The sequence below is a fragment of the Paenibacillus radicis (ex Gao et al. 2016) genome, assembly GCF_014641555.1.
Taxonomy (GTDB): Bacteria; Bacillota; Bacilli; order Paenibacillales; family Paenibacillaceae; genus Pristimantibacillus; species Pristimantibacillus radicis.
The window spans coordinates 1,076,330-1,134,000 of sequence record NZ_BMHY01000001.1; the positions used below are offsets into that span (position 1 = coordinate 1,076,330).

Genomic DNA, 57,671 nt, shown 5'->3' on the forward strand with positions numbered 1-57,671 from the left:
CCAGAAGTGGTTGTTATGAAGGAGAAAGAACGCAACATTATGATTTTGCAGCATGGCAACGTATTTGAAATTTGCCTGCCTGCCGAAGAGGAAGCTGTATAAGCCATGGTAGAAACGACGCTCAAAAGCATGGCGGATGCTATCTCCTTTGCGGCAGACCAGATGGCCGCAGCCGGAGATGCGCTTCATGCCAGCCAAGCGTTGGAGCTAAACAGTAAGCTGACCGAGGGTCGGCTTACTGTTGCTTTTTGCGGCCATTTCTCCGCCGGCAAGTCAACGCTGATCAACAGGCTGTGCGGTGCGCAGCTGCTGCCTTCAAGCCCAATCCCGACGAGCGCCAACGTCGTCTCGATTCGTGGCGGGGAAAAGGCGCAGGCTAGTATTGTGCAAATACAGAACGGAACGAGCAAGCAGGTAGAAGTACCTCTGCACGAGCTTGACGCTTACTGCAAGGACGGAGAAGGCATCGCTTCCGTAGCGATAACCTATCCGACGGAACGTTTGGGCAATCATACAGTGCTGCTTGATACGCCGGGGATCGACTCGACGGATGATGCGCATCGGATGGCTACGGAATCGGCACTTCATTTGGCTGATGTCGTCTTCTATGTGATGGACTATAACCACGTCCAATCGGAAATTAATTTCGCTTTCGCCAAACAGTTGAAGGACTGGGGCAAGCCCTTATATTTTATTGTGAATCAAATTGACAAGCATCGTGAACGGGAGCTTTCTTTCGAGCAGTACCGAAGCAGCGTAGCAGAAGCGTTCCAAGCTTGGCATCTTGAGCCGGCAGGGATCGTTTATTTGTCGTTGCGCCAGCCGGACCATCCGCATCAGCAATGGGATGAGCTCTTGACGCTCCTGAGCCGTTTGGCGGAGCTGGGTGAGCCTTTGGCTGCTTATAGCGTTGATGCTTCGCTGCGGCATTTGCTGGCACAGCATGCCAAGACGCTAGAGCTTAGAGCGGAACCTGAGCGTGAGCGTCTGCTCGCAGAAGCTGGCGGCGAAGAAGCGGCCGCACAAGTGCAATCACAAATTAACGGGCTTCGGGCTGAAATGGAGCGGCTTAAGGCTGAGCCGGATGCCGTACGAGTTGAGTTCCGGCGCCAATTGCAAGTATTAATCGATAGCGCAATTATTACGCCCGCGCCAATTCGCGATAAAGCTCATGCGTTTCTGGAGAGCCGCAAGCCGGGCTTTAAAGCGGGCTTGTTATTTGCAGGGGCGAAAACCGCTGCCGAGCAGGAACGGCGTATGGAAGCTTTCCGTACTGATTTCAGCGGTCAGGTGAACGCGGCCATCGATTGGCATGTGAAGGACTATCTTCGCAAGGCTGCTGAAGGGATTGGCTTTGCAACTGATCGGCTGGAGCCTTTGCTTGAACAAACGTTCGACTGGCAGCCTCAGCCGCAATGGCTGATTGACCTTGTTAATACCGGTGCCGTATTCGGCAATGAGTATACGATGACATATTCCCGTGAGCTGGAGAGCCAAGTGAAAAGCTTATATCGCAAACGCGCGTTTGAGCTGGTCGACGAGCTTGTCCAGTACGCCGCGACAGCGAGCGGAACGGCAGCTGCCGCAGCGCAGGAGCAGCTTGCCGCATTAGGCTCGCAAGCGGGCGCCTTGGCGCAGCTCGAGGCGCTGGAGGCGCTTGCCGCCTCGCACGCAGCGCGTCTCGCCGATGCGCTGCCGCCGCAGGCGCCTCGCCCGGCGCTGCCGGCGCCTAGCGCAGCCCGCAGTGCTGCTGCCGCGCAGGCACAGCAGCAAGCTGCGGACGCGGCAGCTGCGCCAGCGCCACAGGCGCAGCAGGCTGCACGCGCGCCGCAAAGCGCCGCAGCACGTGCCAGCGCTGGCGCAGCGCTCGCCGGCGGAGCGGCGCTTGCGCAGCAGCGCGGCGCAGCCGAGCGGCTCCAGCGCGCGGCTGCGCTGCTGGAACCGCATGCGCTGCTCGCAGCCGCGGGCAACGCTATGCGCGACAAAGCGAACCGGCTGCAGCAAAGCCGGTTCACAATCGCGCTGTTCGGCGCATTCAGCGCGGGCAAATCATCGCTCGCGAATGCGCTGATCGGCGAGCCGGCGCTGCCGGTATCGCCGAATCCGACGACCGCGGCGATCAACCGGCTCGTGCCGCCTACGGCGGAGCACGAGCATGGCACAGCGACTGTCGTGATGAAGTCGCGTGACGCCATCATCGAAGATTTGCGCTACTCGCTCAACTTGCTTGGCGAGGATGCGGCTGCAGGCGCGCTGCCGGACGCTCCGGCGATTATGCGCGCGATCGACAAACTGTCGCCTGACGCTATTCACGCGGGCGGCAGACCGCACTACAGCTTCCTGCGCGCCGCGCGCAGCGGCTGGGACCGGCATGAGGGGCAGCTGGGACAGTCGCTGACTGTATCGCAGGCGGAATATGAGCTGTTCGTTGCGGAAGAATCCCGTTCCTGCTTCGTAAGCGAGATCGAGCTTTATTACGATTGCCCGCTGACACGGCAGGGGATCGTACTCGTCGATACGCCGGGAGCGGATTCGGTCAATGCCCGCCATACAGGCGTAGCCTTCAATTATATTAAAAACGCGGATGCGGTATTGTTCGTTACTTATTATAATCATGCCTTCTCACAGGCGGACCGGCAGTTCTTAATGCAGCTCGGCCGTGTGAAGGACCAATTTGAATTGGATAAAATGTTTTTCCTCGTCAACGCCGCCGACTTGGCTGCAGACGAGGAGGAGCTGCAGGGCGTGCTGAAGCATGTGGGGCAAAATTTGCTGCAGCATGGCATTCGCAACCCCCGTCTCTTCCCGGTAGCCAGCCTCGACGCCTTGGATGCGAAGCTAGCTGGAGACGAAGACAAGCTGGAGCATTCCGGTGTTGCCGCATTTGAGCAATCATTCCTTCATTTTGTGCAAAATGATCTCGGGAAACTGGCTGTCGACGCAGCGGAGCAGGAAATTGCCAGAGCTGCCGCGACCGTGCAAGGCTGGCTGAACAGTGCGGCAGGGGATGCCGCTTCCCGTCAACGGGAAAGTGCGCTGCTTGCGGAGAGACAGACAGCAGCCGGAACAACCGTCGAGGCGTTCAAGACGGCAGCGGCGCCTGCTCAACTGACGCAGGAGCTGAATGAGCTGCTGTACTACGTCGTGCAGCGTATCCAGCTGCGCTTCGGGGAGTTTTACAACTATGCGTTCAACCCCTCGACGCTGCAGGATGACGGCCGCGATTTGCGCAAAATGATTTGGACTTCATGGCTGGAGCTTCAGCGGCTTGTGCAAATGGAGCTGTCGCAGGAGCTGCAGGCAACAACTCTGCGTATGGAACGCAATTTGAACAGTCTGCTACAGAAGCAGTACGCGGGCTGCTCGGAAAAGCTGGAAGAGCTCATTAACGGCTATTCCGGCATTCCTTACGAAACGGCGAGTCTGCCGACGCCGGATGCGGTCGTCGAATGGACGCCTTCGGCAGCTATTGATGCCAAATGGCTGTGGGGCCGCTTCAAATCGCCTCGCCAGTTTTTTGAAGGCGAAGGCAAAGCGACGCTGCGCAAGGAGCTGGAGCCATTCGTCACGCCAGCTCTGCAAGCGTGGATGAATACTCACAGCGAGAGCTGGACGGAGCTTTATGGTGAATGGTGGTCACAAGCGGCGACGGCCGCAGGTGACGCGCTGTTATCCGATTTGTCCAGTTTTGCTGCCGGCATGCAAAAATCGCTGGCCGATAATGCAAACGTAGAAGAGCTTCAGACGCTGCATCAACAATTAATTGATATCCAAATGTAAACGATCTTTCATTATCTATATCGCAATTCGCTTAATGAATCCAGCCGCTCACAAGAGCGGCTGGATTCATTTTTTTATGGACAGTGTGATTCTGTGCAAAAATGGAGCAATACACACACCTAAGGGACGATTTTGGACGATTTGGGAGCATTACCCCCTTCACTGTTCTTATTCGCCAAATTGGGCTCATATAGTCAAATATTCGGAAATTTCTACAGTTTGCTCCTCCCAGATGATGCTGATAATATTCAACTCATACTTATAAAAATAGAACGGGGAGATGGATTTACTTGGACGTCTTTAGACAGCTAAAGCGATTTTATTGGGTAGAACGAAAGTTTCTGCTAACTTCCATCATCTGTCTGATGTGTGCGACTGCGCTCGGTCTTGTTTATCCGAATATGCTTCGCATTCTAATCGACGATGTCATCAAGGAAAGTAAGTTCGAAAAGGTGCCGGCGCTGGCTTTAACAGTCGTTGCTGTCGTTGCCTTCAAAGGCTTTATGCAATTTTTGCACGGATTTTTTGGCGGCCGGCTGGGCAACCGGGTTGCGCTGCGTCTTCGGAACGCTTGTTACGACAAATTACAAACGCTTTCTTTCCAATATTATGATAAAGCGAAAACAGGCGATCTGATGTCGCGGCTGACAGCCGATCTGGAGGCCATCCGCAACTTTATCGGCTTCGGCTTTGCGCAAATTTTGAACGTAGTGCTGATGGTGCTGTTTGGCGGGGCAATGATGATGTCCATCCATTGGCAGCTCACGCTTATTACGCTGGTGACGATTCCGCTGCTTGCCTTCTCGGCTATTCGCTTTGAGAAGAACATTCATCCGGCCTTCCGCGAAATGCGGAAAGCGATGAGCAATCTGACGACCGCGGTGCAGGAAAATATCACCGGCGTGCGTACGGTTAAATCCTTTGCAAGAGAGCCGCATGAAGTGACGAAGTTCGCGGTACGCAATGAAGCGTATAAGACGAACCAGATTGGCGCCGCGACGATTTGGGCGAAGTTTTTCCCTTACATGGAGCTGTTCGCCAACCTGAGCGTCGTTATTCTGCTTATTGTAGGCGGATCTTACGTCATGAGAGGCGATCTGAAGCTCGGTGAGCTTGTAGCCTTCTTCAGCTTGATCTGGTACATTATCGGTCCGATGTGGGGGATTGGCTTCCATATCAACAACTACACGCAATCGAAAGCTTCCGGCGAACGGGTGCTGGGTCTGCTGAACGAGCATGTCCATGTGAAAAACATCGAGCATCCCATCGTGCTGGAAAGCGAAGCTGTTAAAGGTCATGTCCGGTTTGACCGCGTAACGTTCAATTATCCGGATAAATCGCCAGCTTTGACGGATGTATCGATCGATGCGCCTGCCGGCTCGGTTATCGGCTTGCTTGGCGCTACGGGCTCAGGCAAATCGACGATTATTCAATTGCTGATGCGTGCTTATAACGTTAAGAATGGCACGATCACGCTTGACGGGATCGACATTCGCAATATGGATACGGAAAGCTTGCGCAGCCAGATTGCCCCTGTATTCCAGGAAACGTTCCTATTCTCGGCTTCCATTCGCGCCAACATCGCTTACGGTGTTCGTGATGTGACTGAGGAGCAAATTATTAAAGCGGCGAAAATGGCGAAAGCGCATGATTTCATTATGGAGCTTCCGCTTGGCTATGACACTATCGTAGGCGAACGCGGCATGGGCTTATCCGGCGGCCAGAAGCAGCGGATTGCGATCGCCCGAGCTTTGATTAAGAACCCGCGCATCTTGATTCTCGACGACGCGACAAGCGCGGTCGATATGGAAACGGAGCATGAAATTCAAGCCGGCTTTAAGGAATTGATGGAGGGGCGCACAACGTTCATCATCGCACACCGGATATCCTCCTTGCGCCATGCCGATGAAATCATCGTTCTCGATGAAGGTCATATCGTGCAGCGCGGCACGCATGAGCAGCTGCTGAAGCAAGCAGGGCCTTACCGCGATACTTACAATATCCAATATGCGGATCATCCTTATATTGATCAGCAGCTCTCGGAGTCGGAGCGGAATAGGAGCAGCGTACAATGAGTGCCAAGAAATCGAATGTAAACGATAAAAACGCCAGGTTTATTTACAAGGACGATGATGCGATCGAAAAGCCGTTCAACTGGGCTCAGGTTCGCCGCCTGCTCATCTATATGAGCCCTTATAAGAAAGAGCTTACTCCCGTCATTATTATGATGATTCTTGGTACATTGACCCGACTCGGCATTCCAGCGCTCGTCATTCTCGCGATTGACCAGGCTATTGCGCCGGATAATGGAAACGGGCCGACGAGCTTTCCAAAGCTTTATCTGATCGCCGCAATCATGCTCGTGTTGTTCATCGTGCAATGGGCGTCGAATACGTACCGGATCAAATATACAAACATTATCGGCCAGAAGGTTATTTACGACCTGCGCCATCATCTATTCCAGCATATTCAGAAGCTTTCATTCCGGTTCTATGACAAGCGGCCTGCCGGTTCCGTCCTTGTCCGGGTAACGAATGACGTCAATGCGCTGCAGGATCTGTTCACGAACGGCGTCGTCAACCTGCTTATGGACTGTGTTCAGCTCGTCGGGATCGTCGTCATTCTGCTCGTATGGAACTTTAAGCTGGGTCTGGCCATCATGATTACGGTGCCGCTCATGTTCATCGTATCGACGGCGCTTCGCAAACGAATCCGTTTCGCTTGGCAGACGGTGCGGATGAAGCAGTCCCGGATCAATGCTCACCTCAACGAGAGTATTCAAGGCATGAAGATTACGCAGGCTTACGTGCAAGAGAAAGACAACATGAGCTTTTTCGAAAATATGAACGAAGACAACTTAAAATCATGGAACAAAGCATCTGCGCTTAACCAGATGTTTGGTCCGATTATTGAGGTCACCTCGGCCATTGGTACGCTGATCTTGTTCTGGTACGGTGCACATCTCATTCAATCGAATGAAATTACGATCGGTGTTCTCGTTGGTTTCGCCAACTACATCGGCAACTTCTGGGACCCGATCAACCGTCTGGGGCAAATGTACAACCAATTGCTGATCGCCATGGCTTCCTCGGAGCGGATTTTCGAATTTATCGATGAGGAACCTACCGTAGGCGAGCAAGGTTCAGCGAAACCGCTGCTCAGCATCCGCGGCGATGTGAAGTTCGACAACATTCTGTTCGAGTATGAGAAGGGAAGACCAGCGCTCAAAGGGATTAGCCTCGACGTGAAGGCAGGCCAGTCGATCGCGCTTGTCGGACATACAGGCTCGGGCAAAAGTACCATTATCAATCTGCTCTGCCGGTTCTACGATCCGGTGGAAGGGCGCGTGCTTATCGATGGCAAAGACATTCGCGACGTGACCATCGACAGCTTGCGTTCGCAGGTCGGTATTGTTCTGCAGGATACGTTCATTTTCGCCGGAACAATTCGTGACAACATCCGCTATGGACGACTGGATGCGACGGATAGCGAAATTGTTGAAGCAGCCAAAGCGGTTCACGCCCATGACTTCATCATGAGTCTGCCAGACGGCTATGACACCGAAGTTGAGGAACGCGGCAACGTGTTGTCCATGGGACAAAGACAGCTGCTGTCCTTCGCACGGGCGCTGCTCTCTGATCCTCGCGTTCTTATTCTGGACGAAGCGACGGCAAGCATTGATACGGAAACAGAGCTTCATATTCAGGAAGCGCTCAAGACGCTGCTGGCTGGACGCACATCCTTCATGATTGCTCACCGGTTGTCTACAATCCGCAATGCTGATGAAATTGTCGTACTGGATCATGGCCGTATTGTCGAGCAAGGCACGCATGATCAACTGATCGCTAGAGGCGGCGTTTATAACGGTTTGATCGAAGCGCAATATCGATTCTTGTCGGCTTAACTATTGATTTTTGCAAAAAGAACCTCCACAATGGAAGTAAAACTTCCGGGAGGTTCTTTTTCGTTATGTATGGATCACCATTGTCATCGCAAGCTCGTAAAATGCTGCTGCTAGGCTCAGGAGAACTAGGTAAGGAAGTCATTCTGGAGGCGCAGCGGTTAGGCGTCGAGACGATCGCGGTCGACCGGTATGCGAATGCGCCGGCTATGCAGGCCGCACATCGGTATCATGTCGCCGATATGCTTGACGGGGCAGCCATTAGACGCATTATCGAAGAGGAGCGTCCGGATTATATCGTACCGGAGATTGAAGCCATCGCAACGGAAACGCTGCTGGAATTGGAGCAGGAAGGCTTCCGCGTCGTACCGACGGCCCGCGCGGCGAGGCTGACGATGGACCGCGAAGGCATCCGCAGACTTGCAGCGGAGACGCTAGGCTTGCCGACAGCACCTTATCGCTTTGCCGATTCGCTGGACGAGCTGAAGACGGCCGTCAAGGAATTGGGCTTGCCTTGCGTCATTAAGCCGATTATGAGCTCCTCCGGCAAAGGACAAAGCATCTGCCGGACAGAGGAAGATATCGAGGCTTGCTGGGAGTATGCGATGGAGGGCGGACGCGCCAAAAAACAACGGATTATCGTTGAAGGCTTCGTTACGTTTGAATCGGAAATTACGCTGCTTACGATCCGCTCGGTATCGGGAACGAGCTTCTGCGCACCAATTGGCCATGTGCAGAAAGACGGGGATTATATCGAATCTTGGCAGCCGCATGCCATGACGATCGAGCAGATAAAAGAGGCGGAGCATATCGCACAGCGTATTACCGATGAGCTGGGAGGCCACGGCCTGTATGGCGTTGAGCTGTTTATAACGCAAGACGGCGTGCTGTTCAGCGAAGTGTCGCCTCGTCCGCATGACACCGGAATGGTGACGATGGCGACGCAGGATTTGTCGGAATTTGCGCTGCATGTCCGGGCTATTCTCGGCTTTCCGATCCCGACCATCAGGCTGCTGTCACCGGGCGCATCCCATACGCTTAAAGCGGACCGGGAGCATACCGAGTTCAATATCGGCGGAGTGGAGAAAGCATTAGCGCTGCCTAATACGCAGGTTCGCGTGTTCGGCAAGCCGGAGACGAAGGTCGGCCGCCGGATGGCGGTTGCCTTGAGCACAGCGGAAGACGTCGAGCAAGCCCGTGAGGTTGCACGACAGGCGGCGGAATCGCTGTGGATTGAATACAAGCAATAAAGAGGCGGTATAGGATTGTCTAGGCCTCATAAGCAAGAAGCCTTCACATCCGCGTTCGATGCGCGGAAGGAAGGCTTCTCCGTTTTTTTTAACCTGTTATTCGGTATTTACTTGGTTTTACGCCAGTAGATGCCGGTGATGTCGATAGGGATGATGGGATCAGTAATGTTGTGAATAGCGCGGAAATCATGGACGGCCGCAGCGCAATAACCGATCGAATAGTCATCAACGATGAGGAATCCGCCGATAGAGAGTTTAGGATATAAATTGTTTAAGCTGTCCATCGTAGAGGAATACATATCGCCGTCGAGCCTCGCGATCGCCAGTTGGGTGATCGGAGCGACAGGCAATGTATCTTTGAACCAGCCTTTCAGGAACGTAACCTGCCGGTCGAGCAGACCGTATTTGCGGAAATTGTTTTTTACTTCCGGCAAGCTTACGCGCAGGAAGTCTTGCGTATGAAACGTAGAGGTTGCGTCAATCGGATATTGGGGATCAGGCACAGGCAGTCCTTCGAATGAATCGGCGACAAAGACGCGCCGGTTGTTCATGCCATGCGCCTTCAGAAAACCGCGCATAAAAATGCACGCGCCGCCGCGCCAGACGCCGGTTTCGATGAAATCGCCGGGAATGCCTTCGCGCAGAACCGTATCCATGGCTTCATGAAGCTGATTCATCCGCAGTCTGCCGATCATGCTATGGGCGATATTCGGCCAATCCAATCCTTCCCAACGGTTTGTGGGGGTTGCGTTGCCGCCTTCATGTTCCAGCCAAATTTCGAATAAGATTGTTTTTTTGAGCAGTTCCAAATATAATTGCGTTCCCGCGTCACTCGTCATTGATCGCTTGCTCCTCACATTGTCTTATTAAACCTAATATATTGAGAGGCGAGCAGGGTGGTGTGTGCATACGCCGCAGCAGGCGTTACCCAAAATCAGCCAAATGAAGGAGGAACGTAAGGATCGGCAGGCTTATAATTTGAATTTACGGAAAAACTGATGCTTACAGCAGGTTGAAACGCATCTATTTCGGGCGATCCTATGGGCCGCCTTCGAATTTATCAATCTTCTTATCCCTTGCCGGGCTTAGGGTTCGGGCGATTAACGTATGCTTCGTTCGTGAAGATGTCTTTACTAATCGGGACAATTTGCATTAAAATACTTGAAGTATGGAAACGCAATAACTAAGGAGGGCCAGGCCCTATGGCAGAACAACTTGATTTTCCCCCGAATTCGACAGCGGCTGATCGCAATTATGAGGCTGATGATATACAGGTTCTGGAAGGATTAACGGCTGTGCGCAAACGGCCGGGCATGTATATCGGAAGCACCAGCAGTTCAGGCTTGCATCATCTCGTTTGGGAAATTGTCGATAATGCGGTGGACGAGCATTTAGCCAAATTTTGTTCGGCTATTGACGTCACCTTACATAAAAACGGTTCTATAACGGTTCACGACAATGGCAGGGGCATTCCGACAGGCATGCATAAAACAGGCATTCCAACCCCACAGGTCGTTTATACGATTCTTCATGCAGGCGGAAAGTTCGGCGGATCGGGCTATAAAAAGTCCGGCGGCCTTCACGGCGTAGGCGCATCTGTAACGAATGCGCTGTCCGAGTGGCTGGAAGTTGAAATTTTCCGTGACGGCAAAATACATAAAATGCGTTTTGAGTATTGGGTAGACAAAAAAGGCAAGGAGCATGTCGGCGAGCCTGTAACCGGGCTGGAAGTCGTCGGCTCTACGAACCGGACGGGGACGAAGGTAACGTTCAAGCCCGACGTGCGCGTGTTTCAAAACGGTATTTCGCTCAACTACGATACGCTTGCGGAACGTTTGCAGGAGATCGCCTTCCTCAACTCTGGCTTGAAGGTGACGATTAAAGACGACCGCAGCGGCAAGCAGGACGTGTTTCATTACGAGGGCGGCGCCAAGCAGTTCGTTGAATATTTGAACGAAGACAAAACCGTGCTTCATGACGTCATTCACTTTGCAGGCGAACGGGACGACATCGAGGTTGAAGTCGCACTGCAATACAATGACGGCTACACAGAAACGATTGCTTCCTTCGTCAACTCTATTCCGACACGCGGCGGCGGTACGCATGAGACCGGCTTCAAAACGGCGTATACGCGGGTTATGAACGATTACGCCCGTAAAGCAGGGCTGCTGAAGGAGAAGGATAAAAACCTGGAGGGCAATGATTTGCGCGAAGGGATGATGTCCGTCATCAATATTAAAATGGGTGAGGTCGAATTCGTCGGGCAGACGAAGGATCAACTCGGCAGCGCTTCCGCAAGGAGCGCGGTAGATGCGGTTGTAACGGACAAAATGCAGGTTTTCCTGGAAGAAAATCCGCAGGTGGCGCAATCGTTGCTTAAGAAAGCTGTGCAGGCCTCAAGGGCGCGTGAGGCGGCTCGTAAAGCGCGAGAGGAAATTCGCAGCGGGAAGAAAAAGAGTGAAAGCTCCAATCTGAACGGCAAGCTCACCCCGGCGCAATCGAAAGACTTTACCCGCAATGAGCTGTTTATCGTCGAAGGCGATTCGGCCGGCGGTTCGGCCAAGCAAGGCCGTGATTCGAAATATCAGGCGATCCTGCCGCTTAAGGGCAAGCCGATGAATCCCGAGAAAGCGAAACTGCTCGACATCTTGAAGAACGACGAGTATAAAGCCATTATCGCTTCGATCGGAGCAGGCGTCGGTCCGGAATTTGACGTCGAGGAATGCAACTACAACAAGATTATCATCATGACCGATGCGGATACGGACGGCGCGCATATCCAAGTGCTGCTGCTGACTTTCTTTTACCGCTATATGAAGCCGCTTATCGATACGGGCCGGATCTACATCGCACAGCCGCCGCTGTACAAAATTTCCCGCAAATCCGGGAAGCTGGAGACGGTGCGTTATGCCTGGACAGACGAGCAGCTGCAAAATTACTTGAAGGAATTTGGCAAAAGCTTTGAGCTCCAGCGCTATAAAGGACTTGGCGAGATGAATCCGGAACAGCTGTGGGAGACGACGATGAATCCCGAGACGCGCACGCTGCTGCAAGTGCAGATTGAAGATGCGGCGAAAGCAGAGCGCCGGGTTTCCGCCTTGATGGGCGATAAAGTCGATCCGCGCAAACGGTGGATTTTGGAAAATGTCGACTTCACGGAGTATGAGGAATAGGGGGCAACGACATGGGTATGCTCGAACAGTTTTTACCGGCGTATTTGGAAGAGGTCGTCGGTGACCGATTCGGACGCTATTCGAAATATATTATTCAAGATCGTGCCATTCCCGACGTTCGGGATGGCCTCAAGCCGGTTCAACGCCGGATTTTATACGCAATGTACGATTCCAGCAACACGCCGGACAAACCGTACCGCAAGTCGGCGAAAACAGTCGGCGATGTAATGGGCAACTATCATCCGCATGGCGATTCTTCGATTTATGAAGGTATGGTGCGTATGGCGCAGCCTTGGAAAATGGGACATGTCCTCGTAGACGGCCATGGCAACTGGGGCTCGATGGATGATGATCCGGCCGCAGCTATGCGTTATACGGAAGCTCGTCTGTCGCCAATCGCCATGGAGCTGCTGCGCGACATCGAGAAACGAACCGTCCAGTTCAAGGACAACTTCGATAACACGACGAAAGAGCCGGTCGTGCTGCCGTCGCGTTATCCGAACTTGCTCGTGAACGGCGTATCCGGCATTTCCGCTGGTTTCGCAACAGAAATTCCGCCTCATAATTTGCGTGAGGTCATTGATGGCTGTATCGCGCTTATGAATCGTCCGGATATGCAGCTTGAAGAGCTGATGACGATTATTAAAGCGCCTGATTTCCCAACGGGCGGCGTTATTATGGGCGAAGAAGGCATTCGCGACGCTTATGCAACGGGAAAAGGACGGATTTATATTCGTTCGCAAGTAAAAATCGAAGATATGCGCGGCGGACGCCAGCAGATTACGATTACGGAAATCCCGTATCAGGTCGTGAAATCACGGCTTGTGACCGCGATGGAAAATATCCGCTTGGAGAAGAAGGTAGAGGGCATTGCAGAGGTTCGCGACGAAAGCGGACGCAACGGCCTAAGAATCGTTGTCGAGCTGAAGAAAGAAGCCGACGCAAATGGCATTCTCGCTTATTTGCTCAAGAAAACCGATCTGCAGGTTACTTACAACTTCAATATGGTAGCGATCGTTAATAAAGCGCCTCAACAGCTTGGTATCAAGCAAATATTAAGCGCTTATATTGAGCATCAGAAGGAAGTTGTAACGTTCCGGACGCAGTATGATTTGGAGAAAGCGGAAGACCGTGCGCATGTGGTAGAAGGTCTCGTCAAGGCGCTGAACTTGCTTGATGAAGTGATCGCGACGATTAAAGCGTCCAAAAACCGCGCCGACGCACAAAACAATCTTGTTGAAAAGTATAGCTTCAGTGAACGTCAAGCGGATGCCATTCTGACTTTGCAGCTGTATCGCCTGACTAACCTGGAGATTACGTCGCTGGAGAAAGAGCTCAAGGAAATGATGAAGAAGATCGCTTACTTGCGTTCGATCCTCGACAGCGAGAAGAAGCTGCTATCGGTCATCAAGGAAGAGCTGGTTGAAATCCGCGATAAATACGGCATCGACCGCCGCAGCGAAATTCGCGGGGAAGTCGAAGAGCTTAAGGTGAATCTGGAAGTGCTTGTGACACCAGAGGATGTACTGGTAACGCTTAGCCGCGAGGGCTACATGAAGCGGACGAGCATGCTGTCCTTCACGCGCTCCGGGGGTGAGCTGGATAACGCCGGAGTGAAGGAAGGCGACTTGATCAGCAGCTTGTACGAAGTCAATACGATCGACAACCTGCTGCTGTTTACCCGGAAAGGCCAGTATTATATGCTGCCTGTCCATCAAATTCCGGAGTTCAAATGGAAGGACACGGGTACTGCAATCGTCAATATCGTACCGATCCCGAAAGATGATTCCGTCATCAGTATTATTCCGGTCAAGGATTTCAACGCTTCTGAGGTGTCCCTCGTCTTCGTAACGAAGCGCGGACAGGTTAAGCGTACGGAGCTTAAGGAATATATGACGACGCGCTCTACGGCGATTACAGCCTGTAAGGTAGCGGATGGCGATGAAATTATTCGCGTTGGAGTCAGCGACAGTTCACAGCAGCTGCTGCTGGTCAGCAAGCAAGGGATGAGCATTCGCTTCACAGAAAGCGAAGTTAACCCGATGGGACGTGTGGCGGCAGGCGTTCGCGGCATGCAGCTTAAGGATGATGACGAACTTGTTGCGGCGGAATGGGTCGCAGACGATGAAGGCGAACTGCTCGTCGTAACTGATATTGGCTATGCCAAACGGACGCTGCTGCTCGATTATCCGGTCCAGGGCCGGGGCGGCAAAGGCGTACAGACTTTTGAATTCAAAGAAGGCAAACGAGTGAAGCCAAACGGCGATGTGCTCGTTGCCGCATTGTATTGCAAGGAAGCATCCGATATTATTGCGCTGACGACATCTGGCGCACATCTATCGGCCTCCACAGAGAAAGCACCGATCGAAGACCGTAAATCAATCGGAAAGCTGCTTGTGCCGGTAGAGAAGAACGACACGATCGCTTCGATCATTATTCGTCCGGCGCTCTCGTCCCATCAATCGTAAGGACGGTTCGGCGGATCGAAGCGCTCGATCAATTTGACCATCGCGTCAAGCATGACCCACAATGGCACCAGCTCATCCGGGCGGTCCAGCCATTGTGGGTCTTTTATGATGCCATAAGCTTTTATTTTCCGAATGATTTCCGCTTTGTGCTCTTCCATGGGATCACTCCTTCAATCCGGCATTAGGCAATACATTGACAAATAGGGAGATCGCCTATGCTCATTGTATGTCTAGTCTTGTCAAAACGTTCGGAACTATCGCGATTAATGACTCAAATTATTAATCGGGTTAACCTTTTATTCGACATTGCCGTTTGGTATAATTGGTAATAAGGAGAAAATCGGACAGGAAGCGGGTGTCGGTATGGTTTCTGAAGAATTTACTCGATTATGGACGAAGTTGACGAGAGAGTGGAAGATGAGTCTGGAAGAAGGGTTGGCCCCTTTGACGGAAGGCCAGCTTAACGTGCTCGAACTGATGCTGCAATTTGAGCCGATGAAGCCATCCGATTTGCTGCAGCATTTGTCCACGACGCCAGCGGCAATTACGACGCTGCTTGACCGGATGGAGCGCAATGAGCTGATCGTGCGTACACGGGACGACAATGACCGCAGAATCGTGTGGGTATCTGTGTCGGAGAAGGGACAAGCCGAGGCAGAGCGGGGCAGAGAAATCCGCTCGAAGCTGTTTGAGGAATCGCTGGACCGGATATCGGCCCACAATCAGCAGCTGCTCGTTTATTTGCTGGGCAAAGTGGCAAACGCATAAAGGCAGCCAGAAGCTGCCTAAACCAAGCCGGCCACCCGGAATGCATCCCTGTTGGGCTGTATTCCGGGTGGCCGGCTGTTTAGAATTGTTATTTCATTGTGGAAAGCCGCTTTCTCAGCTGCTTCAGTGTATTCTCCATCGCATTGTAATCAGCGGTTGAAAGCAGGACATCTTTCGTTCCGGAGGCGAATGCCTCTAATGTCTGCTCCACCGGCAGAATGCGGTAGCGATAGTTATTGTCCGGCTGATAGCGGTGGACCCATGTAGGAATGGCTTCTATTTCGCCAAACTGAATCGTATGATCGGCGATATTTTTACGAATAAGAACTTTATAAATAATGCCGTAATCTTTCGTGTCGTCGCGCTGATTAGAGATGAAATTGCCCATAGAATAAATGATGAGTCCTTGTCTAGTCTTGCCTGCTTCATCGGTCGTTTCCAGCACCTCGTAAGGCTGGATGACATGAGGGTGGGAACCGGCTATAATGTCCGCGCCCGCGGCTACAAGCTTGCGAGCCAGCCGTTTTTGCTCATCGTTAGGCTGCGTTTGGTACTCGATGCCGAAGTGGAGTGCTATTGTGACGAAATCGGCGCCCGCCGCTTTCGTTTTTGCGATGTCCGCCACCATCTTCTTCTCATCAATTAGCGATACCATATAAGGTTTCCCTTGCGGCAGCGGGATGCCGTTCGTACCGTATGTATAAGAGAGCAGCCCCATCTTGATGCCATTCTTCTCGATGATCACATTTTTGTCAGCCTCTGCTTGAGAAGCAGCCGTTCCTTTGATCGCGAACTTGTATTTCTTTAAGTTGTCCAGAGTTCGCAGCAGCCCTTTACCGCCCTTATCGAGCGAGTGATTGTTCGCTGTCGTCAAAATGTTAAAGCCTGCGTACTCCAGCGCATCCAGCAGCTCGACTGGTGAATTAAAGCTTGGGTAGCCGGTATAGCCGTAAGAGCTTCCCGCCACCGGAGTTTCCAGATTGGCCAGCACCCAATCGCCTTGTGATAGAATCGGCTTCACTTCTGTGAAATAAGAATTGAAATTATAGGTTTTGGTCTTGGCATCGTAAGCCCCGGGAACTTGCGGTTTATGCATCATAACATCGCCGACTGCAACCCATTCCGCTTCAATAAATGCTGGCTCTGGTGAAGGAGATGGAGAAGGAGAAACGGACGGTGATGGAGATGGTGTTACGGTGGGTGGAGGGGTTGCAGCAGCTTCAGGCTCCTGTATCCCTATCTTAGAAGTGGTATCTGGATGTTTGTCGCCAGGGGAAGCGGTTTCGGCTACTTGGCCGTTCGCAGGCTTGGCGGGTGTATCGTCCATCAGTGTAGCGATGATGATAAAAGAAACTCCTGCTGCCGCAAGGAGCAGGAGGATAAAGCTGAGAAAAACAGGTTTTCGTTGTCGCTTTCGGCGCATCAACAATTCATCCTTCCTTTATAAACCAATTGGCCGCTTGCTCCAATTGGGAAGGTGTCCACCACGTCCATGCTGCCGAGCCGTAAGGAAGCGAGCGGAACAGCGTGCTTTCTTTGCTGACTGGATGAGGCACGGATATAGAGGTTGACCATAAAGCCGGGTCTGATACTCCGCTAGTAGCAGGGGCGCCATATTTGCGGTCTGCAACGAGCGGACAGCCGATATGGGCCATCTGAGCGCGAATTTGATGCGGTCTGCCCGTATGCAGGCGGATTGCAACAAGCGAGCGGCTGCCTTGACTGGCGACGACGGCGTAGTCCAGAATCGCTTCTTTCGCTTCAGCGGCAGGGGCGTCAAATACGGTCACCTGATTGCGTTTTGCGTCTTTGCGGATATAATGGCGCAGCTGCGCCTCAGCGGCAGCAGGAACCCCATGCACGACGCACATATAGGTTTTGCCGAAGCTGCGGTTGCGCACCGATTCGGACAATCGTGATGCGCCTTTGGAAGTTTTGGCAAAAACCATGACACCGCCAACTTGCCGGTCCAGCCGATGAACTAGGCCGAGAAACACATTCCCCGGCTTGTTATGGCGTTCTTTCAAGTCTTCCTTAATGAGCGTCAGCATGTCCGGGTCGCCAGACTCGTCTTCCTGAGAAGGGATGCCGGGCGGCTTCACGACCGCGATCATGTGGTTATCCTCATAAAGAACCTCTATGGATGGCAAAGGCGCTTTAGAGGCGGCCATTACTTCGACTCCCAGCGGCCTAGTATACCGCAAGGCAGATTCAGTCCGGATGCTGTAATCGGCAAGCCGATTTCACCGCAGTTAATGTCTCCGCCGTATTTGCCCTTCATCGTCATATGAAGCAGGTTGTGCAGAACGGAGGGCGAAAGGCCTGTCGTGTAAGAGTTAATTAGCATAAAGAGAGGGTTGTCCGATAAAATCGACGTACAGAACTCAACGAACGGGTAGAGGTTCTCTTCCAGCTTCCACGTCTCGCCGTTAGGACCGCGGCCGTAAGAAGGAGGGTCCATAATGATTGCGTCATATTGGCGCCCGCGGCGCTGCTCGCGTTGCACGAATTTGAAGACATCATCCGTAATGTAACGAATCGGGGCGCTCTCCAGGCCAGACAATTGGGCATTTTCCTTTGCCCATTGAACCATGCCTTTAGAAGCATCAACATGAACGACTTCGGCACCTGCTGCAGCAGCGGCTACTGTCGCTCCGCCGGAGTACGCGAATAGATTAAGGACGCGAATTGGACGTCCGGCGTTTTTAATTTTGTCCATCATCCAGCTCCAGTTGACGGCCTGCTCGGGGAACAAGCCGGTATGCTTGAAGTTGGTCGGTTTAATGTGGAACTTCAGATCGCCATATGCAATTGTCCACCGTTCAGGCAGGCCGGGTTTGAATTGCCATTGGCCGCCGCCGGAGGAGCTGCGGTGATAGTGGCCGTCTGCTTGCTTCCACAAGCCGCTCTCATTGCTGATTGGCCAAATAATTTGCGGGTCGGGTCTGCGTAAAATATGGGAGCCCCAACGCTCGAGCTTGTCTCCCGCCCCTGTATCGATTAGCTCGTAATCATTCCATTTATCTGCAACGTACATGAATATAGCAATCCTTCCTAAATGCAATTTTTGTATTATAATGAGGTCATCAGATAATTATAGCGAAGGTGGAAGGATGAATCAATTGAAAGCAGGCATTTCATCACAAATTACATAGGCTTTTTGGGTGGAGAATCGTACGTACCGTTTCGGGTAAGGGGAGCTTGAGCTGAAGAGGAAATAATACTTGATACAAATTGTATCTAAATAGGCGGAAGTATTGGTTGAGGAACGCCCAGGAAGCCGTGTCGGCTGGCGACAACGGCTATTCGGCCTCGCGGATGACGTCCATCATTTTATCAATCGACTGCTTGCGTTTCGTGTGGTCCATGTTGTTCAATAGACGAATGATTTCAATTGTATCCGCCGGAGCTGCATGGTTCTGGTTCTCGCGGGAATCGCCATGTATAATATAGTCTGTCGTCACATGGAAAAAGCCTGCAAGTTTGATCAACGTATCGTAAACGGGCTGCCGATTGTTGATCTCATAATGACTGTAGGCGGAACGGGTAATACCGATAATACGGGCAACGGCTTCTTGCGACAAACAATTGCGAATGCGAAGCTCCCTTAAGCGATCTCCCATCGTCGTGGTCATTTTCCCATAGCCCCTTACGTTTTTTAATACACCTACTATTAGTAATTTATGATACGAATTGTATCGTTGTCAAGCGTTATCTAAAATTATGACTAAGAAATGAGGTTTTTTTAATGGTTATGAACTTTGAATGTGAATGCGGCAATCGTACGGGATTGTTCGCGACGGGAGACCAGGATGAGAGCGGAAGAGAATTTTTGGAGCTGGAGGATGATGATAGTATGACTTATATCATTGGAGAAAACAGTGTTCTGTTCAAATGTAAATTTTGCGGCTATACCTACCGGCTGGACAAGCTGTAGATTAAAAGGTGAAAAGTGAACAGGCTTGGACCGATCGGTATTGATCTGTGCCCAAGCCTGTTTGTTTATTTTACATTGTGAATCCTAACCGCTATGATTTAGCAACTGCATTGGAACGGCTGCTATTCTTGCTTTTCCGGCTCAATATATGTTGAATGGAGTAGACGATAAGGAAGAGAACCATCACGCAAGCGGCGTATCTGTACATCATCGAATAGCTGGTAGCCGAGGCGATAATGCCAAGCAGCATAGAACCGGCAGCAACGCCAAAGTCCGTTGAATTGTAATAAAGGCTGTTAGCCGTACCGTGGCGCTCTGGTGAAGCTTCGCGCAGCATCCAAGCTTGTGTGGTCGGCTGGATTGCGCCAAAGCCAAGGCCGTAGAGCAGGGCGGATACGATAACGAGCGGCATCGAATTGGCATAGGAAAGAATGAGCATACTTGCGATGATGATAATGGCGCCGGGTATCAGTACGAGGGCTGGACCCCTGCGATCGAATATACGGCCCGAAATCGGGCGGATAATGAGCACCGTACATGCGATGAACAGAAAAAATAAACCGATTCCGTCCAATTTCTTTTCTTGGCCGAACAGCGCCAAAAAACCAAGAAGTCCGCCGTAGGAAACCGACATGAGCATGTTCAGTAAAGCAGGTACGAGCATGTTGCCCTGTCTATCTTTGCTGCCGTCGCTGCTTATCGCAGCTGTGGCCTTGCGTTGAGTTGATTTCGGCTTTTCTGACTGTGCAGGAATGCTTCGTGTAAGGAGCAGCAGTGGAATAATAGCAAAGGCTGCAACAGTTCCAATCATCGAAAGAGTCTCAAACCCGTAGTTTTTAATGACAGATAAGCCGATCATTGGACCGATAGACATCGCTAAGCTGGTCGATAGCCCGAAATAGCCGACACCTTCACCAAGCCGTTTGTGCGGGATGATTTGCGAGACGAGTGTAGGAAGCACCGTACTGGTCATCCCGAAGCCGATGCCGAATAATACGCGCAGCACAAGAAGTTGGGTCATCGTAGCCGCATAGGGATACAGGAATGTAACGGTGGCCGCCAGTACGATCCCGAAGAGCAAAATCGTATTGCGGTGTATGAAGCGCAGCAGGCTAGCCGTTGCAAAGCGAGTAGCAATGGCGGACAATGCAAACAAGCTGGTCACTAGACTGACTGTGAAGTTTCCGGGATGAAATTGCTCCTTGGCATAAGCCGGAAAGGGAGACAGCAGCATTTGCAAGCTTAGAAACAACAATAAGTAGCTGACGGTCAGCATAATAAAGCTTTTCGTCCATAGTTTTTCCTGTTGTATGTTCATTGTGTCATTCATTTCCTTACTCCTTTTCTTGCTCAAGCAAATTCGCTGCGTGACTGCTGAGTTTGTTCAACATGTTGATCATGAGCGTGTACTCTTCATCCGTTAACACTTCCGATACGTCACGCAGTACTTGATACTCGATTGGCTCAATTTGATCAGCAGCTTGTATGCCAGCTTCGGTAATATGCACATGATAAGAACGGCGGTCGTTTTTGCCGATTTTTTTCGTCACATAACCTTTCGCTTCGAGCGAATCCAAAATCCGGGTCGTCGTAGGTTTGTCCTTGCCTGATTTCTCTGCGATATCTTTTTGAATCATGCCATCTTGCTCTCTAATCCGATAAAGCACTGACCACTGTTCTGGCGTCAGATCATAGGATTTAATGCGCGTCATGAACAATTGGTTCATCCTGCGGTACGATATTCCCATCACAAATCCGATGGAATGGTCTAACCCTTTTTGCCGCATCGTCTTTGCCTCCGTTTCTACATTAGTTGCTTAAACAACTATAAGTGAGGCAACTTTATTTGTCAATGACTTCTGCCATTTATACAATGGGCCGGCATGGGGAAAAGTAAAGGAAACATAATCATGGAGAAGGGGAAGATGAAGATGAAAAAGGCAATGCTCCGTTCCTTCTGGATTGCGGCGTTTGTATTCGTATTATCGGTGGGGACGGCATTTGGCGCTTCGGGAGCTTTTCATTTCGGCTTCAAAAAAAGCGTAGACGGACAGCTGCCATCCATTAATGAAGAAGGATTCAAAGATATCGTAATGAAGCATGGCGCTATCTTTTTGGGCAATACGGAGCAAAAAGAACTGTATTTGACGTTTGACAACGGTTATGAGAATGGATTTACGCCCCAAGTGCTTGATGTACTGAAAGAGAAGCAGGTGCCTGCGGTATTTTTCGTGACGGGGCATTACGTGAAGGATAAGCCGGATTTGGTGAGAAGAATGGCGGCTGAAGGACATTTGGTAGGGAATCATTCATGGAGCCACCCGGATATGACGCAGCTGTCGGCAGAGCAGATCCGGAGTGAATTGGAGAAGGTAAAGGAGAGTGTAACCGCATTGACCGGTCAGCCGGCAATGTCGTATTTAAGGCCGCCAAGAGGCATTTTTAACGACAATGTGCTTGCAGTAAGCAAGGATTCGGGGTATACGAACGTATTCTGGTCCGTTGCTTATAAGGATTGGGATGTGAACAGCCAAAAAGGCCCCTCCTACGCCTACGAGCAAGTCATGAAGCAGCTTCATCCTGGTGCAGTCATTTTACTGCACACGGTATCAAAGGATAATGCCGGGGCGCTCGGTGCGATTATAGAAGAGGCCAGAAGGCAGGGCTATGTGTTCAAAAGCTTAGATCAGATGGAGACTAAGACTTATGGGACTGAGCATTAACCGCTGATACGCCGGTTGCTTCCCGGTCGTCTAATGTAAGAATCCAGCCGAACGGATCCTCTACTGTCCCTTTTTGAATGCCAGTTAAATTGTCGTACAGTTTGGCGGACAGCTCGCCGGTCTCACCGTTGTTGATCGACAGCTTGTGACCGAGCCAGAGCAATTCACCGATAGGCGAAATAACGGCGGCGGTTCCCGTTCCGAATGCTTCAACCAGGGAGCCGTTGCCATGCGCTTCAACAATCTCATCGATCGAAAGCGCACGTTCCTCAACCGGAATATTCCAATGCTTCAGTAGTTGAATGATGGAATCGCGGGTAATGCCGTCCAAAATGCTGCCGTTCAGCGCTGGCGTTACAATCGTTCCGTTAATGTTGAAAAATACGTTCATGCTGCCTACTTCTTCGATATATTTCCGGTGAACGCCGTCCAGCCACAATACTTGCGAACTGCCTTGCTTCGTGGCGTTCTCTTGCGCTTTCAATCCCGCCGCATAATTGCCGGCGGTTTTTGCGTTGCCAACGCCGCCTTTAACAGCTCGTACATATTCGGATTCTACGAAAATTTTAACCGGGTGGATGCCCTCAGCATAATACGAACCGACAGGCGACATGATGATCATAAATTTATATTGCGTAGAAGGATTGACGCCAAGCGCAGCTTCCGTTGCAATAATGAAGGGACGAATGTACAGTGAAGTGCCTTCTGCGGATGGAATCCATTCCCGGTCGGTCAGGATAAGCAGCTTAAGCGCTTCCAGTGCAAGCTCTTCGTCGAGATGCGGAATGCTGAGACGTTCATTGGAGCGGTTCAGCCGCTCGAAGTTTTTACGCGGACGAAACAGCCGGATCGGGCCGTCTGCCGTTAAATAAGCTTTAAGTCCTTCGAATACAGTCTGGCCGTAATGGAAAACTTTTGCGGCAGGGTCAAGCGTGATCGGTTGATAAGGAACGACACGGGCGTCATGCCAGCCGATGGATGCGTCATAATCCAATATAACCATGTGGTCGGTATAGTATTTGCCGAAGCCTAGCTCAGACACTTCTGGCTTTTGCTTTTTATTTGTGGACAGTTCGATACGAATTGCGTTCATCCCAACACATCTCCTCTGCGGATACTTAGTTGAATCGTAACATTACATTAGGTATATTAAAAATATCAGTTTTATCGGAGAGCCATACCTTATGGGTATGGGGTGGAGGTAGAGATGGATATTCGGCAGCTGCGTTACTTTTTGGCGATTGCAAATGAAGGACAAATTACGAGAGCGGCCAAAGCGCTGAACATGGAGCAGCCTCCGCTTAGCAGGCAGTTGAAGCTAATGGAGGAAGAGCTTGGCGTCACGCTGTTTGACCGAAGCGGGAAAGGATTGCTGCTCACTCACGCGGGCGAATTGCTGCGGGATAAGGCGGAGCAGCTGCTTCATCAGTTTGGCGAGACGCTTAAAGAAGTGAAGGAACTGGACGAAGGCGTGCAAGGCGTGCTCGCTATTGGCTCTGTCGTTTCTTGCATTTCCTTGCTGCCGCCGACGATCGAGCGTTTCCGCAAGCTTTACCCGCAAGTTACGTTTAAAATCGCCGAAGGCGATCATTACTTGCTTGGCTCTCAGCTGGAACGCCGCAGCATTGAGCTGATCGTTGCGCGGCTGCCTTTGGAATCCTCTCCTGAGATGAAGCCGCTGTCTGTGCTGAAGCTGCCTTCCGACCCTTATGTAGCGGTCATGCCGGCGTCTTGGGTTGACGATCCGACCAAGCATTCGATGAAGATGAGAGAGCTGGACGGGCTGCCGTTTCTTACGTTGAAAACAGACCGGACAACCGGCATGCATCATCAGGTTATGGTGGAAGCCAGATCGCACGGCTTCGAGCCGAAGGTCATTTGTGAATGCTCCAGCGTTGCTGTAATTATGGCGCTTGTAGCCGCAGGTATTGGTGCAACCGTCTTTCCGAAGTCCGTTATGGCTTCTTTCCCGCTGCCGACGATTAAGATGCTGACCATCGCCGATGCTGATTTTGAATCGGATGTCGGTATATTGTGGCTTAAGGACCGGTATTTATCCAAAAGCGCCCGGCATTTTATTGAGTTGTTTATGAATTGATCAAGGTAAGAAGATTAAAGTATCAATGATGGAAATACGAAAAAGCGAAGCCGGGTTCAGGAAAATAACCAGCTTCGCTTTCTTTCTGTACTGCTGTAGGAATTAAACTTTAATTTCGAGTAGTTCGTATTTAATATTGCCGACCGGAGCTGCAACGTTAATCGCATCACCGACCGATTTCCCGATCAAGGCAACGCCAAGCGGGCTTTCATACGATATTTTATTATCTAATACATCAGCTTCTGCAGGGCCGACGATTCGGTATTCAATTTTCTCTGCCATCTCAACGTCATTCAACACGACGATGGAGCCAATTTGTACCTTGGACGTACTGGAGCTTTCGACGACACGGACTTTTTTCAGCATCCGTTCAATCGTCTGAATTCTCGTTTCCATAAACGCCTGATCGTCCTTGGCCGAGTGGTATTCGCTGTTTTCCTTCAGATCGCCATAGCTGATCGCTACTTTAAGACGCTGCGCGAGCTCCGCCCGCTTGACTGTTTTGAGTTCCTCAAGTTCTTGCTCCAGCTTGGTCAAGCCTTCTGCGGTCAATAAAACTTCATTAGACATATGTTTCAAACAGCCCCTAACGTTTTAATAGATCAATCTTACACTAAAAAGCCCGGGGATGCGAAAAAGATTGAAAAAAGTTGTTTCCAATGATTGATATTTGTATAAAAAAGCGATTGATCGGGGGTTCCGACCAATCGCTTGGGTTATGTTTATTTGTTTTCGTTGTCCTCATGGTTAATTTGCCATTGAATGCCGAACTTGTCCGTCAGGTTGCCATACAATTGAGACCAGAACGTTTCTTGAAGTTCCATCCCGATCTTTCCGCCTTCTTTCAGCTTGTGAAACAGCGACTTCAACAGCTCGATATCCTTGCTGACGATTGCTAAGGTGATGTTGTTGCCAACCGTATGTGGCATACCCGGAAATACGTCGGAGAACATGACATTGCTGCCCATAATGTTCAATCGCGTATGCATAACCAAGTCTTTCGCTTCCTCTGGAAGCGGATAGTTCGGATCGGGTGGCGTTTCTCCGAAAGTCATGATCGAAGGGGGTTCCGTTTCAAACACCTCTGCATAAAATTCGACCGCTTGACGGGTATTTCCGTTGAAATTCAGATAAACGTCAATTGACATTCCATTCACTCCCTGTCGTTAATTGGACTGGCACGCCTATTGTAGCATGTTCTAATGTCTATATCGAGTGCCCGGTGTTATTGTTGTCAAATCTTTAGAAACTCATTTCTATAGTGCGGCTTATATTCGTGATCCTGAACAAAACGAAGGCAAAAATTTAGGCGATAGTGACAATATGATGCCAAGACGATTCCCAAAGCTTTAGCCGCCATATAATATGAAGCAAAGTCGTGTTAGATAATCTAACGTGTTTTCTGATTGGTGTAGCGATCATAACTGCTGCCTCATCATGTCCCGTTCCGCCCCTGAATGTCATTGTCGAAAGGTATGATGCGGATGAGTTTGGAGCTTTTGAATGAGCGTGTGAAAAGGGATCTGGCTTATCTGGCCTATGGAGGTGCGAATTGGGTTCGTCCGGTGCGACATACTGAAGGGCATGTGTACGATGTTATTATTGTAGGAGGGGGGCAAAGCGGACTTGGCATCGCTTTTGGCCTGTTGCGTGAGCGCATAGCTAATATTTTGATCATAGACGAGAATAGCGAAGGTGAGGAGGGGCCGTGGGAAACTTATGCCCGTATGCGAACGCTTCGGACGCCCAAACACTTAACCTCTGTAGACCTCGGCATTCCTTCGCTTACTTTCCGCGCTTGGTGGGAAGCACAGGCGGGTCCTGAGGGTTGGGATGCTATTGTGAAAATCCCGCGCGGCGATTGGATGGAATACTTGCGGTGGTATCGCAAAGTGCTGGATCTGCCACTTATAAATGAAGTGAGGCTGGAGCGAATCGAGCCATCGGGAGCTGGGGTGCATCACTTGCAAGTCAGTGGCAAGGGGGCGTTGTCAGAAACGCTGCTGGCAAGGAAGGTAGTGCTCGCTACGGGGATACAAGGCGGGGGCGAGTGGCATGTTCCAGATATGATCACTAATAACTTGCCTGAGCGTCTGTACGCTCACACCTCGTCGAGGATCGATTTCGAGAATTGGAGAGGAAAACGGATCGCGATATTGGGCGGCGGCGCCTCAGCCTTCGATAATGCGAGCTACGCATTGAGTGAGGGAGTGGCGGAGGTTCATGTGTTTGTCAGGCGCAAGGAGATGCCGCGGATTAATCCCATCCGCCAGATGGAAGCTTCAGGAATGATAGAGCGATACGCTGCCTTGTCCGATGCAGAAAAATATGCAGCGATGGTTCATTTTTTTCAGCATAATCAGCCTCCAACGAATGATACATTTGAACGAGCGGTTGCTTGGCCCGGCTTTCGCCTCCATTTGGGGACGCCATGGCTGAGCGTAAAGGAGGGCGACGGTGGCGTTCGGGTGAAGACGGCGGATGAGGAGCTTCATTATGATTTTCTCTTAATCAGCACCGGCCTCTTGACCGACCCGGCGCTTCGTCCCGAACTGCGGCAAGTGGAAGCTCATATTGCCCGATGGAGTGACCGGCACCGGGCTCCTGCAGGCATGAATAACCCGTTGCTGGATGCGCATCCTTATCTGACGCCCGGTTTTGCGTTCACGAGCCGGACGGATGAAGGAGCGGCGCTGCTTCATGGATTATTCGCATTCAATTATTCCGCACTTATTAGCTGCGGTATTTCCGCATCGGCATTGTCCGGAATGAAATACGGCATACCGCGTATCGTTACGGCCATTGCGGACCAGCTCTTCTTGGATGACAGGGAGCAAATAATGGCCGATTACTTGAGCTACGACGAGAAGGAATTTATTGGCGAGTGGCCGATAGCGGTAAAGAAAGCGTAAGGTATGATCGGGTCGCATGCTAATTCCGTAAGTAAATAAACCGAAAGCAAATGAACCGCATCCATAGGACGCGGTTCATTTGCTTTCATATGCGGGCGGGGATGAAAGGAGAAAGCCTTCATCACCCGTTTTTTTAACGAGCGTTAACGTTAAGCAGGCTTATTCGTCTTCTTTTTAACGCTGCTGTTGTCCTGCGCATTCAGCGCAGAAATCAGCTTATCGCCTTCCACATCCAAGTTCGGCAGCAGGCGGTCCAGCCATTTTGGCAGCCACCATGCTTTATCTCCGAAGACCGCCATGACGGCTGGAACCAGCGTCATACGGACGATGAAAGCATCGATAAGTATGCCTGCAGCAAGCGCGAAGCCGATCTGTTTGATCATAGCATCCGGTGCGAAGATGAATCCGGCAAAGACGGATACCATGATGACAGCAGCAGCTAGAACGATGCGGCTAGCTAGGTCATAGCCGTGAACGACACTTTCTGTTCCTCTATGGCCATGCACATAAGACTCGCGCATCGAGCTGACAAGGAACACTTGATAATCCATCGCCAGTCCGTACAGAATGCCAGTCACAAGAATAGGCATAAAGCTGAGCAGCGGGCCGCCAGTATCAAAGCCGAATAGGGAATGCATCCATCCCCACTGGTAGACGGCTGTAGTAAGGCCAAACGTTGCGAGTATGCTGAGAATGAACCCAACCGTCGCTTTAATAGGAACAATAATCGAGCGGAAGACGAGAAGCAGAATAATGATAGACAGAATGACGATGATGCCGACGTACAGAGGGAATGCCTCCGCTAACTTAGACGACATATCAATGTTAATTGCGGTAAAACCGGTCACGCCGAGCTTCATATCCAAATTTTTCGCAATGCTTGAATCAGCGGCACGCAGATCGTTGACCAGATCCTTCGTCGCAAGGTCGGTAGGTCCTGTTTTGGGGATAAGGCTAACAATGGCCATATCACCCGTTTTATTCACACCGATCAAAGAGACGAGCGAAACATTCTCATGCTTTTGAAGCTCTTGAACGAGACTGCCGAGTTTTTCAGGCGTAAATTTGTCGGAAGCGTTTTGCGGCTCGCCCACTAGAAGCAGAGGGCCGTTAAAGCCTTCTCCAAATCCTTTGGAAATCGCATCATAACTTTGTCTAGCCGTCGTATCCAAGTTTGCTGAGGCGCCGGAAGGAATTCCGAGCTCCATTTTCGTAACCGGAATGGCTGCCGTGCCGAGCACGATGATGACTCCGATAATGATCAGCCAGCGGTATTTCACCGTTCCTTTAGCCCAGCGAATGGAAAACCCTTGTTTCGCTTTGGGGTCTGAGCTGCTTGCTTTCGTGCGGGCTTTGGGCGAACAAATTCGTTCACCGACAAATCCAAGCAGGGCAGGAAGCAGGGTCAAAGCGAGCAACACAGTGACGAATACGGTGATACCCGCAACTATTGCCATTGTAGACAAGAACTCAATGCCGATGACAAGCATGCCGAATAAAGCAATAATAACGGTTAATCCGGCAAAAAATACGGCGCTGCCAGCTGTGCCCACAGCTCTTCCGGCTGCTTCGCGCGCACTTAATCCCTGATCCAGAATCATGCGGCGCTGACGGTTCACGATAAATAGGGAATAGTCGATGCCGACAGCAAGACCAATCATGACAGCCAAGATCGGCGTAATGTCATTGATCGCAATGAATTTCGAGAAGGCGAATGCGCCGCCGATACTGATCGCTACACCAAAAATAGCGGTAAGCAGCGGCAGGCCTGCAGCAACAACAGAACCGAGCGTAATAATAAGTACAACAGCTGCGACAAGAATCCCGATTGCTTCTGTGGAGCCTATGGCAGGTGTGCTTTTGAGCGTATCGCTAGGTATAGTTGTGATGCCCGAATTGTTCTGCTCGGCAGCCATCGCAGCGTCGATTACGGCGTCTGGAACGGATTTAGGCAGCGAAGCCTGTTGAACAGTAAATTGGAATTGGAATAGGGCAAGAGCTCCATCCGATGAGAGCAAGACGCCAGGTACAGGTACGCCATTTACCATCAAAGGCCCATAAGGAGGCATTTCCGCTGGGCTTGCCTGATTCGTCTCTGTACCTTGAGCAGATTGTGGGGCAGTAGCGCCCATCTGGCTAGCATCTGATGCTGAAAAACCAGCTTCCGCAGCCAATTTGGCAGGGTTAATCACATATTCTACATTATAAACGTCTTCAATAGCTTTCTGGATCAAAGCCAAACGTTCGGGTGTGTCCAGGCGCTCTCCGTCTGGAACCGTGAATGCAATACTGGCTTGTCCGCCAGATGCTTCTGGAAGCTCTTTCGTTAGCTGATCAAGTACCTTTTGCGATTCTGTGCCTGCAATTTTCATCTCAGAACTGGAATGTATGCCGTTGACTCCAATCAGGGTACCGACGATTCCAAGAATGACGATCCATGCGATTAGAAATTGCCAGGGCTTGTCATAAGCTGATTTCCCTAATTTGTACAAAAACGTTGACATGTAATGTTTCTCTCCTTTTGTATCGTGATGACTGGTAAGGATTGCTGGCTAGACTAGAAGCCGTTTCGCAAATACTCGAACATCGCGTTCAAATATTGATCGAACGGAATCGCATCTGTCGGTTCAGCTTCTGTCTCTCCCGGCAGCAGGACATTAAGGCTGCCATCCAGTATGGGCACAAACGCTCCATAAACCGCGCCAGCTAGAAGATGTGTATATCCGGCTTTATAGCGTCCGCGAGTGAATGGTTCGAGTGCTTCTTGAGCGGATATTTGCAAGCCGCGGAACACACCCAGAATATAAGGCTCGAGCGTAGGATACTGTTTCGAGAGGGAGACGAACTGACGCAATTTAAGCAGAAACTCCCCGGTAAACTGCATCTTCATCAAGCTGTACAAAACATCAAGCGGTGTTGATTCTTGCGGCAAGCTCGTAATTAACTCGTCATATTCCTCTACACTCGTATAGGGGACGGCAACGGCAGCAACGGCTTCTTCTTTACAGGAGAAGTAGTTGGCGAACGTTCGTCTAGAATAACCGGCCTGCTGTACGATGTCGTCAACAACGAAGCCATCCAAACCTTTTGCAAGCGCGAGTTCGAATGCAGCTTCGGATAAGGCAGATGCTGTGGCTTCTTTCTTCTTGTCACGCAAGGTTTGTTTAGCAATCAATGAATATACCTCCTTATTCAATTCGTATAGATGGTAAAAGTTTGTTCGTAAACATCTGTCATTAATATCATTGCCCAAAATGCAAAGATGCACAATGGGCAAGTTTTTCGATATTGTGAACTTTACAATGAAACAATATCCGCAGACTGGTGTCTAGATAGGTGGAGGTGAATCTCAGGTACAACAGGGATACCTGTGATGCAAAGCAGTTACTGTTGGGGCAAGCTGGGATGTGCAGATTATGTAGGCGGAAAAATGATATTGAGAGGAAAAGAACCAACCGTTGTCGCTGCTGGATCAGACATCAAGGTCTCCTATAACTACAAACCGGCTCGGGCCCACATCGCTATAGAGCAATTTCAAGAAGACGATAAGTCGGTCGAGATTGTATTGCAAGATGGAGTTTTTCAAGCTCCCAAGGAAAAAGGCATCTATTACTACGGTATCTTTGCTAATTGGCTATCGCCTGATGGCAAGTATTCAGAAGGTGATACTTCATCGGTTTTTGTGATCGGGGTGCAGTGAGGAGAGACGAGGTGTAGAGCAATCTGGAGGTTATCTGGTGATAGCGAACCAGCTTCGCTATATAGTGCCAAGAATTTCCTTCATACATACAAACCAAACGCATAATGCCTCCATTTTGGTCAATAAGGACAAAATTTTCTCTACTGAGAAAATGGTATCCACTATAGCGAAAATGAGTGCGTAAATATCATTCATAAACAGATGGAGCCGAATCTCAATGAGATTCGGCTCCATCTGTTTATGAATTTTGGTACTTGAAGAAGGTAGGGGGTGAGCGGAGCGATTCGAGTTCATGCTGACATTTTGAAGATTCTATTCATCGCTATAGTCGCGGAGCGACAAATAAGATGGAATCAAGAACGGCAGCATGAACCGAGGCGCGCAGCGAGCCCTTTCTTTGCAAGCCGAAGCCTCATTCGGGATTATAATCATATTCCATAAGCGATGCTGTCCTCAGCGCTCTTTCCGCACCTAATAACCGTCCTACAACATACAAGGACATATCGATTCCTGCAGATACGCCCGCCGATAAAATAATTTTGCCGTTATCGACGTAACGCTTATTTTCGACAATTACTGAGGATGCCGGAGCTGCAGCTTTCAATTCCTCGATGGCCCGGTGATGTGTAGTGATGTTCAAGCCTTCCAATAGATCAGCTTTTGCAATAATAAGTGCGCCTGTGCATACGGAAAGAACAAGCTCAGCTGTTGCAGCAGTGCTAGCGATCCATTCTGTCAACGTTGAATTGTTCTTTTCTGTTCTTGCGCCGGGGCCGCCTGGGACGATAATCAGATCAGGAGTAGGACAATTGTAAATCGTGTAAGCGGGATTTAAGCTTAACCCGCCAAGTGCAACAACTGGGCCTTCATGCGGTGCGACTGTGAAAATTTGAAAGTCTTGCCCGCCGCCGCTGCTTGTTAGAAACACTTCGTAAGGGCCTGCAAAATCAAGGGCTTCGATCTGGTTGAAAACGACAATCGCTACTTTTCTTGCCGGGCGTGCCTGATCCAATCGACATCTCTCCTTTGAAATGAAAAAAAAGCATTTGGCCGAAATCGACCAAATACTTTTGCCCAGGCGTACGGCTCTATGGCCATGTGCTTCCTCGTGGTTATCCACGTTTACGCCAGTCACACACAGGTTTTGCTTAATCTGTTTATATCAAAAATTACATAAAAAGGCAACCACTCTTTCTCCACGCTACACCGTCTCCAGTTTGTAAGTCTGCCTGTACTTGAGAGGCGACAACCCCGTCATTTCTTTGAAAATACGGCCGAAATGCGTCATGCTCTCGAAGCCGACCCGCTCAGCGATATCGGATATTTTCATAGTGCTGCCAATCAATAGCTGGCGGGCTTCTTTGACGCGGACATTGTTCAAATACTCGGTGAACGTAAATCCGGTATTCTCGCGGAACATTTTACAGAAATAAGAGGGACTAATAAAAAATTTGCCGGATACGTCTTGAATCGTTTGCCGTTGATCGTAATGCCGGTTCAAATGGTCTACGATTTCGAAAATCTTCTTATGAATCGGATTGCCGCCCGACTGCTCTTCCGCAGGCAATGACTCCGTCTTCCTATAGATAAAGATGAGCAGCTCGAACAGCAGTGTTTTGAGATAAAATTCAGAGCCCGGTTGCTGTTTGACAGACTCATGAATCATTTTGTCAAACAGCTTCTCGACGAAGCTTTGCTCTTGGCCGGTCAAGCGCATGAAGTTTTTGCCGGAAGAGAAGCTGGCAAGTACGTCAAAGGAATTGTTGTAAGGAAATAAATCCTGCAGAAATTCTTCTTGAAACAGCAGTGTAATCCGCTCAAAGGATTCCCCGCTCGCGTTCACCAATTTATGGATTTCGTTCATGCCGATGATAAGCAGCACGCCGCCGACTACTTGGTAGCTTTTATCCTCAATAAAGTAGCTGATATCGCCTGAAACGAGATAAAAGATTTCATAACCGTTGTGATAATGCCGGGATGGCATGCTTGTGTCATGTTTTCTCTCGCGACTGATGTCGAAATTGGAAGCTTCATAGAAATTTGATTCCATTTTAAATGTAACCTCCGTGTCAGTTGTGTCGAAGAAAGTTAAAATAAGATATGTTGAAAAACGAGAAAATAGATAAGATATGTGCAGATAATTCATAATATCATGTGCTATATTTGTAGGCAACAAGGCAGAACAACAGTGGGTGATGCGTAGCGGAGATGCTAAGTTGGCAAGTGAAAGTTGAATATGAAGTTAGTTTTATTAACATTTTGTAAACGTCTGTGAAAATGTGAAGCGGGGGTTATCCTTTGAAAAACGTAATGGCAACTTTGGCAAGTGTCCTTCTACTATTCTCTGTAGCAACAGCCTGTGGAAATTCAGCGAAATCGACTAATACCGATAACGTCTCAGACAAGGGGAAGGAGAAGGTTGAGCTGGTATGGGTAATGGCAGCCGACCCCGATAAAAAAGCTTGGCAGGATGCGATGATCTCTACCTTCGAGGACAGCCATCCCAACATAAAAGTAAGGCTTGAAAACATCCCTTACGATCAGTTCGATCAAAAGCTGACGACGCTGATCGCCAGCGGCAAAGCACCGGACGTCTGGAATCCGAATCAGGCCGACAGCGGATTTGCCACCTATATGAAGATGGGTGCGCTGAAGGATCTGACCCCTTACGTCGAGAAGGGTGCGCCTGAACTGGCTACGATGGACCCGAACCTGTTGGACGTTTATAAAATCAATGGTAAAAACTACGGCGTACCACTCGTCAGCAACGCTACTTACTTGTATTACAATAAAGATTTGTTCGATCAAGCCGGTCTTCCTTATCCGACAACGGACTGGGACGACAAGTCATGGAACTTCGATACGATGCTGGAAACGGCACAGAAGTTGTCCCATGATGTGGGCGACGCCCGTAAGCAAGTGTTCGGCTTCTCCAGCGCGCTAAGCGCAAATTCGATGACGTGGCTGTTCGGCGGCGACTTGTTCAAGCCGGAGGCTTATACAACCGGAGTAATGGGCGAGCCCGATCTGATGAACCCAACCAATATCGAAGCGCTTCAATTCAATGTCGATCTGATCAATAAATACAAAGTAGCGCCTAATGCTGAAACCGTAGCGGCTTCCGCTCAGCTTGGCGACCCGTTTCTGACGGGTAAAGTGGCGATGTACATTTCTGGCGGTTGGGGGCTGGGCTCCTACAAACAGGCGGATTTCAAATGGGGAGTAGCTGCCGTTCCTTATCATGAGGGCCGTAAAGTAACGCTGTACGTAGATCCGTGGAGTATCTCGGCAACGAGCAAGCATCCCGACGAAGCATGGGAATTCGTACGGCATCTCGCCAATCCTGCAGAAGGCGGCGGCGCATACCGCTATATGAATGAAGTAGGCAGAACTCCTGCCGATGCAAGTCTGTTCAAGCTTTGGTATGACAAGATGGGCGGGGAGATCGGCATGGACCCGGAAGCGTTCAGACAGGTTCATGAAGGCTCGATCAAATATGGCCGTGAAGCGGAAAACCATCTCATCGTCAAATACAATACGATTCTCGATACGATGAATCAATCGCTATGGTCGGTGTGGGACGGCAAGAAAAGCGTGGAAGACGGCTTGAATGTGCTGAAAGGCAACCTCCTATCACTTAATCTGGACTAGTTGCAGCTTTTTAACTTGAATGCAGCCGGGCGGGCATCTCTTTCCAAGTATAGCGGCTCGCCCGAATGTTGGAGGGACTCAAATGAGAAAGTTATCGCTAGCAATGAAGCGGGAGGAACAGTCGTTTTGGTTGTTCATCGCCCCTTGGTTTATCGGGTTCGTCTGTTTTACCGGGGGTCCGATACTCTTCTCGCTGCTGCTTAGTTTTTCAGAATATAATGTGATCTCATCGCCAAAGTTTGCCGGAGTCAGCAACTACAGCCTGCTCTTTGGCGACCGTCTGTTTTATAAATCTTTGTTCGTAACGTTGTATTACAGTGTGATGGCAGTGCCATTTACAATATTGACCTCATTGATTGTCGCCGTGCTTCTGAATCATCGGATTAAAGGGCAGGCCGTGCTGCGTACCTTGTATTATGCGCCTAGCATCATCTCCGGCGTAGCCGTGTCTTTTCTCTGGTCTTGGCTGCTTAATCCGCAGTTTGGCGTCGTCAACTCAGTTCTATATGACTGGTTTGGCATCCAGGGTCCGGGATGGTTCACCAGTCCGGGAACGGTCGTGCCTTCGATGGTGCTGATGCAATTGACGGCATCGGGAAGCACGATGGTCATTTTCTTAGCGGCGCTGCAATCGCTGCCTGCAGATTTGTTCGAAGCGGCATCGATTGAAGGCGCAAGCGGGTTTACGAAGTTTCGCAAAATTACGGTGCCGCTGATCTCGCCGGTTATTTTGTTCAATACGATTATTAGCATGATCGGCTCACTGCAAATTTTTACGGAGGCCTATGTCATTACGAAGGGCGGTCCGGACTGGAATTCCTATTTCTATGTGTATTACCTGTTCGATACCGCGTTCAAGCAGTTCCGGATGGGCTATGCCTCCGCGCAGGCCTGGATTCTATTCCTGCTGATCTTTGCCTTGACGCTCGTATCGTTATGGGGCTCCAAGAAATTCGTCCATTATGAATATGATTCGAAGTGAAAGGAGGCGCTTGAATGAAACGCAAGACATACAGGCATGACAAGCTCTCCCTCGTAGAGAAAATAATCATTTATGTACTTCTATATGGCGGTGTTCTGTTGTTTGCCTTTCCTTTGTTCTGGATGCTTTCCACTTCGCTCAAGACGATGGGCGAGATTCATCGCGTACCGATGACCTGGCTTCCTGCATTCTGGCAATGGAACAACTACAAGCAAATTTTCATCGATGCGCCAATGAGCCGTTTTCTGTGGAATTCTCTCTGGTACTCGGGCGTTACGGTAGCGGCAGTCGTCTTTACTTCTTCGATGGCGGCATTCGCTTTTGCCAGATTACGTGCGCGGGGCAGTCTGATTTTATTCGGGCTTGTATTAAGCACGATGATGATTCCGTCTCAAGTTACACTGATTCCGCAGTATTTGCTATTCAATAAGCTTCACTGGACAGGGACGTATTTGCCGCTCGTTATTCCTGCCTTTACAGCCAGCTCCTTTACGATCTTTCTGATGCGTCAATTTTACTTGGGTATAACGAAAGAGCTGGACGAAGCGGTCAAAATCGATGGCGGCAGCCATTTCACGATGTATTTCCGAATTCTAATTCCGTTATCTATGCCGGCCTTTGCCACTGCTGCCATTTTGGAGCTGATCTCGCGGTGGAATGATCTATTTGGCCCGCTTATTTATTTGAATGATATGACGAAATATCCGATATCGCTTGGCTTGGCCAATTTTACGGCTGCTTACGGGGCTACACCGTGGAATTTATTAATGGCGGCTTCGCTGGTAGCGATTTTGCCGCTGCTGCTTATTTTCTTTTTTGCTCAAAAATATTTCATTCAAGGCATCGTCGTCTCCGGCTCTAAAGGGTAGACAACATGCACGCTATAAAGATACTAACGGGGGTATGACATGAAGTTTGATTTCCATACACATCACGAACGCTGCGGACATGCGTCAGGTTCGGTGAGAGACTATATAGAAGCAGCAAGGAACAACGGTTTGCACATGATCGGAATCTCGGATCATACGCCCTTTTTCGCAGCCTCGGAAGATCGTCCATCCTTGACCGGAAGCATGGCCAAGAGCGATTTTCCAGGCTACATACAAGAAGTGCTGGCGTTAAAGAAAGAATTTGCGGGCAGTATCGAAGTGCTGCTCGGAATCGAAGCAGATTTTTTGCCGGAGCATCTCGATTTGTACCGGGAAGTTATCGCTTCCCATCCCTTTGACTATGTGATCGGCTCGGTGCATGATTTTGCAGGCATCGGCATTTACGATTCAGAGTATTGGGAGTCCTTGAGCCCGGAACGCAAGCTGGAAACAAAAAATCTGTTCTATGACTATATCGCGCAATCTGCAAAAAGCGGCTTATATGACATTCTCGGCCATGTCGATTCTTTGAACCGTTATTTCTACGGCTATTCCGAGCTCCGCACGGAAGCGGCTGATCGAACGTTGAAGACGATTGCGGATAGCGATGTTGTAATTGAGATCAATTCCTCCGACGACAACTGGGTGCCGGACGGCTATTTTCTGGAGCGGGCTTTTCACTACGGAGTGAAGGTTACATTCGGCTCAGATGCCCATGAACCGGAGCGAGTTGGCGAGCATTTTGAAGCGATTGGCAAGCAATTATATGATATTGGCTACCGGGAGTGGGCAGTGTTCCGCAACCGCGAACGTTTTATGGTTCCGATTGAGCGATAAGAATACTGGGATCACTCTATAGATTTGCAGAAAATGCTCTTTGGCAGACTGATGATTCAGCTGTCGAAGGGCATTTTTTTAAGCGTGCTGCTCTTTAGAGGAAAAGAATAACGAATGCTTTGCTTGAACCTGTTAAAAGACGCTAATAGAGAATATGGCCAGCTCCTGTTAAAATAAGAGGTAGTTCACGTTGATTACGATTAGAATGGGGAAGCAGGAATGGCTGAGACGAAAACGAATGCGATGCGGATGCTGGACAAGTCCAACGTACCGTACCGTATCATGACCTATGACAATGAAGATGGACAAATACATGGCGCAGCTCTCGCCGAAAAAATCGGGAAACCCGCAGAAATCGTGTTTAAAACGTTAGTCGCCCATCAAGGCGCGAGCCTCTTCGTGTTTGTAATTCCTGTGGCGGAGGAGCTGGATTTGAAGCTGGCGGCTAAAGCGGCCGGGGTGAAAAAGATCGAAATGCTTCCCGTCAAAGAACTGCTGAAATGGACGGGTTATGTACGCGGGGGATGCTCGCCGATAGGGATGAAAAAGCTGTATCCTACCTTTATCGATAGTGGAGCGGAGTCATTGGCAACGATGCTGGTGAGCGCAGGGAAAATCGGCTTCCAAGTGGAGCTTGCACCTGAACAGCTTGCTGAACAGGTATCGGCAGTATTCGTTCCGCTCATTAAGGCGGACTCATGAGCGAGAAACGCAAAGTAACGATTGGACTGCTGGCTCATGTCGACGCGGGGAAAACAACTTTTGCAGAGCAGCTGCTCTTTCATACGAACAGCATTCGAAGCCGCGGGCGGGTCGATCATCAGGATGCTTTTCTCGATAGTCATAAGCTGGAGAAAGCCCGCGGTATTACGATATTTGCCGACCAAGCGGTGATGAGCCGCGGCAACACGGATTATTATTTAATGGATACGCCCGGCCATGCGGATTTCTCCGCAGAAATGGAGCGGGCGCTTCAAGTGATGGATTATGCCGTCATCATCGTTTCTGCGGCAGAAGGAATCGAGGGACATACCGAAACGGTGTGGCAGCTGCTGAAAAGCTATGGCATACCGGTGTTTTTCTTTATTAACAAAATCGACCGAAGCGGAGCGGACGGGGATGCCGTTCTGGAACAAATCCGCGAACAATTGACGAAGGATGCCGTGGAAATGAGCGGCAGTTTATCGGAAAACTTGCAGGATTCGCTAGTTTCATTTGCGGCAGAGCGGGATGACGAGCTGCTGGAGGTTTATCTCGAAGGAGACGCAGAGCCGGATAAAGTGGTTGCTTCGCTTCGTCAATCGATTAAGCGCCGGCTTCTTTTCCCCGTCTTGCGAGGATCTGCTTTGATGGATATCGGGATTGCTGATTTTCTGACTAATTTCGAGCTGCTGGCTGAAACGGATTATGAGGATTCCGCTCCTTTGGCTGCCAGAGTATATAAGGTTCGCCACGATCATCAGGGCACGCGCTTAACCTATATGAAGGCGCTCCGGGGCAAGGTGACGGTTCGGGATGATATTCGCTATATCGATCGAAGCGGAGAAGTGAGACAGGAGAAAATTACTGCGATCCGAACGTTTAACGGCAGCAAGTCCACGATAGTTAATGAGGCCTCGGCCGGTCAATTGTTTGCCGTGACCGGGATCACTTCTTTGGCTGCTGGAGACGGTCTAGGGGAAGGGATGGAACGCTCCCATTACGAGATTGTACCGGCGCTTCAGTCCAAGGTGCTTTTTGATAGTGCAATTCCGCTCAAGGAAGTGCTGCGTTGCTTTAAGCTGCTGGATGACGAAGATCCATCGCTTGGCGTCAGATGGGATGAATCGCTGCAGGAGCTTCATGTTCATGTAATGGGCATCATTCAACTGGAGGTGCTGGAGCATGTGGTGAAGGAGCGGTTCCAGCTTGCTGTAACCTTCGGTGAACCCGAAATTTTGTATAAGGAAACGATCGGCGGGATGACGATAGGTGCCGGTCATTTCGAGCCGCTTGGACATTATGCGGAGGTTCTCTTGCGAATAGAGCCGGGAGTGCGGGATAGCGGCGTGGAGTTCCGGAATGAATGCCATGTCGATGAGTTGAGCATCGGCTACCAGAACCTGATCGGCCAGCATGTGACAGAGAAGGAGCATCGCGGACTGCTGACTGGATCGCCGCTTACCGATGTTGTGGTCACCTTGCTGTCTGGCCGTGCGCATAACAAGCATACTTCCGGGGGCGATTTCCGTGAGGCAACGCTAAGAGCGCTTAGGCAGGGGTTGGAGAAGGCGGACAATATTTTGCTTGAGCCTTATTATGCCTATCGTATAAAAGTCGATATTGAGCATGTCGGAAGAGTGATGTCAGACATCCAAACCGCCCACGGCAGCATGGAGCCGCCGGAAATCCACGGCAATGTTGCAGTTTTTACGGGATCAGTCCCCATCTCGACATTTATGAACTATGGCACAGAGCTGGCTTCGTATACGAAAGGGAGAGGTGTGCTGACGCTAAAGCCGGATGGATATAGGCCATGTTTTCAATCTGAGAAGATTATTGCGGATCGAGGCTATGATAAAAATGCGGACCCGGCCTACACGTCTACGTCAATCTTTTGCGCGAAAGGGAAGGGCTTTAGTGTCGCTTGGGAAGAAGCGGATTCTTATATGCATATTGAACGGAATAAATAGATGGCGAGAGTTAATATTGATAAAATCTATTCTAACGATAGAAACGATCATATAGACCTATGATAAGATTGCTGATTACAATGGAATGATAATTTAGAGGCAATGGAGTGATAGGCTCGTGGAGTTTAGACAGCTCGAATATTTCAAATTGCTGTGCGAAGAATTGCATTTTACGAGGGCGGCGGAGAAGCTCGGCATTACGCAACCGACATTGAGCCATCAGATCAAAGCGCTGGAGGATGATATCGGTGTCCCGCTTTTTGACCGGATTGGCAAAAGGATTGCCGTCACAGAGGCAGGGGGCATTCTCTATAAACAATGCAGCAACGTATTTGGCTTGCTTCAAGGCGCGCGGGATGAAATTTCGGAGCTGCAGCGGATGGAGCGGGGCTCGTTGTCCATTGGTGCGCTTCCAGGCGAACTGAATCATCTGGCTTCTTCGCTGCTCGTCCGGTTTCACCGCAGCTATCCCGGCATTCGCATCAAGCTGCACAGTATCGAGGACAGCGTAGAGCGGATTCTTGCCAATGAGCTGGATCTGGCTATTACGATTTTGCCGCAAGAGGATGATCGGCTGCGGAAAACGACGCTCTACCAGGAGAACTTTTATTTTGTATGCCGATTCGACCATCCGCTTGCTTTACAGGAATCGCTGAATCTTGCAGACATTCATAAGCAGCCAATCGTCATGTTTCCGGAGACGCATCATTGCCGCCAATTGATTGATGGTGTAAGCAGCACAGCCGGTCTGCAAATCGAGCCGTTAATTGAAACGGCTTCTATTGAATCCTTATTTAGTTTGATTCGGTCGGGGACAGGTTCCTCCATATTGTCCAAGACGTTAATCGAAATGCAAAATGATCCCGAACTGAAGGCGATTCCGATCGATCACCCGAGTCTGCGCCGGGAAGTGGGCATTATTTTTCATAAAGATAAGTATATAGGGAAAGCCGCTAAAGGGTTTATCGAGTTGCTGACGGACTATGTGCGAGGGTTGAAGTTCCCGGAACAGGACTGATTGCGCTGGGAGCGGTCATAAGACCCTCCGAGGGTCTTAAACCGTGGAAAATGAAGCATTGCGAGTGAGCTAAGACCCTGGAAGGGTCTTACACTGGACGAAACAAGCGAAATCGCGGTAGAATACTAGCTGGTTAGTGAGGTTAAGACCCTGAGAGGGTCTTATTCTATATAAAGTGGAGTGTTGAGAGCGAGTTAAGACCCTGGGAGGGTCTTATAAGTTTGCAGTGTTAAGCATGCTGCAGCGAAGAATCAAAATGCAAATCTGCATGCTGATATCCATTTTTTTGCGCGATTTATCGCATCAAAATGTAAATATGCAGTTTGATGGGCTCAAGAAGCCTCCATTTCTTGAAATGGAGCGATTTAAAATGTACTTTTGCATTTTGATAGCCATTTTAAGGCTTTTCGGGGCAATCAACATGTACTTTTACATTTTGTTGCTCTTTTTAGCATGTGCACTAAAGCAAACTTCAAAGAAGGAGTTAACACCATGAGCAGTCAGACTTACTGGAGCAAAATGAAGGGGGCGGGCAGAAGCCCTCTTAAGGTATCAGCAAAAACAGCAATAATTAGCGCGGCAGGAGGGTTTATTGCGATCGCGATACTGGCTTGGCTTACTGGACTGACCGGCCAGCCTTGGATTATGGCGCCGTTTGGGGCAAGCTGTGTATTAGCGTTTGGTGTATGGGAGTCGCCGTTATCGCAGCCTCGAAACATTATTGGCGGGCATTTCATATCGACGATGACAGGACTCCTTTTATTTCATTTATTCGGACAAGGATTAATAGTTCTTGCTGTCGGTGTTGCGCTTGCGATTTTGTTCATGATGCTGACCAAAACGACGCATCCGCCAGCTGGAGCTGATCCTATCGTCGTTATTTTAGCGGGGAGCGGATGGTCTTTTCTCTTCACCCCTGTGCTTGCAGGATCGGTGGTCATCGTGCTTGTAGCCCTGCTCGTGAATAATGCGATCCGTCAGCGAAGCTATCCGACTTTCTGGCTCTAACATGCGGCGTTGGCTTGAACTGCTGCATCTAATCGAGGCACAAAGAGCCCAATATCACGCCAAAAAAAGACGGTTTTGCCCTCAGGGCAAGGCCGTCTTGCTATGCGTACAGCGGGTACTAGCTTGCAGAGCGAGGATTATTTTTCAAACAAGACAAATCCCATAATTAGGTAAAAACGTACAATCCGCTCCTTGACTTGCTTCTGTTTCCGCTTGATAATAAGCGATATGTTTACACTACTTCCTTGAGGATGGATTGCTATGGCGTTTCTTAGAAGATTGTCCATTCGTTCGCAGCTGCTGATTTTAGCGGTCTCGACCGTACTGGTTATCTTGATTATCGTGTATCATACTTACTCCACGATGTCTGCGATGGTCACTCGCAACCATGAGGAATACGTCCAACAGACCGTCACGGAGATTAAGAAGAACGTAACGTCGAACAAAGACGTGTTGTTTCGTCTTATGCAAACGATTTCTTATAATGCGGATGTTCAAAGCTATCTGATCGAACAAAATGCGATTACCCGGTTTGAGATGTTCAAAAAGCTGAATGTGCTCATTTCGAACCAGCGGGAGCTGAAGGACGGCATTCTCGATATCGTCATCTCCGGAGACAATGGCTTCTCGGTTGATATTAACGGGGGAAGTCCTTATGCCGCCGATCTGAAAAAACTGCTGCCTGGAAAGGTAAACGCTTACTACGCTGGCATGCAGCAATTCGGAACGCTGTACGGCTCTGCGACAGGACTGGTATTTGCAACGACCATCTCTTATGTGCAGCAAGGGGAATCTTTTAATCAGAAATTAGGAACGCTGTTTTTCATTGTCGATCCCAAGGCGCTGGTGGGAGAGAAGGAGTACGACTCCAAGCAGACCAATACGCAAATCTATTTGCTTGACCGCTCTAATAAGATCATAACGAGCAATACGTCGTCCATGACGGGCGAACAAGGGCCGGAACTGGAGACGCAAAGCGCAGAGGGCGGCAATCAGAACGTATTGTGGCAGGGGAAACAGTATGTATCCCAGACGATTCTCCTGCCCGACATGGATGCGAGAATCGTCAGTGTCGCGCCGAAGGACGAGCTGCTCCGGGACTTGCTCGTACTGCGGCGGCAGGAGCTGATCATTCTCGCCGTTGGTTTATTGATTCTCGCCATTCCGTTCACAATGATTATGAACAACATTCTGCGGCCGCTCAAAAAGATGATCTTCTTCATGACCTCAGTAAGCCGCGAGGACAATTTGAAATTCAGCAAGCGTATTTCGCTGAAAGGCTATATGGAAATTAGCACGATGGCGGATGAGTTCAACAGTATGCTGGATGAGATTGAACGCTTGTCCCATAAGCTGCTGGAGACGAACACTCGGCTCTACGGAACGGAGCTGGAGAGACAAAAGTCAGAGCTGGCCTTCTTGCGGAGCCAGATCAATCCTCATTTCCTGTACAACACGCTGGAGGTCATTACCGGCATCGCGGCAGTGGAAAAGCAGGACAAAATTAAAAAAATGACGCGGTCATTGTCCAGTATTTTCCGCTACAGCATAAAAGGTACGGATGAGGTTGAGCTGGGACAGGAAATTCAAATGATTAAATCGTATGTTCAGATTCAGCAAATCCGGTTCGCCGACCGGTTCACGGTCCATTACAGCTTCACGGATGAGGCACTGCGGCATAGCGTTCCGAAAATGATACTGCAGCCGCTTGTGGAAAACGCTGTTTATCATGGGATCGAAACGACGCTCAAGCCTTGCCGTTTGGAAATTGAAGGCTTTGTGGAGGATAGTGGCACCTTGATTATAGACATCAAGGATGACGGCGTTGGCATCGAAGCGGAACGATTGGAAGAAATCAGAATGATGCTCAGCCAGCCGCGTTCCAGCTTCGATGATCCTAAGGGCTGGCAAAGCATTGGTCTTGTGAATGTCAATAATCGCATACGTCTCATGTTTGGTGAAGAGTACGGCATGCGCATCGATAGCACTAACGGCGAAGGTACGCATATCCGGTTGAGGATCGGACAACGGAGGGATAACATAAATGTACAAAGTATTGATCGTGGATGATGAGAGCTGGGTTGTTGAGAGCTTAAAGGATTTGGTCAACTGGGAGCAGTATGGCTTTGAGGTCGCCGGTCAAGCGGCTAATGGCGGCGAAGCGCTGACTGCGATAGAAGCCATGAATCCCGATGTCGTGTTCACCGATATTCGGATGCCGGAGATGAATGGATTAGAACTGATCCGGCGAGGGAAGACGATGGGCAAAACGATTCGTTTCGTCGTTGTGAGCGGTTACGCAGAGTTTGCCTACGCCCAGAAAGCCTTATCTTACGGCGCGGCTGCCTATTGCCTGAAGCCTTTTGATGAGATCGAAATTGGGGGCGTGCTGGCTAAGCTGAAGGAATCGTTAGATAATGCCCGTCCGGTTAGGGAGGACATGATGCAGCTGCTGCTCGACGAATCGGGCGGACGCAATGAGGAGAAGCTGCTCGGCATGCTGGGCGAGCAAGGCATTTTGCAATGGATTGAACAAGGGATCGTTCCGGTGGTGGCGATTGGACGGTCTGAGCTGCCGCTGCCTCCGGGCCGAGTGATCAAGCTGATTACTGGAACCGCTAAAACCGCCTACCTGATGAGCGAAGAGCAATCGAAGGCGATGCTTGGCAAAGGGAAGGAGTTATGGCCGGAGGATATAATGGGCATCGGGCTGGGGAACCGGCTGACGGACTGGAAGGAAATTAAGGGTGCCATCGAAGAGGCGGATATTGCAGCGTACCAATGCTTTATAGCGGGCAAACCGGGTGTATATTCGCTGCCGCATACGAAGGACACGGAGCTGAAGAGCTGGATGGCGGAAATTCATGCGGCGATCGGCAACAAGGACAGTGAGATTGTTCAGTACAATCTGGACCGGATCGAAGCTTTGTTCGAAGAGGGAGCTCTGACGATCCGTCATGCCTTCCAAGTCTATAATCTGACCATTTCATTCTTGTTTGATCTGGGAAGGAAAGAGACGATACTATACAGCTACGAACAGCTTGTACGATTATTCAAGAATGTTAGCGAAATGATGACAGAACTGAAATCGCTAGCGGATCAGTACGTACAGCAGAAGTCTGCGCATGCGCCAGAGTCGAAAAATCAGACGTTTAACCCGATTCTGCAATTCGTCACGGAAAACTACAGAAGAGATCTATCCTTGCAGGATTTGGCCAATCAGTTTTTCATGAATCCGAGCTATATTAGCCAGCTGTTCAAAAAAGAGGTCGGCGAGACGTTCACTGCTTATGTAGCCAAGCTGCGTGTTGCGCAAGCTTGCGAGCTTCTGGAGCGCGGAGACAGTTCGATTCAAGACATTGCGGAGAAAATCGGGTACCGCGATTATTTCTATTTTACGCGCATTTTCAAGAAATTGACGGGTCAAACGCCAACCCAATATCGCGAAACGCATCCTCGTAATTGACGCCATGCATTAATTTTAGATGTTTATGGATTCATTTTAGAAAACCTCCATTGGGGGTTTTCTTTTTTTATGTTAGCGATTTCATTTTCTATAGATTTCAATAAATTCCGTGTATACCTCATCGGTTCATGTAAGCGCATAATAAAGCCTATCAAAAGAAGTTAACGCTTACAGGAGGGACATTATGAGAACTACGCTAGGGAAGGAAATTTACAAAAATAAGTATTTATACATTCTACTCCTTCCGACGCTGTTTTACTTCGTGATTTTTCAGTACTTGCCGATGTACGGCGTTCTGCTGGCCTTTAAGGAGTATCACATTCGCGAAGGCATACTGAACAGCCCATGGAACGGTCTGAAAAACTTTCAAGAGGTTGTTGGACAAAGTGATTTCTGGAGAGCCTTTTGGAACACGATTATTATCAGCGTAGGACGCATCGCGTTGGAGTTCCCGGCGGCAATCATTCTTGCACTATTGATCAACGAGGTCGCAAGACAGAAGCTGAAAAGACTATATCAAACGGTCTATACATTTCCGCATTTTATTTCATGGGTAATTGTAAGCGGAATCATGTTCAATTTTCTTAGCAATGATGGCGTGCTTAATCAAATTTTCGCCTTTCTCGGCTATGAGAAGATGACATTCCTAACGAATCCCGACTTGTTCAGACCGATTATTTTCCTTTCGAATATATGGAAAGAGGTCGGCTGGAGCGCCATTATTTATCTGGCTGCGATTGCCGGCATTAATCCGGAGCTTTACGAGGCAGCTCGCGTCGATGGCGCCAGCCGGTTCCAGCAGCTTCGTGCCATTACATGGCCATCCATTCGCGGCACGGCGGGAATTTTGCTTATCCTGGCAGTCGGCAGCACGATGAACGGCGGCTTTGAGCAAATTTTCAACCTGTATAATGCGGCTGTATACAGTACGGGCGATATTATCGATACGTATGTGTACCGGTCGACCTTTGCGGAAGGAAGCAGCTTTGGCGTATCGACGGCAGTCGGCCTGTTTAAAGCGATTCTGAACTTCGCTTTGCTGTACTCCGCGAACTACATCGTCAAAAAATTAGGGGAGGATGGGCTGGTTTAATGGATACGATCAAACAAACAACGAAGATGGAACCGCTGTCTCCCTCCGTCAAGAAACAAAAGAAAAAATTCAATGTCGCAGATCTGATTATTCATTTGATTCTTATTTTCCTTACAGTATGTACAATTTTTCCATTCTACAACGTACTGCTGATGTCGTTCAGTAACTCGGTGGCTATTTCCAAGCAAGTCGTGTACTTGATTCCAACCACCTTCGACATCTCGGCTTACAGCTACATTTTCAACGAGCCGCGGTTTTTGAAAGCATTCCTCGTCACCTTGTTTGTCACAGTAGTAGGCACGAGCATCAACCTGTTTGCGACGCTTACCGGTGCTTACGTATTGTCTAAGAACGGCTTTCCGGGACGCAAGATCGTCATGTCAGGCATCATTTTCACCATGTTCTTCAATGGCGGACTGATTCCGTTCTATCTGACGATGAAAAACCTTGGCTTGATTAACAATCTGTTCGTCATGGTGCTTCCCGTTGCGATCAATACGTTCTACATGATTATTTGTATCTCCTTTTTCCGTACGCTGCCAGCCGGGCTCGAGGAATCGGCCAAAATTGACGGCGCTAACGACATTCAGGTTCTTTATAAAATCATTTTGCCAATCTCAATGCCTATGGTTGCAACGATTACGTTGTTCTACGCGGTTGACCGGTGGAATGAATGGTGGCATGGGGTGCTCTTCATGACCGATATTAACTTGCTTCCATTGCAAGCGCTGTTAAGGGAATTGTTAACCAATTACCAGCAGGTATTATCCAGTATTTCGACTAACATTATCGTTCAAAATACCGGACTCCATCCCGAAATGCTCAAAATGGCCGTGCTGGTCGTGAGCGTATTGCCGATCGTCTGCTTGTACCCTTTCATGCAAAAATATTTTGCTAAAGGCGTTATGATCGGCTCCATCAAAGGATAATAGAAGCAAAGCCGCTTTTATTATAGAATAACAACATAAGGGGACATGAGAAATGAAGAGAATGAAGCTTTTCGCATCAATCGGTCTGTCCGCGGTTCTCATTGCTACGTTGCTTTCCGGTTGCGGAAGCAACAAGTCGAATGGCGGCTCATCGAATGATCCTGGCAAAGCAGTAGATCCAAGCAACCCGTATGCGGAGCATATGGACATCTCGCTTTCCTGGTGGGGAATCGGCGTCGGCTTCGAGCCGCATGACGAAGTGGTTCAAAAAATCGAGAAAGATTTCAACGTCACGCTGAAACCGGTTGATATCGGCTGGGACAATTATAAAGAGAAATCCCAGGTCTGGGCAGCTGCCGGACAATTGCCTGACATTATTACGCACAGCATTACAAGCGACACGCCTGCCGTATACAATGAGTGGGTGAATCAACAGCTGATCCATGCGCTTCCTGAAGATATGAGCAGCTACCCGAACCTGAAAAAAGTGTTTGATGTAGAAGGCGTAGACGGAATCAAACGTGACGGCAAATTGTATGCCATTCCGCGGATGACGTTCCCGACTGACGATATGTGGGCAGTATGGGCCGTTGACGGCGCTGTATTCGTTCGCAAAGACTGGATGCAGAAGCTGGGCATCTCCGATCCGCAAAACTTCGATGAATTCAAAGCGATGCTGAAAGCGTTTGTTGAGCAAGATCCGGACGGCAACAAGAAGAACGACACAACGGGTATTGTTATGAATACGTTTGGTTATTTCAAAAACGTATTCGCAGCAACGTTCCCTGAGTTCGGCAACAAAGGCTGGGTGAAGGAAGACGGCAAATGGATTCCGTTCTATGCTTCGTCGAAAATGGACGAGGTGCTGCGCCAAGCTCGTGCACTCTACAAAGAAAAAGGATTGGATCCTGACTTTGCAGTAGCGAAAGCCGGCGAAAGCAATCAAAAGTTCTACCAAAACAAAGCGGGCGCATTAGCCTTCACAACGAACAGCGTATTTGGTTCAACTGGCGTTAAAGCCGAGTGGGAGAAAAACAACCCGGGCGAGAAGTTTTTCGATCATGTTAAAATTTTGCACCCTTGGGCAGACGCAAACGGCGTGAAATACCGCAACGTAAACAGCGCTTGGTGGTCGGAGAGCATGATTAACGCCGACGTTGACGACAAAAAGCTGGACCGCATTTTGCGCATCTACGATTACCTGTTGTCCCCAGAGGGCAAAGAGCTGTTCGACTATGGTATCGAAGGCAAAGACTACACGAAAGACAGCGCAGGCAAAGTGACGATTACTCGTCAAAAAGAAGGCGACCAATTCGTCGATCTGAAAAAGTTATATCCGTCGATGGATATCGTTTCCCAGCTAGCTGCTTGGAGAAACGCTGCAATTCTGGAAGACAACGAAGCAAACAGAGCAGCATTTGGCAGCGAGTCGGTTGAATTCGTTCAAAACGAACTGAAGTGGATGAAGGACAATACCGAGGCAATTCCAACTGCATTCGAAATTGCAACGATGAGCACACCGGCGAAAGACAAGCTGTCGACGATTAATTTCGATGACGACTTCACGCGTGTTATTCTCGGCAACGAGGATCCGGTGAAAATGTGGCAAGATGTGTTAAAGGTGTATAACAGCAAGGGCCTTCAGAAAGCAATTGACGAAGTAACAGCTGAGATGGCAAAATTCAATAAGTAAGAAATAGGTAACAATCGTATATCGGATGCTCCGCCTGCAATTGGGCGGAGCTTTCCGTGTATCGTGGGAGAGGTGGAATTATCTAATGGCAGCAGACATTGCAACATTATTATTCAGCACATTCGGAGGGGTTCCCGATACGGGAGCAGACTCGACGCCAGCTATGCAAAAGGCGCTTAAAGCCGTTAGTGAAGCAGGAGGTCCTGCTAAGCTTGTTGTGGAACCGGGCAGGTATGATTTTTATGCCGAAGCGGCGACACGAGAGATGTATGCCATTACGAATACGGCAAGCGAGACGGAAAATCCGAATCCGGTCAAAACGATCGCGATTTTTATGAAAGGATTGACCGATTTTACGCTTGAAGGCGGCGATGCGCTATTTATTTTCCACGACAAAATGACTCTATTTGCAATTGATGAATGTGAGCGGTTGGAGATCCGCAATGTGCGAATGGATTTTGCTTGGCCAACCGTAACGGAAATGACGATTGTGGAAAAAGGAAGCGCCTACATGGATTTCGAAGTCCACGCCGACTCCCGTTATGAAATTCGCGAGGAGAAGCTGTTCTGGGTTGGCGAAGGCTGGAGCTTTCATGACGGCCCGGTGCAAGCATGCGACACGGTCCGCAATATAACTTGGCGTATCGATAATGTGATCGAACTGGCTTTAAAGGCTGAAGAGCTGCAGCCAGGAAAGATCAGACTTCATTATGCGCAAGTGCCGGATTTGGCAGTAGGAATCGTCCTGCAAGCAAGAGACGGCATTCGGGACCAAGTGGGTGCTTTTATTCATCAGAGCCGTGATATTCGCCTGGAGCGTGTAGCGGTACATTTCATGCATGGACTTGGAATTGTAGGCCAATTTAGCGAAAATATAACTTTACATGAAATAAATTTATCACCACGTAAAGAAACGGGACGTACGGTTGCAGCTTTCGCCGATTTTGTCCACTTGTCGGGCTGTAAGGGGAACGTTTCTGTTACGAAAAGCTATTTCTCAGGGGCGCATGACGATGCGATCAACGTCCACGGCACATACTTGAAGCTTGTCGGGACTCCATCCTCACATGAGGTGCTCGTTCGATTCATTCACCCGCAAACCTTCGGCTTCAAGGCCTTCCATTCCGGGGATGAGATTCAGTTCGTTAAGCCGCATTCGTTAATTACCTATGGAGCCAATCGGGTGAAGGAAGCGAAGCTCGTGAATGCTAGAGAAATGCTGCTGACACTGGACGAGCCGGTTCCCGCAGAAGCTGTGCTGGACGACGTTATCGAGAACATCACCTGGACGCCGGAAATTGAAGTGGCGGACAACCATTTCGCCCGGATTCCGACAAGAGGCGTGCTGGTCTCATCTCCGCGGCATACCGTTGTAGAACGGAATCTCTTTGAACGGATGCAGATGAGCGGCATACTTGTATCGGCCGATGGATCGTCCTGGTACGAATCTGGTGCAGTGAAGGATCTGACCATACAGGGCAACCGGTTTGTAGAGTGCGGCAACGAAGAACTTCCTGTCATCTCGATATTGCCGGAAAATGAAGAGGCCGATTCTGATAATCCCGTTCACTTTGGCATTCGAATTGTCGATAACAGTTTTGAGATGGGCAATTCGCTGATCATGCATGCGAAAAGCACGCGCTCGCTTACATTCAACAACAACGAGATTACATTCAAAGGCGAAGCACCCGCTTTAGAGGATGCGATCCGTTTAACGGCTTGCAGCGATATCGAATTGGAGAGAAATATCGTTACTTCGGGCAAGTAGTTCCGCAATAAAGCCATCTTTTACAAAATTTTATTAAACAGAGGTGTCGTCTATGAAACTGCAATTTAACAAACCCGCTGGCATTTGGACGGAAGCGCTTCCGCTGGGCAACGGCCGCATAGGTGCCATGCAATTCGGGGGCGTCGAACGTGACCGTTTTGGCCTGAATGAAGATACGCTATGGTCGGGAATGCCTCGGGAAACGAATAATGTAAACGCGCTGGAAGCGTTGCCGCTTGTAAGAAGTCTGGTTAGAGAAGGCAAATATGTCGAGGCGGACGAAGCAAGTAAGGCGATGTTCGGTTCGTTTACACAATCTTATCTCCCGTTCGGTGAGCTGATCCTGAACTTTGGTCATGGAGATTTGGCTAAGGATTACTCCCGTTCGTTGGATTTGGAGACAGCGATATCGAGAGTGGAGTATCGCATTGGCGAAGTGCAATATACGAGGGAGACGTTCATTTCACATCCGGATCAAACGATGGTCATTCGCCTTGAGACCAGCGTTCCAGGCATGCTGGAAGTGCATGCGAGGCTGGACAGCACGCTGCGTCACCAGTTGTCGGCGGAAGGGGAGCGCTTCTTGCTTCGCGGTATGGCGCCTGAGCATGTGTCGCCGAACTATTACGAGGTGAATCAGCCGATCGTCTATGGCGATGAGCAAACTTCAGAGGCGATGCGCTTTGCCGGGTATATTCATGCCGAGACAGAAGGCGGAGCAGTTCGTACCGATGCAGGAGGCATTCATGTAACGGGAGCTGACCGCGTTACGTTATATTTCAGTGCAGCGACAAGCTTCAACGGGCAAGACAAGCTGCCATTCAGCCAAGGCAAGGATGCGTCTGCATCTGCACTTGCTCATCTGGAGGGTGCGCTTGCCAAAAGCTATGATCAATTGCGGGCTGCGCATATTGCGGATTACAAAGCATTGTTTGACCGGGTCAAGCTCCAGCTTGGCGAGTCGGAAGCAGCCGATACACTGCCAACCGATGAGCGGCTTACACAGTATGGTGCTAGCGATCTGTCGCTTATCACGTTATTATTCCAATATGGCCGTTATTTGCTGATTGCAAGCTCGCGTCCCGGAACGCTCCCGGCTAACCTGCAAGGGATTTGGAATGCGGCAACCCGGGCGCCATGGAGCAGCAACTGGACGTTAAACATTAATGCACAAATGAATTATTGGCCGGCGGAAACGGCGAATTTGGCTGAATGCCATGAGCCGCTGCTCGACTTTATCGGTCAGCTTGCCGTAACAGGCAAACGAACAGCCGAGATGCATTACGGAGCCCGCGGTTGGGTCGTGCATCACAACACGGATATTTGGGGACATACCGCGCCTGCAGGCGGCTGGGGCGAAGGCGATGCCGTATGGGTTTTATGGCCAATGGGCGGAATTTGGCTCGCTCAGCATCTATGGGAGCACTTCTCTTTTGGAAGAGATCTTGATTATTTACGGAAACAAGCTTATCCTACGATGAAGGAAGCTGCTTTGTTCTGCATCGATTTCCTTGAGGATGACGGCCAAGGCCGACTCGTGACGAATCCGTCCACTTCGCCGGAGCACAAGCTTCGTTACGGCGACAACCTCGCCGGAATCAGCAAAGCTTCTACGATGGATATGTCCCTGATTTGGGATCTGTTCACGAATTGCATTGAGGCTGCGGAATGGCTAGGCGAAGACGCTGCGTTTGCTGCGGAGCTGCAACAATTGAAAGACCGGCTTTACCCGCTGCAAATCGGCAGTCATGGCCAGCTTCAGGAATGGTCCGAGGATTTCGAGGATCAGGACGTTCATCATCGTCACGTTTCCCATTTATTTGGCGTATATCCGGGAAGACAAATTACGGAAGAAAGCACGCCCGAGCATTTCGCTGCCGCAAGACGCTCTTTGGAAAGACGGGGAGACGAAGGCACAGGCTGGAGCTTAGGGTGGAAAATCGGTTTTTGGGCCCGTTTCCGCAATGGCAACCGTTCACTGCAGCTGTTGACCAATTTAATGCGGATTGTGCGGGAAGACTCTGAAAACTATGAAAAGGGCGGCTTGTATCCTAACCTTTTCGATGCGCATCCGCCGTTCCAGATCGATGGCAATTTTGCTGTTACGGCCGGCATCTCCGAAATGCTGCTGCAATCGCATCAGTCTTTCATGGAACTGCTACCGGCGCTTCCAGACACATGGCAAGCAGGCAAGATTGAGGGATTGCGCGCCCGGGGCGGATTTGAAGTTCATATTCGCTGGCAGGACGGCAAGCTGGAAGAAGCAGAAATTATATCGCTGCTTGGCGAGGAATGCCTGCTGGCATCCGCTGCTTCATTGACCGTTACACAGGACGGCTCCGAGATTGAAGGGGTACTGTCTGATGACGGTGTATTACGATTTGCAACAAAGGCAGGACAATCATACAAGATTCGCGCATCCCGGTAGCCTGATGTCGTCAGGCGACTGGCGATTGCGCACTTGTATTAAACCGGTTTAATACGGTTTGTAAGTCGCTAGACAAAGACATCAGGATAGTTGGAGGTAGACGAGAGAGCATGACAACGACTAAAAAAGTACATGTTATTTTCAAAACACATCTGGATATCGGCTTTACGCATCTGGCTGAGCACGTAACAAAGCAGTACATGGAAGAATATATTCCGAAAGCAATTGAGCTGTCCGAGAAGCTGGAAGCGGAAGGCGCAAGCGAACGCTTCGTGTGGACGACAGGATCATGGCTGATTCATCACTATCTGGAAGTATCCTCGCCCGAGGACAGAGCACGGATGGAGAACGCGATCAACAAAGGACACATCGCTTGGCACGGCTTGCCTTTCACGACGCATTCGGAGCTGATGGACCCTGAGCTTCTGCAATTTGGCCTTTCGCTGAGCCATGAGCTGGACGAGCGTTTCGGCAAAAAAACGATTGCTGCGAAAATGACCGACGTGCCAGGGCATACGCTTGGTATGGTGCCGTATATGCAGCAAGCGGGCTTGCGCTATATGCACCTCGGCGTCAATCCGGCTTCGACACGTCCTGACGTGCCGCGGTTGTTCCGCTGGCAAGCGGATGACGGTTCAGAAATTATTATCAACTATGCGGGAACCTATGGTGAAGCGGTTGAAGTGGACGGCTTGAACGATGTACTCGTCTTCGCTCATACAGGCGACAACTGCGGACCTCCTAGCACAGATGAAATTCGGGAGCAATTCGATCAATACCGCAAGCGGTATCCGGGAGCGGAAGTGGTCGCATCGACGATGGATGCATTCGCAGAGCGTCTGCTGGAAGTGAGCGGCAGCCTGCCGGTCGTCCGCGAAGAGCTGGGCGATACGTGGATTCACGGCGCAGGTACAGATCCGCTCAAGCTGGCTCGTTACCGTGAGCTGCTTCGCTTGCGCAAGCAATGGCTGGCGGAAGGCCGGATCAAGGAATCCGACAAAGCCTACAAAGAGATGAGCAAAGCGCTGCTGCTGGTTGCTGAGCATACTTGGGGCTTGGACGTGAAGAAATGGCTGCCTGACTTCCGGAACTATTCCAAAAAGGACTTCAATGCAGCCCGCGAAAAAGATATTATCGACGTCAACGATCTGCCTGCTAAGTTTGCTTATATCGGCGCATTTGCGATGGATGAATTCGATAAGCATTCCAGCGATCTCTTCGCTGCTGAGCAAAGCATCCGCTCTTATTCGATGATCGAGAAATCATGGGCGGAGCAGCGTCAATATATTGATCAGGCTGTTTCGTACCTGGATAAAGATTTGCAGGAAGAGGCGAAACGCGCGCTTGATGGTCTGACACCGGCCAAAACGGATGTAACAGGCTTCGAGTCCCGCAATACTCGCACAACGTATCGCAGCGGCGGCTATGAGCTCGCTTTCGGCGAAAACGGGGCATTGATTCGTCTTGTCGACGGCAACGGTAAAGTTTGGGTTGACGAAGCGCATCCGTTTGGCGCTTATGTGTACGAAAACTTCGGCACAGACGACTACAACCGTTATTTCCGGACTTATATGCAAAATCTGCCGGTGACGCATCCATGGGCAGACGCTGACTTCAGCAAGCCGGGCTTTGAATTTGTACGGCCGCTTCCTAGCAACAAGAAGTACCACTCGCAAGTGACTGACTTGAAATGGACTGGCGGAGAGTCCGTTGAACGCTATGTATTGCGTTTGCGCATGCCGGAAGAGTCCTATGAGCTATATGGCGCGCCGAAAGAATTGGAGCTTGAGTATGCGTTCAGCAACACAGGCGAGATTGATGTTACGCTGCAATGGTTCGATAAAGACGCGAACCGTCTGCCTGAGGCGAGCTGGTTCGGTACATCGCTGAAGCTGGATAATCCAAACCTGTGGACGATGGATAAGCTTGGCTCTGCGATTTCGCCATTGCGGGTCGTAAGAGACGGCAACCGCAACCTGCATGCCGTGAACAACGGCGTTTCCTACGAGGGTACAGATGGTTCGGCGCTTATTTCGCCGATTGATTCCGCTCTTGTTGCTCCTGGTCACAAAAGAATGCTTCAATTCGACAATTCCTTCGTATCCTTGGATACAGGATGGGATTTCAACCTGCACAACAATAAGTGGGGAACGAACTTCCCGATGTGGTATGGCGATGACGCTAAATTCCGCTTCGAGCTCCGCTTGAAATCCAATCTTAAATAATAAAATTAATTTGAATAAACTGGCATACCAAAAAGCAACCGCCTTGGGATTCGATCCCGAGGCGGTTGCTTTTTTTGGGGCATATTAAAGCTCGGCAAGCAATGCTTTCATCCGAACCGGAATTTCCTTGGTCAGCTCCGTCCATGTGACGAAAGCGTCCGAAGACCATGTATGCGGAATATAGTCGAACGAAGGCTGGAAGCTGAATTCGCGCAAATGCTTTTCGGAGCGCTCATCGATGTCGTCGCCGAATTTGAATTGTCCGCTGAACATATCAGGTTCCAATGTGCCGTCAACGCCGGCATCCGCTTGGCAGCAGCTTTCCACGTTAGGAAGCAAACGGAAAAAGTCCGCAATCGGAATCATCGCATGCTTGCCAGGTTGAACGAACAGCTTGACCTGGCCTTGCTCCGTTAAATTGCTGCGGTCCGGCAGCAGGCTGAGGAAGTACCGGCCATGGAAGCTGGCTTCGGCGGATACGACTTGACCTTCATGGTCAAGGTATACCCATACATGCTCCAGATCGTAAATGTGCTGGATGTCGTAGTCATAATAGATCGCATATTCAATGACGGTGCCTATGCGGGATGTATCAAACTCGATATTGCGATCGAATGAGGGAGATGGGCCTGGGGCATCGAATACAGTAACGCCTACGCGTATCGGCAGGAACGGCTCCAGACGATCCAGGTACAAAATCGGTGAAACTCGAAGCACAGTATCCCAATGCAATTGAGGATCGGAAATAGCCATGTAAGAAAATTCCTCCTTAATTTGTGATTGATTTGCGTAACGCTTATGTGTAAAATAAGGATTAAGCGCTTTACCTATTATTATAATATAAAGTGTGTGCGTTTTGGAAGCGTTTATTAAATAAGCGCTTAACTCAGTAGTCGAGGAGGATACTATGAGCACAATCCGGTTAACAATGGCACAAGCCTTATTGAAATTTCTCGATCAACAGTACATTTCCATTGACGGTGTGGAAACGAAATTCGTAGCCGGTGTGATGGGTATTTTCGGTCACGGCAACGTTACGGGAATTGGTGAAGCATTGGAACGGAGCCCGGGCAACCTGGCATTCGTACAAGGCAAAAACGAACAAGGAATGGCGCACGCGGCGACGGCTTATGCCAAACAATTGAACCGCACAAGCATCTATGCTTGTACGACTTCAATCGGTCCAGGCGCTTTGAATATGGTTACCGCAGCTGGAACAGCGACGGTTAACCGCATCCCGCTGCTTTTGCTTCCGGGAGACAACTTTGCATCCCGTCAGCCCGATCCGGTGCTGCAGCAGGTCGAAGCGGGACATGATTATACCATTTCGGCAACGGACTGCTTCAAACCTGTCAGCAAATATTGGGATCGCATCGTGCGTCCTGAGCAACTGATGACTGCAGCTCTTCAAGCAATGCGCGTATTGACGGATCCGGCTGATACCGGAACGGTAACGCTGGCGCTGCCGCAGGATGTTCAAGCAGAAGCTTATGACTATCCGGCATCGTTCTTCGACAAGCGTGTACATGTCGTAGATCGTCAACAGCCATCTCCGGATGCTGTGAAACGTGCGGTTGAACTCGTTGCAACGAAACGCAAACCGCTGATCGTAGCAGGCGGAGGCGTGCAATATTCCTTCGCAGCAGAAGCGCTCGCGGCATTCGCTGAGAAATTCGGCATTCCAGTCGCTGAGACGCAAGCGGGCAAAGGCTCATTGCCTTGGGATCACCCGTTGAATGTCGGCGGTGTGGGCGTAACTGGCTCATTAGCAGCGAACAAGCTGGCTAAAGAAGCCGACCTGATCATTGGTGTTGGAACGCGTTACTCCGACTTCACGACATCATCCAAGTCGGCCTTCCCTCATCAGGATGTCCAATTTCTCAATATCAACGTCAACCGCTCCGATGCGGTTAAGCTGGAAGGCACCGCACTTGCAAGCGATGCGAAAGTAGCACTTACTTTGCTTGCTGAAGCGCTTGAAGAAGCGGGCTATGCTTCCGGTTATAAAGACGGCGAAATCGCAGCTTTCAATGCAGAATGGAATGCTGAGATTGACCGCCTGTACTCGCTGGAGCGGGAAGACGGCTTTGTGCAAACGCAAGCTCTTGGTGTCATTAACGAAACAATTGATAAAGATGCGGTAATCGTCTGCGCAGCAGGCAGCTTGCCGGGCGATCTTCAGCGGTTGTGGCGGGTTGGCTCGCCGGGCGGCTACCATATGGAGTACGGTTTCTCCTGCATGGGCTATGAAGTAAGCGGCGCGTTTGGCGCAGCCATTGCTGAGCCTAATCGTGAAGTTTACTCCGTAGTAGGTGACGGCAG

The 57,671-nt window shown here is 50.0% G+C and carries 46 protein-coding genes and 1 riboswitch (2 of these 47 running past the window's edge); of the genes, 30 read left to right on the forward strand and 16 right to left on the reverse strand.

The genetic code is table 11. The features are described 5' to 3' along the window. The 5 genes from IEX98_RS04885 to purT form a co-directional block, all read left to right on the forward strand. Window positions 1–102 carry the final stretch of an NAD/NADP transhydrogenase alpha subunit gene (locus tag IEX98_RS04885; protein WP_188887764.1) on the forward strand. 168 nt of this gene lie to the left of the window's left edge, so 102 of the gene's 270 nt are visible here — the last part of the coding sequence; the start codon falls outside the window, past its left edge; the stop codon is at window positions 100–102. Between the two features lie 3 nt (window positions 103–105). Next, window positions 106–3,780 carry a dynamin family protein gene (locus IEX98_RS04890; protein WP_188887765.1) on the forward strand — a complete coding sequence of 1,225 codons (3,675 nt, stop codon included), beginning with the start codon at window positions 106–108 and terminating at the stop codon, window positions 3,778–3,780. Between the two features lie 290 nt (window positions 3,781–4,070). Next, on the forward strand, window positions 4,071–5,855 hold the full coding sequence (locus tag IEX98_RS04895) for an ABC transporter ATP-binding protein (protein ID WP_188887766.1): 1,785 nt from the start codon (window positions 4,071–4,073) through the stop codon (window positions 5,853–5,855). Next, window positions 5,852–7,684: an ABC transporter ATP-binding protein gene (locus tag IEX98_RS04900; protein ID WP_188887767.1), complete on the forward strand. Its 1,833-nt coding sequence runs from the start codon at window positions 5,852–5,854 to the stop codon at window positions 7,682–7,684. Before IEX98_RS04895 ends, IEX98_RS04900 begins: the two co-directional genes overlap by 4 nt. Before the next feature lie 65 nt (window positions 7,685–7,749). Continuing rightward, the gene (purT, locus tag IEX98_RS04905) at window positions 7,750–8,931 is read left to right on the forward strand and encodes a formate-dependent phosphoribosylglycinamide formyltransferase (RefSeq protein ID WP_188887768.1); all 1,182 of its coding nucleotides are present in this window, start codon (window positions 7,750–7,752) and stop codon (window positions 8,929–8,931) included. A 107-nt stretch (window positions 8,932–9,038) separates the two neighbouring features. Here purT and IEX98_RS04910 read toward each other — a convergent pair whose 3' ends face one another. Continuing rightward, window positions 9,039–9,770, reverse strand: a complete 732-nt coding sequence (locus IEX98_RS04910; RefSeq protein WP_188887769.1) for a TylF/MycF family methyltransferase — start codon at window positions 9,768–9,770, stop codon at window positions 9,039–9,041. A gap of 363 nt (window positions 9,771–10,133) precedes the next feature. Here IEX98_RS04910 and parE point away from each other — a divergent pair, with 363 nt between their 5' ends. Beyond that, complete coding sequence (gene parE / locus IEX98_RS04915) at window positions 10,134–12,104, forward strand: DNA topoisomerase IV subunit B (RefSeq protein WP_188887770.1); 1,971 nt, start codon at window positions 10,134–10,136, stop codon at window positions 12,102–12,104. An 11-nt stretch (window positions 12,105–12,115) separates the two neighbouring features. Then, entirely contained in the window at window positions 12,116–14,572 is a 2,457-nt protein-coding gene (gyrA, locus tag IEX98_RS04920; RefSeq protein WP_188887771.1) for a DNA gyrase subunit A, read from the forward strand. Here the strand turns inward: gyrA and IEX98_RS04925 are convergent. Then, window positions 14,563–14,730 carry a hypothetical protein gene (locus IEX98_RS04925; RefSeq protein WP_188887772.1) on the reverse strand — a complete coding sequence of 56 codons (168 nt, stop codon included), beginning with the start codon at window positions 14,728–14,730 and terminating at the stop codon, window positions 14,563–14,565. The two genes, gyrA and IEX98_RS04925, sit on opposite strands and share 10 nt — an antisense overlap. 205 nt (window positions 14,731–14,935) lie before the next feature. On the opposite strand from IEX98_RS04925, the gene IEX98_RS04930 reads away from it, so the two are divergent. Beyond that, window positions 14,936–15,340, forward strand: a complete 405-nt coding sequence (locus IEX98_RS04930) for a MarR family winged helix-turn-helix transcriptional regulator (protein ID WP_188887773.1) — start codon at window positions 14,936–14,938, stop codon at window positions 15,338–15,340. An 88-nt stretch (window positions 15,341–15,428) separates the two neighbouring features. Here IEX98_RS04930 and IEX98_RS04935 read toward each other — a convergent pair whose 3' ends face one another. The 4 genes from IEX98_RS04935 to IEX98_RS04950 all read right to left on the reverse strand — a co-directional run bounded on the left by IEX98_RS04935 (window position 15,429) and on the right by IEX98_RS04950 (window position 18,975). Then, window positions 15,429–16,763 (reverse strand): CapA family protein, encoded by a 1,335-nt coding sequence (locus tag IEX98_RS04935; protein ID WP_188887774.1) that lies wholly within the window; start codon window positions 16,761–16,763, stop codon window positions 15,429–15,431. 7 nt (window positions 16,764–16,770) lie between these two features. Continuing rightward, a complete protein-coding gene (locus tag IEX98_RS04940) occupies window positions 16,771–17,511 on the reverse strand; it encodes an RluA family pseudouridine synthase (RefSeq protein ID WP_188887775.1) in 741 nt (246 codons plus the stop codon). Then, complete coding sequence (locus IEX98_RS04945; RefSeq protein WP_188887776.1) at window positions 17,511–18,377, reverse strand: class I SAM-dependent methyltransferase; 867 nt, start codon at window positions 18,375–18,377, stop codon at window positions 17,511–17,513. The genes IEX98_RS04940 and IEX98_RS04945 overlap by 1 nt, the downstream gene beginning before the upstream one ends. A 265-nt stretch (window positions 18,378–18,642) precedes the next feature. Then, complete coding sequence (locus tag IEX98_RS04950; RefSeq protein WP_188887777.1) at window positions 18,643–18,975, reverse strand: helix-turn-helix domain-containing protein; 333 nt, start codon at window positions 18,973–18,975, stop codon at window positions 18,643–18,645. Window positions 18,976–19,088: 113 nt separating this feature from the next. Between IEX98_RS04950 and IEX98_RS04955 the strand changes: the two genes are divergently transcribed. Then, the gene (locus IEX98_RS04955) at window positions 19,089–19,277 is read left to right on the forward strand and encodes a hypothetical protein (RefSeq protein WP_188887778.1); all 189 of its coding nucleotides are present in this window, start codon (window positions 19,089–19,091) and stop codon (window positions 19,275–19,277) included. Between the two features lie 91 nt (window positions 19,278–19,368). Here IEX98_RS04955 and IEX98_RS04960 read toward each other — a convergent pair whose 3' ends face one another. Then, the gene (locus IEX98_RS04960) at window positions 19,369–20,607 is read right to left on the reverse strand and encodes an MFS transporter (protein WP_229691964.1); all 1,239 of its coding nucleotides are present in this window, start codon (window positions 20,605–20,607) and stop codon (window positions 19,369–19,371) included. A gap of 4 nt (window positions 20,608–20,611) precedes the next feature. After that, entirely contained in the window at window positions 20,612–21,064 is a 453-nt protein-coding gene (locus IEX98_RS04965) for a MarR family winged helix-turn-helix transcriptional regulator (RefSeq protein WP_188887779.1), read from the reverse strand. A gap of 144 nt (window positions 21,065–21,208) precedes the next feature. Between IEX98_RS04965 and pdaA the strand changes: the two genes are divergently transcribed. Further along, window positions 21,209–22,000, forward strand: a complete 792-nt coding sequence (pdaA, locus tag IEX98_RS04970) for a delta-lactam-biosynthetic de-N-acetylase (protein ID WP_445376010.1) — start codon at window positions 21,209–21,211, stop codon at window positions 21,998–22,000. Here pdaA and IEX98_RS04975 read toward each other — a convergent pair. Then, window positions 21,975–23,093 (reverse strand): branched-chain amino acid aminotransferase, encoded by a 1,119-nt coding sequence (locus IEX98_RS04975; RefSeq protein WP_188887781.1) that lies wholly within the window; start codon window positions 23,091–23,093, stop codon window positions 21,975–21,977. The genes pdaA and IEX98_RS04975 overlap by 26 nt on opposite strands. A gap of 114 nt (window positions 23,094–23,207) precedes the next feature. Here IEX98_RS04975 and IEX98_RS04980 point away from each other — a divergent pair, with 114 nt between their 5' ends. After that, the gene (locus tag IEX98_RS04980) at window positions 23,208–24,098 is read left to right on the forward strand and encodes a LysR family transcriptional regulator (RefSeq protein ID WP_188887782.1); all 891 of its coding nucleotides are present in this window, start codon (window positions 23,208–23,210) and stop codon (window positions 24,096–24,098) included. 102 nt (window positions 24,099–24,200) lie between these two features. On the opposite strand, the gene greA is transcribed toward IEX98_RS04980, so the two are convergent. After that, the gene (gene greA, locus IEX98_RS04985; RefSeq protein WP_188887783.1) at window positions 24,201–24,668 is read right to left on the reverse strand and encodes a transcription elongation factor GreA; all 468 of its coding nucleotides are present in this window, start codon (window positions 24,666–24,668) and stop codon (window positions 24,201–24,203) included. A gap of 152 nt (window positions 24,669–24,820) precedes the next feature. After that, a complete protein-coding gene (locus tag IEX98_RS04990; RefSeq protein ID WP_188887784.1) occupies window positions 24,821–25,246 on the reverse strand; it encodes a VOC family protein in 426 nt (141 codons plus the stop codon). A gap of 336 nt (window positions 25,247–25,582) precedes the next feature. On the opposite strand from IEX98_RS04990, the gene IEX98_RS04995 reads away from it, so the two are divergent. Continuing rightward, complete coding sequence (locus IEX98_RS04995) at window positions 25,583–27,010, forward strand: NAD(P)-binding domain-containing protein (RefSeq protein ID WP_188887785.1); 1,428 nt, start codon at window positions 25,583–25,585, stop codon at window positions 27,008–27,010. 149 nt (window positions 27,011–27,159) lie between these two features. Here the strand turns inward: IEX98_RS04995 and IEX98_RS05000 are convergent, their stop codons facing one another. Both IEX98_RS05000 and IEX98_RS05005 read right to left on the reverse strand, forming a co-directional pair. Beyond that, window positions 27,160–29,514, reverse strand: coding sequence for an MMPL family transporter (locus IEX98_RS05000; protein ID WP_188887786.1), 2,355 nt, complete (start codon window positions 29,512–29,514; stop codon window positions 27,160–27,162). Between the two features lie 53 nt (window positions 29,515–29,567). Further along, complete coding sequence (locus tag IEX98_RS05005; protein WP_229691965.1) at window positions 29,568–30,185, reverse strand: TetR/AcrR family transcriptional regulator; 618 nt, start codon at window positions 30,183–30,185, stop codon at window positions 29,568–29,570. 261 nt (window positions 30,186–30,446) lie between these two features. On the opposite strand from IEX98_RS05005, the gene IEX98_RS05010 reads away from it, so the two are divergent. Beyond that, window positions 30,447–30,710 (forward strand): hypothetical protein, encoded by a 264-nt coding sequence (locus IEX98_RS05010; protein WP_188887787.1) that lies wholly within the window; start codon window positions 30,447–30,449, stop codon window positions 30,708–30,710. A gap of 412 nt (window positions 30,711–31,122) precedes the next feature. Here IEX98_RS05010 and IEX98_RS05015 read toward each other — a convergent pair whose 3' ends face one another. After that, window positions 31,123–31,722: a DJ-1/PfpI family protein gene (locus IEX98_RS05015; protein ID WP_188887788.1), complete on the reverse strand. Its 600-nt coding sequence runs from the start codon at window positions 31,720–31,722 to the stop codon at window positions 31,123–31,125. 53 nt (window positions 31,723–31,775) lie between these two features. Next, window positions 31,776–31,855: riboswitch (ZMP/ZTP riboswitch) on the reverse strand. A 56-nt stretch (window positions 31,856–31,911) separates the two neighbouring features. Then, the gene (locus tag IEX98_RS05020; RefSeq protein WP_188887789.1) at window positions 31,912–32,760 is read right to left on the reverse strand and encodes an AraC family transcriptional regulator; all 849 of its coding nucleotides are present in this window, start codon (window positions 32,758–32,760) and stop codon (window positions 31,912–31,914) included. Between the two features lie 248 nt (window positions 32,761–33,008). On the opposite strand from IEX98_RS05020, the gene IEX98_RS05025 reads away from it, so the two are divergent. The 16 genes from IEX98_RS05025 (at window position 33,009) to IEX98_RS05100 (ending at window position 55,349) form a co-directional block, all read left to right on the forward strand. Beyond that, a complete protein-coding gene (locus tag IEX98_RS05025) occupies window positions 33,009–34,361 on the forward strand; it encodes an ABC transporter substrate-binding protein (protein ID WP_188887790.1) in 1,353 nt (450 codons plus the stop codon). A gap of 82 nt (window positions 34,362–34,443) precedes the next feature. After that, window positions 34,444–35,343 (forward strand): carbohydrate ABC transporter permease, encoded by a 900-nt coding sequence (locus tag IEX98_RS05030; protein ID WP_188887791.1) that lies wholly within the window; start codon window positions 34,444–34,446, stop codon window positions 35,341–35,343. A 14-nt stretch (window positions 35,344–35,357) separates the two neighbouring features. After that, window positions 35,358–36,212, forward strand: coding sequence for a carbohydrate ABC transporter permease (locus IEX98_RS05035; RefSeq protein WP_188887792.1), 855 nt, complete (start codon window positions 35,358–35,360; stop codon window positions 36,210–36,212). 39 nt (window positions 36,213–36,251) lie between these two features. After that, window positions 36,252–37,049 (forward strand): histidinol-phosphatase, encoded by a 798-nt coding sequence (locus IEX98_RS05040; protein WP_188887793.1) that lies wholly within the window; start codon window positions 36,252–36,254, stop codon window positions 37,047–37,049. A gap of 219 nt (window positions 37,050–37,268) precedes the next feature. Further along, window positions 37,269–37,751 carry a Cys-tRNA(Pro) deacylase gene (gene ybaK, locus IEX98_RS05045; RefSeq protein WP_188887794.1) on the forward strand — a complete coding sequence of 161 codons (483 nt, stop codon included), beginning with the start codon at window positions 37,269–37,271 and terminating at the stop codon, window positions 37,749–37,751. Beyond that, the gene (locus IEX98_RS05050; RefSeq protein WP_188887795.1) at window positions 37,748–39,721 is read left to right on the forward strand and encodes a GTP-binding protein; all 1,974 of its coding nucleotides are present in this window, start codon (window positions 37,748–37,750) and stop codon (window positions 39,719–39,721) included. The genes ybaK and IEX98_RS05050 overlap by 4 nt, the downstream gene beginning before the upstream one ends. Window positions 39,722–39,839: 118 nt before the next feature. Further along, on the forward strand, window positions 39,840–40,739 hold the full coding sequence (locus IEX98_RS05055; RefSeq protein WP_188887796.1) for a LysR family transcriptional regulator: 900 nt from the start codon (window positions 39,840–39,842) through the stop codon (window positions 40,737–40,739). Window positions 40,740–41,231: 492 nt separating this feature from the next. Beyond that, entirely contained in the window at window positions 41,232–41,747 is a 516-nt protein-coding gene (locus IEX98_RS05060) for an HPP family protein (protein WP_188887797.1), read from the forward strand. A 261-nt stretch (window positions 41,748–42,008) separates the two neighbouring features. Continuing rightward, window positions 42,009–43,817 carry a sensor histidine kinase gene (locus tag IEX98_RS05065; protein ID WP_188887798.1) on the forward strand — a complete coding sequence of 603 codons (1,809 nt, stop codon included), beginning with the start codon at window positions 42,009–42,011 and terminating at the stop codon, window positions 43,815–43,817. Then, window positions 43,792–45,213: a response regulator transcription factor gene (locus IEX98_RS05070; RefSeq protein ID WP_188887799.1), complete on the forward strand. Its 1,422-nt coding sequence runs from the start codon at window positions 43,792–43,794 to the stop codon at window positions 45,211–45,213. Before IEX98_RS05065 ends, IEX98_RS05070 begins: the two co-directional genes overlap by 26 nt. Before the next feature lie 184 nt (window positions 45,214–45,397). Then, window positions 45,398–46,306, forward strand: coding sequence for an ABC transporter permease (locus IEX98_RS05075; protein ID WP_188887800.1), 909 nt, complete (start codon window positions 45,398–45,400; stop codon window positions 46,304–46,306). After that, window positions 46,306–47,235, forward strand: coding sequence for a carbohydrate ABC transporter permease (locus tag IEX98_RS05080; RefSeq protein WP_229691966.1), 930 nt, complete (start codon window positions 46,306–46,308; stop codon window positions 47,233–47,235). Before IEX98_RS05075 ends, IEX98_RS05080 begins: the two co-directional genes overlap by 1 nt. A 52-nt stretch (window positions 47,236–47,287) precedes the next feature. After that, window positions 47,288–48,928, forward strand: a complete 1,641-nt coding sequence (locus IEX98_RS05085) for an extracellular solute-binding protein (protein ID WP_188887801.1) — start codon at window positions 47,288–47,290, stop codon at window positions 48,926–48,928. 85 nt (window positions 48,929–49,013) lie between these two features. After that, a complete protein-coding gene (locus IEX98_RS05090; protein WP_188887802.1) occupies window positions 49,014–50,696 on the forward strand; it encodes an alpha-1,3-galactosidase-related protein in 1,683 nt (560 codons plus the stop codon). A gap of 52 nt (window positions 50,697–50,748) precedes the next feature. Continuing rightward, window positions 50,749–53,124, forward strand: a complete 2,376-nt coding sequence (locus IEX98_RS05095; RefSeq protein WP_188887803.1) for a glycoside hydrolase family 95 protein — start codon at window positions 50,749–50,751, stop codon at window positions 53,122–53,124. 110 nt (window positions 53,125–53,234) lie between these two features. Next, complete coding sequence (locus tag IEX98_RS05100; RefSeq protein ID WP_188887804.1) at window positions 53,235–55,349, forward strand: DUF5054 domain-containing protein; 2,115 nt, start codon at window positions 53,235–53,237, stop codon at window positions 55,347–55,349. Window positions 55,350–55,433: 84 nt separating this feature from the next. Here IEX98_RS05100 and IEX98_RS05105 read toward each other — a convergent pair whose 3' ends face one another. Beyond that, complete coding sequence (locus IEX98_RS05105) at window positions 55,434–56,102, reverse strand: hypothetical protein (protein ID WP_188887805.1); 669 nt, start codon at window positions 56,100–56,102, stop codon at window positions 55,434–55,436. Between the two features lie 154 nt (window positions 56,103–56,256). Here IEX98_RS05105 and iolD point away from each other — a divergent pair, with 154 nt between their 5' ends. Then, a protein-coding gene (gene iolD, locus IEX98_RS05110) for a 3D-(3,5/4)-trihydroxycyclohexane-1,2-dione acylhydrolase (decyclizing) (RefSeq protein ID WP_188887806.1) crosses the window boundary here: on the forward strand, window positions 56,257–57,671 show its 5' portion. The gene runs 451 nt beyond the window's last position; 1,415 of the gene's 1,866 nt are visible here — the first part of the coding sequence; its start codon is at window positions 56,257–56,259; its stop codon lies off the right edge, out of view.

Bases quoted from the DNA above. Each gene is read 5' to 3' on its own strand.
- IEX98_RS04890 (WP_188887765.1), top strand. From the start codon at position 106: ATGGTAGAAACGACGCTCAAAAGCATGGCGGATGCTATCTCCTTTGCG.
- IEX98_RS04900 (WP_188887767.1), top strand. From the start codon at position 5,852: ATGAGTGCCAAGAAATCGAATGTAAACGATAAAAACGCCAGGTTTATT.
- purT (WP_188887768.1), top strand. From the start codon at position 7,750: ATGTATGGATCACCATTGTCATCGCAAGCTCGTAAAATGCTGCTGCTA.
- IEX98_RS04910 (WP_188887769.1), bottom strand. From the start codon at position 9,770: ATGACGAGTGACGCGGGAACGCAATTATATTTGGAACTGCTCAAAAAA.
- parE (WP_188887770.1), top strand. From the start codon at position 10,134: ATGGCAGAACAACTTGATTTTCCCCCGAATTCGACAGCGGCTGATCGC.
- gyrA (WP_188887771.1), top strand. From the start codon at position 12,116: ATGGGTATGCTCGAACAGTTTTTACCGGCGTATTTGGAAGAGGTCGTC.
- IEX98_RS04925 (WP_188887772.1), bottom strand. From the start codon at position 14,730: ATGGAAGAGCACAAAGCGGAAATCATTCGGAAAATAAAAGCTTATGGC.
- IEX98_RS04930 (WP_188887773.1), top strand. From the start codon at position 14,936: ATGGTTTCTGAAGAATTTACTCGATTATGGACGAAGTTGACGAGAGAG.
- IEX98_RS04935 (WP_188887774.1), bottom strand. From the start codon at position 16,763: ATGCGCCGAAAGCGACAACGAAAACCTGTTTTTCTCAGCTTTATCCTC.
- IEX98_RS04940 (WP_188887775.1), bottom strand. From the start codon at position 17,511: ATGGCCGCCTCTAAAGCGCCTTTGCCATCCATAGAGGTTCTTTATGAG.
- IEX98_RS04945 (WP_188887776.1), bottom strand. From the start codon at position 18,377: ATGTACGTTGCAGATAAATGGAATGATTACGAGCTAATCGATACAGGG.
- IEX98_RS04950 (WP_188887777.1), bottom strand. From the start codon at position 18,975: ATGACCACGACGATGGGAGATCGCTTAAGGGAGCTTCGCATTCGCAAT.
- IEX98_RS04955 (WP_188887778.1), top strand. From the start codon at position 19,089: ATGGTTATGAACTTTGAATGTGAATGCGGCAATCGTACGGGATTGTTC.
- IEX98_RS04960 (WP_229691964.1), bottom strand. From the start codon at position 20,607: ATGAATGACACAATGAACATACAACAGGAAAAACTATGGACGAAAAGC.
- IEX98_RS04965 (WP_188887779.1), bottom strand. From the start codon at position 21,064: ATGCGGCAAAAAGGGTTAGACCATTCCATCGGATTTGTGATGGGAATA.
- pdaA (WP_445376010.1), top strand. From the start codon at position 21,209: ATGAAAAAGGCAATGCTCCGTTCCTTCTGGATTGCGGCGTTTGTATTC.
- IEX98_RS04975 (WP_188887781.1), bottom strand. From the start codon at position 23,093: ATGAACGCAATTCGTATCGAACTGTCCACAAATAAAAAGCAAAAGCCA.
- IEX98_RS04980 (WP_188887782.1), top strand. From the start codon at position 23,208: ATGGATATTCGGCAGCTGCGTTACTTTTTGGCGATTGCAAATGAAGGA.
- greA (WP_188887783.1), bottom strand. From the start codon at position 24,668: ATGTCTAATGAAGTTTTATTGACCGCAGAAGGCTTGACCAAGCTGGAG.
- IEX98_RS04990 (WP_188887784.1), bottom strand. From the start codon at position 25,246: ATGTCAATTGACGTTTATCTGAATTTCAACGGAAATACCCGTCAAGCG.
- IEX98_RS04995 (WP_188887785.1), top strand. From the start codon at position 25,583: ATGAGTTTGGAGCTTTTGAATGAGCGTGTGAAAAGGGATCTGGCTTAT.
- IEX98_RS05000 (WP_188887786.1), bottom strand. From the start codon at position 29,514: ATGTCAACGTTTTTGTACAAATTAGGGAAATCAGCTTATGACAAGCCC.
- IEX98_RS05020 (WP_188887789.1), bottom strand. From the start codon at position 32,760: ATGGAATCAAATTTCTATGAAGCTTCCAATTTCGACATCAGTCGCGAG.
- IEX98_RS05030 (WP_188887791.1), top strand. From the start codon at position 34,444: ATGAGAAAGTTATCGCTAGCAATGAAGCGGGAGGAACAGTCGTTTTGG.
- IEX98_RS05035 (WP_188887792.1), top strand. From the start codon at position 35,358: ATGAAACGCAAGACATACAGGCATGACAAGCTCTCCCTCGTAGAGAAA.
- IEX98_RS05040 (WP_188887793.1), top strand. From the start codon at position 36,252: ATGAAGTTTGATTTCCATACACATCACGAACGCTGCGGACATGCGTCA.
- ybaK (WP_188887794.1), top strand. From the start codon at position 37,269: ATGGCTGAGACGAAAACGAATGCGATGCGGATGCTGGACAAGTCCAAC.
- IEX98_RS05050 (WP_188887795.1), top strand. From the start codon at position 37,748: ATGAGCGAGAAACGCAAAGTAACGATTGGACTGCTGGCTCATGTCGAC.
- IEX98_RS05060 (WP_188887797.1), top strand. From the start codon at position 41,232: ATGAGCAGTCAGACTTACTGGAGCAAAATGAAGGGGGCGGGCAGAAGC.
- IEX98_RS05065 (WP_188887798.1), top strand. From the start codon at position 42,009: ATGGCGTTTCTTAGAAGATTGTCCATTCGTTCGCAGCTGCTGATTTTA.
- IEX98_RS05070 (WP_188887799.1), top strand. From the start codon at position 43,792: ATGTACAAAGTATTGATCGTGGATGATGAGAGCTGGGTTGTTGAGAGC.
- IEX98_RS05075 (WP_188887800.1), top strand. From the start codon at position 45,398: ATGAGAACTACGCTAGGGAAGGAAATTTACAAAAATAAGTATTTATAC.
- IEX98_RS05080 (WP_229691966.1), top strand. From the start codon at position 46,306: ATGGATACGATCAAACAAACAACGAAGATGGAACCGCTGTCTCCCTCC.
- IEX98_RS05085 (WP_188887801.1), top strand. From the start codon at position 47,288: ATGAAGAGAATGAAGCTTTTCGCATCAATCGGTCTGTCCGCGGTTCTC.
- IEX98_RS05090 (WP_188887802.1), top strand. From the start codon at position 49,014: ATGGCAGCAGACATTGCAACATTATTATTCAGCACATTCGGAGGGGTT.
- IEX98_RS05095 (WP_188887803.1), top strand. From the start codon at position 50,749: ATGAAACTGCAATTTAACAAACCCGCTGGCATTTGGACGGAAGCGCTT.
- IEX98_RS05100 (WP_188887804.1), top strand. From the start codon at position 53,235: ATGACAACGACTAAAAAAGTACATGTTATTTTCAAAACACATCTGGAT.
- IEX98_RS05105 (WP_188887805.1), bottom strand. From the start codon at position 56,102: ATGGCTATTTCCGATCCTCAATTGCATTGGGATACTGTGCTTCGAGTT.